This window comes from Bacteroides sp. D22, assembly GCF_000163675.1.
In the GTDB taxonomy this organism is placed as follows: Bacteria; Bacteroidota; Bacteroidia; order Bacteroidales; family Bacteroidaceae; genus Bacteroides; species Bacteroides xylanisolvens.
Genome location: NZ_GG774808.1, coordinates 79,868 through 134,740, shown reverse-complemented (window position 1 = coordinate 134,740; position 54,873 = coordinate 79,868). Strand labels below are relative to the sequence as shown.

The following is a 54,873-nucleotide window of genomic DNA, read 5'->3' as shown; positions in this document are numbered from 1 at the left end:
CTTCAATCTCAGGGAGGAAACCTTTTGAGTGAAGATGTAGATCTGAGTACTCAGAAGGAATAGTGGCTTTCTCCTCTAAATAAAGAATAAAGCAAGTATCCTGAGAAACATGATTGACTAGGGTAAAGTAATCAAGGATTCCTGAAGGCAAGAACAAGCTTAAAGAAGCAACAGGATCAATCGTTTGGGAAGAGGATGTTTTCATGATGCAAAAATAAGAATTTTAACGCAATCCCCCAAGGTTTCAGACTGAGCCCTTTGGAGCTATGTAGTTTTTTATAAATCTCTATACGAGCATCTATTTCTGCTTGAGTCAAATGTGCAGGAAGTTCAATGGTAGTCCGCGGAGTTATTGCTACCAGCACTACATCTCCCAAACCTTTTTTGTACTCCTTAATCACGTTTGCAGTAAACTGACTGGATGAAATAACATCGCGCATTATATTACCTTTTTTCATATCTCAAATTATTTTTTTGTTTTTTGTTATACACAAGCAGAATACAGATATTCTTATACAGATTCTGTTTGAGCTAAATTTTCCGGCTTAGATTTGTTTTCCAACGAGATATTGACCGCATTCATCCCTTTCACTCCACGTTCAAGATCAAATGTTACGATATTATTTTCTGTAATATTACCAACGACATTGTTTACATGAAAAAAGTACTTCTCAACGCCGGAAAGATCTTTAATAAAACCAAATCCTCTTGACTCATTAAAAAACTCAACCCGTCCTCTCAAAATAGTTGGCTCTTCATCCTCTTTTTTAGGAGTTGCTATAACTATTTCATCCGGGTTGATCTCTTCTTTTCTGACATTTTCTGTCGGAGGAGTTGAGGTTATTCTCCCGTTCTCATCAACATAAGCAATCATATCTTCAAAGCTGTTTGAGCTGCCCGATAATTTCTTATTTTCTTTCTTCTTTAATTTTTCTTCGCGCTTAGCGATTCTTTTCTTTTCATTTTCACGTTTACCTACTGTCATGGATTTTGCCATAGAAATAATATTTAGTTTATACTATATTTTTAATGAATAAATAATGTAAGTGCTTACTTTCAAATAGTGAAATCAGCCTTATTGAGTTTCTTACCGGTTAACTTTTGAATATCATTCACCAGTTTACGTTCTTCCTGCGAACAGAATGTAAGTGCAGTTCCCATATTCCCAGCTCTTCCTGTACGCCCAATACGGTGCACATAGGTTTCGGGAACATCCGGAAGATCATAGTTGATAACCAAAGGTAATTCGTTAATATCAATCCCCCTGGAAGCAATATCAGTGGCAACCATCACCCGAGTTTTTCCCGATTTAAAGTTGCCCAATGCAGACTGTCTTGCCGCCTGGCTCTTATTTCCATGAATAGCCTGGCTGCCAATTCCAGCCTTGCCCAGAATCTTCACAATCTTATCAGCATTGTGTTTCGTACGTGAGAAGATAAGTACTGACTGATCTTCTGCCTTCGACAATATCGAAATAAGCAACTGGCTTTTCTCCTTCTTTTCAACAAAATACACCACCTGCTTGATAGAATCTACAGTAGATGATTTCGGTGTTATGTAAATCTTCACCGGATTCTTCAGCAGAGACTTAGTCAAGGAGATAATAGAATCAGGCATTGTTGCCGAGAAAAACAAAGTCTGCTTTTCTTTTGGAAGTTTCGGCAATATCCGCTTAATATCATGGATAAATCCCATATCAAGCATACGGTCAGCCTCATCCAATACAAAATATTGGATAGTGTCCAAATGTATATGTCCCTGAGTCATCAGGTCAAGCAAACGTCCCGGAGTAGCGACCAGAATATCAATACCTTTACGCAACAGATCAACCTGCGGGCGTTGATTTACACCACCAAAGATTACTCCATGGCGAATACGAGTATGTTTTGAATAATCGTCAATACACTCACTGATTTGCAAGGCAAGCTCACGTGTGGGCGTCAATATCAAGGCTTTAATTCCCTGACGTCTGGCAGCCTCTTTATCCAGTTGCAAATGCTGTATGATAGGAATAGCAAATGAAGCCGTCTTTCCGGTACCGGTTTGCGCACAGCCTAATATATCTCTTTTTGCCAGTGCAGGCGGAATCGCTTTTTCCTGAATGGGAGTTGGTACTGTATATCCTTTTTCTTCAATTGCTTTTAAAATCGGTTCGGTTATATTTAATTCTTTAAATGTCATAAATGTTATTTTTGCTGTACTCAAACAGCGATTAGTTTTATATATAGTGGGAAACCCGGACAATTTCAATCATGAAAAAGCAGAGTTTCAATCATTAAGCCAGTCTGTGGGTTGCTAAAAAAAACTCGCGTTCCAATGTAGCCATTACTTCTTTTACGCTACTGATTTTTTCTGCGAGAAAGGCATTGCTACCAGCAAATGCATAGCCTTTTTTCATATTTCCTCTGGCTGCATTATATAGAGCCTTAATAATGCAATAAGGACTTTTGTATAATCACATGTCTTTATACAATGGAATGAGCAACTTTTAGGTCTCTCCAAACCATTATTCACATTATGAATAAATTCTCCATCAATAGCCCTTCCCGGCATCCCGACAGGACTTTCTATAATAAGAACATCTTCGGACTTGGAATGAATATATACTTCTTTGAATGTTTCTGAAGCATCACATTCAAGGGTGGTAACAAAAATACTACCCATTTGCACACCGGAAGCTCCCAATTCCATAAAATGTGCTATATCCTCACCTGTCGAAATTCCACCGGCAGCAATCACCGGAATCTGCTTTTGTTCTTTATAACTGGATGCAATCATTACCACTTCCGGAATCAATGCTTCCAGAGCATAATGCTGATCCTGTATTTGTTCTTTTTTAAATCCTAAATGCCCACCGGCTTTAGGCCCTTCCACCACAATTGCATCGGGCAGATAGTTATAGTTTTTTTGCCACTTGTCACAAATAACCTTGGCAGCTCTTGAAGAAGATACAATAGGAACTAACTTGGTTACACTTTCTGGGGTCAAATATGACGGCAGATCAAGCGGAAGTCCCGCACCTGAAAATACCACATCTATCTTTTCCTCAATCGCAGTACGCACCATATCGGCATAATTAGATAAAGCAACCATGACGTTTACGCCAATAATACCTTCTGTTTTTGTACGTGCCTTGTGAATTTCTTCTCTCAGTCCACTTATACATTTCTCCGGATAAGAGCCTTTTCCCTTGGGATATAACAATCCTAAACCCGCACATGATATAACGCCTACTCCGCCTTCATTTGCAACTGCTGATGCCAGACCGGACAGTGAGATTCCTACTCCCATTCCACCTTGTATGACAGGTGTTTTAATTTCAATATTTCCTATAAAGAACGATTTCATATGTTTTATTTTGTATTGGCAAAACAGACAGATAGAAGTGAGCATACTTTATTCAAGTGCTCAATACTTGGTTCTGTTACGAATGATTTACCTTGTTGGATAATTTATTAAACTATATGCCCTTGACTATTTCAAGAGTATTGTATTACAAAAAAGCCTAATAAATCTATTTTCAGAATGGAAAGTACAGGATTAGAAATTCCTAATTTTGCATAGAAGAGCCAGAATTAGCAGAACTTAAATGTAAAATGATTTTTCGTCTTCTCTATTCAGTAGAGATTCCCCGTTGAATCATGAAACGGAAACAGCTTTTAAATGAAAGCAGAAGACAGAATCTTCTGCTTTCATTCGGATATTAATATCTTCTAGAGTTATTATAACCACCACGGCCTCCACCGTTTGACGGTCTTTCAGTACGAGGGCGTGCAACGCTTACTGAAATAACCTTCTGGTCGTATTCAACTCCATTCAGTTCATCAATTGCTTTTTGTCCTTCTCCATCGTTCGTCATTTCTACGAAAGCAAATCCTCTGGATCTACCAGTTTCTCTATCAAAAATAACTTTGGCTGAAGAAACTTCTCCAAACTCTGCAAATAAATTTGTTAAGTCGGCATCAGTTGTGCCATAGCTTAAACCTGAAATGTAAATGTTCATCTAAAAATTTTATTAAAATAAATACTATTTTGGAGTGAGGAGGATAATTACAGAAGAGGACTACTTACTAATAATATATTAAAAAGAAGAACTACACAATAATGATTCGTAACTCAAACTCTGGGAACAAAGGTAACACAATAAATTAGATAACTATGTTTTTATTCTATATTTTTCAATAGAAGCTCAATTATTATCATTTGTTAGCATGTCAATCACACAAAACAGTCACAATTAGCAATTCTCTCATTCATTCTTGACCATTTCCCATAATATATCTATTTTTGTTCCAGAACAATTATTAAGATACACCCAACAAATATATCCGAGAATGAAACTAAACACTACAACTAGAGAAGAAATGTGGGCAAAGCAGCATCTATCTGCTACCGACATTGACTATGCCGTATGGGAACGGGATAAATCCATGCTTCATCAACTCTCGAAAATGGGCCGTAACTGTACATTTGTTGTCGATGTTTATAAATGCAAATATGCTTACGCCTCTCCGAATTTTGTTGATTTACTGGGATACGACAGCCACAAGATAGAAACATTAGAAAGACAGGGTGATTATCTGGAATCGCGCATCCATCCCGATGATCGCGCACAACTGGCGGCATTACAGGTCACACTAAGCCAATTCATCTATAGCCTGCCTTTTGAGCAACGGAATAGCTATTCTAACATTTACAGTTTTCGTATGCTTAATGCGAAACAACAGTACATACGTGTCGCCAGCAGACATCAGGTATTGGAACAGGACCGCAACGGTAAAGCATGGCTTATCATAGGAAACATGGACATATCACCCGACCAAAAAGCCTCTGAAACCGTAGATTGTACCGTCCTGAATCTAAAGAATGGAGAAATATTTTCTCCTTCCCTATCGTTACTGCCTTCTACCAATCTTACTAATCGGGAAATAGAAGTATTACGTCTTATTCAAAAAGGCCTGTTAAGTAAAGAAATCGCAGACAAATTATGCATCAGCATTCATACAGTTAATATTCATCGACAAAATTTGTTACGGAAGTTAGGTGTACAGAATTCCATTGAAGCCATTCGTTTAGGACAAGAGAGTGGATTGCTAAGTTAATACATGCAATCTTTCTCCCCGCACTGTGATCCAATCTGGCTAGGGCATCCATTCCACCACACCCACCACCGGATGCAATCTTCTCCATTCCTCAAATTCCGGATAACTACGTACACCATCCTGAATCACAGCTTGATAATACTCCACTCCCATAATCTTTTCCGTATCAGGCGTTTCGTATTTTAATTTCAGGATAGCCAGTCTCATTTCATCTGTCAATACCGCAGAAATGCGTTCGGCCACCCTTTCAAAATAGCCATCATAACGAGAGCCTTCTTGGATATGAATCATATCCATTTGCCAGAGTTCTCCTTCCATATCCTTATACCATGCATGCCACTCTATACACGCTTCTGCTGTATGTAATAAATTCGTATATTCAATCTTCTTTATGGACATATTTTCCGCCAATTCAGCCATCACCCGAAAGCTGGCAGACAAATCCAAAGGGGAGGTATAAATATGAAAATCAATATCCCGATGTTTCATCAATAATCCCGTACGCAACGAACCTACCAGATTCACTTTGGCACCAATCCCCTCCCATATCCGAACAATACGGGTATCCTCTATAATCTCCCAAGCTTTCTGCTGGTTACGTTTTGCCAATTCAAGAATATTCATCTTTTTCCTTATTAAGTAAGTATGCAAAAATAGGAAAAAGGATACATATATAGCTATAAATAACTATTTAATCCCTAAATGGGTTGAGCTAACTTTGCCTGCAATTTCAATTCTTCATCATACAACTAAAAAGAGATTATGATATTCAATCAAACAGAGAAACAGGAAAAAGAGTATTTACAGCAAGTCATAACCACTATCCATGATACGATTAACACTACCAGTACTTCCGTCAAAGAGCATATAGACACCCTGCAGGAGTACAAAGATTATCTATGGTCGAACAAAGATATCGATCCCCACGAAATCCGTTCCATGCGCGAAAGCATCTTAAATCATTTTGCATTAGGTGAAAATGTAATTGACAAACGCAGGCGACTAAGCAAAATACTGGATATCCCCTATTTCGGACGAATCGACTTTCAGGAAAAGAAAGACAAAAGCCAAGTTAGTCCGATCTATATAGGAATACATACTTTCTATGACCTCAATCAAAAAAAGAATCTGATTTACGATTGGCGAGCTCCTATTTCAAGCATGTTCTACGATCATGAATTAGGCGAGGCGTTCTACTCCTCTCCGGCAGGCAAAATTAACGGAGCGATCTCACTCAAACGCCAATATCGTATTCGCAAAGGAAAAATGGAGTATATGATTGAAAGTTCCGTAACTGTTCATGACGATATTCTGCAAAAAGAACTATGTTCCAATGCCGACAATAAAATGAAAAATATCGTCACGACAATTCAGAGGGAACAGAATCAGATCATCCGCAATGAAAACGCTTCTGTACTTATTATACAAGGTGTTGCCGGTTCAGGAAAAACCTCTATCGCGCTCCATCGTATTGCCTACCTGCTTTATGCACAGAAAGGACAGATTTCTTCCAAAGACATATTAATCATCTCCCCCAATAAAGTATTTGCCGATTACATTTCTAATGTACTTCCGGAACTTGGCGAAGAGACCGTTCCCGAAACCAGCATGGAGCAAATTCTGTCGGACGTAATTGACAACAAATATAAACACCAGAATTTCTTCGACCAAGTGACGGAACTATTAGAAAACCCGACACCCGACTTTATCGAACGGATTCAATACAAAGCCTCCTTCGAGTTTATATCACTACTTGACAAATTCATCCTTTACATGGAAAACAACTATTTCAAAGCAACAGACGTAAAACTCACCAAATACATCACCATTCCTGCCGAATTTATTAACGAACAGTTCAAACGATTCCACCGCTATCCCATACGTCAACGATTTGAGACTATGACAGGTTACATTCTGGAAATGATGCAACTACAATATAATCTCACAGTTAGTACTCCGGAGAAAAACCAACTAAAGAAAGAGATAAAAAAGATGTTCGCGGGAAATAACGATCTCCAAATCTATAAAGATTTTTTTGAGTGGATCGGAAAACCGGAGATGTTCAAGACACGCAAAAACCGCATACTGGAATATGCGGATTTAGCTCCTTTGGCTTATCTGCATATCGCATTAAATGGGAACAACGCCCAATCTTATGTCAAACATCTTCTGATAGACGAAATGCAAGACTATTCTCCCATACAATACAAAGTGATTCAAAAACTTTATCCGTGTCGAAAAACAATTCTTGGAGACACTTCCCAATCCGTCAATCCTTATGGTTCTTCCACTGCCGATATGATTCAGAAAGCATTTGCAACAGGAGAAATAATGAAACTTTGCAAAAGCTATCGTTCTACTTTTGAGATCACCAGTTTTGCACAAAAAATTCAACCGAACAATGAATTAGAACCGATTATGAGACATGGGGAACACCCCAAGATTCTTCCATTCAAAAATACAGAAGAAGAGATCCAAGGTATTGCGGATTTAGTAAACTCCTTCAGGAACTCCCATTATACCTCATTAGGGATCATCTGCAAAACAGAATCCCAAGCAAAAAAACTTGTTCAAAAGCTCCAGATATATGCAAACGACATCTCACTTTTGTCCAATCAAAGTTCTGCTTATGTGAAAGGGATTATCATCACTTCCGCCCATATGGCGAAAGGACTGGAATTTGACGAAGTAATCATTCCGCAAACAGATGATAAGAACTATCATTCCAATATTGATAAAAGTATGCTTTATGTGGCAGCCACAAGGGCTATGCACAAGTTAACTTTGACTTATTCTGTTTCTTCACCCAGTTGTCGGTTCCTGTAATAGAATATAACATCGAAAATTAATTGAGAGAAAAAGAACAACCAATCTCCTATTATTACCTATTTTTGTACAATGGAAAATAAAGGAATGAAATACGAGTTTACCGCAAAAGTATGGAACTACTCATCAACTGTTGGAACGGGCGGTTGGCACATAGCCTGCCTGCCGAAAGAGATGTCCAAAGAAATAAGAGAGAATCTCGGATTCTTAGAGGAAGGCTGGGGACGGTTGAAGATGACGGCCAAAACAGGCAATACCCAATGGGAAACCGCAATCTGGTTTGACACCAAACTTGATACTTATTTACTTCCTCTCAAAGCGGAAATCAGAAAAAAGGAAAAGATCACAACTGATAAAGAAATAGAGATTATGATTTGGATTTAAAACAAACGATAAGAAGAACTACCCGCAAAACAAGAGCCGCTTGAACAATCTCAAACGGCTCCGTAACTCCTTTAACAACATGGTTATCGAGCTAATACAGCCACCGGTCTATATTCCTTTTTTCTGCACTGAACTCCACTCCAACTTTAACCAACTCACGCCCGTCTACCTGATAAGGTATCAGATAGCCTTTTTCATCAATCTGCTGCAAAGCCTGTTCGGCAGTACCATTCAGTTTAAATTCAAATACATAAATATACTTCGGAGTTTTCACCACTGCATCCGCCCGTCCGCGGGCACTAAGAACCTCTGCTCCGGTAAATTGTCCCATCAATTTGAATACTAAGTAAAATACAACTTGATAATGACGTTCGGTCTTTTCGTTCAGTTCATAAGGGAAATCTGCGAAGAAAGCTTGTAAGCGGGTAAGAAAAGCGTCAACATCACCACTCTCCAATTCACGTACAAATTTACCTAGATAAAAGCCCCGTTCATCATCTACCACTGATGTGTAATAAGGAACCAAAAAATCCATAAATCCATATCGTACTTCATCATTGGGAAATTTCAGCAGGTAGTTTCCAAAACGCTTGTCATACCCCTTTATAGTCAAATAGCCACTCTGATAAATCAACGGAATCGGATTATTAGCATCTACCCTATATTCCATAAACGAAGAAGCATTGGCTTCTACCCCATCAATCAACGTACGCAAATCATACTCACTCTTTTTAAGCAGTTCGACTAAAAAAGTAGGAGTACCGGTTTGGAACCAATAGTTACTAAACTTATACCCGTCAAAAACGTTAAGCACACTGAATGGATTGAATACTCCTTCCGCAAACTCACAAAAATGATAACCGTCATATAAAGCCGTCATCTTATTTAATGTTTCTTCATAAGTCAGTTCATTTGTTTCTGCCAATCGATTCAGTTCAGGAATAAAAGTATCCTCCAATTCTTGTCGTGTAATACCACAAATCGTGGCATACTGCGGCTTCATACTGATATCATTCAGTTGATTCAAATCACTGAACACACTGACTTGCGCAAACTTAGTCACACCGGTAAGGAAAACAAAACGAAGATAACGGTCAGAACTTTTCAGTACACCATAGAAGGCCTTCAATGTCTTACGATAGTCATCAAGCAAAGCGTCATCACCCAATGCCTGCAACAAAGGTTTATCATATTCATCCACCAAGACTACGACTCCACGACCAGACTGTTCACAGGCTCGGCGAATTACACCCGCAAAACGTCCGGAGAGAGTTTCCTCATCCTCCCCTTTGCCATATTTCAGTTCCCATTGCGTCAACTGCCTGCTAAGAATTTCGACTAAAGCCTGGGGAGAATCATATTTTTCCGCGTTTAAATCCAAATGAAATAGCGGATATGTCTTCCATTCCTTTTCCATATCAGCTATGGCCAACCCTTCAAATAATTCTTTCTTACCTTCGAAATAAGCTTCAAAAGTAGAAAGAAGAAGACTCTTGCCAAAACGACGAGGACGACTTAAAAAATAAGGAGTCTCCGTTGAAGCAATTCTCCATACAAGAGCAGTCTTATCCACATAAAGATAATCTCCTTCACGAAGTTTCTCAAAAGTCTGTATTCCAATAGGAAGTTTACGTAATATCCCGTCCATGATTTTTCCTCTATTTTGATTATTCAAAGATACGCATTTCCATGGGAATACACATACAAACTCCACAAAAAAGTACACAGTTTCACAGACAGCACTACCATGACTCCATTTTTCATCAAAACTAACTTTGTACCAGACAAACAACATCTCACTTCCTCTTCACTTTGCAAATCCAACACACGATAACTAAAACCAGCAAAATAATTCCATACCAATACCAACCTCCGGTTGTCCTATTAGTAGTTTTCTCAACTCCCGTTTTATGAATCTCTGTCTTAGCACTCATATCCGACAAGCTCACAGACTGTAAATCTACTTCTTGAAGCAGTTGTTTCTCATTAACATTTTTCCTATCCACCACAGTCTTCACCACCATCCCAGCCTTCAATCTAAGCGTATCCACAGGAAATACAAACAACACCTGCTCGATATGCTCCCCCACCACCTCCGAATCCTTTTCTGAAGCAACCTTATTTTTAACAAGACTTTTCCCGGAGCTACTATTTAAACTTGAATCAACCCTAACTTCACTCTCCCTGTTTATCACCTCTTTCTTACTCCTACATCCCGACAGCAATACAGGCACAACCAAAGCCACCAACAACACAAACAGTAACTCCCTCCCACTCCTCAAAAACTCCTTCACATCAAAACAGGGACAAGCCTTCACATATTCATAAGGTTCAATCACTCCGTCACCATTCAAGTCCGGTGAAGTATCCCGATGTCCCAACACTTGGAGAATATTATATTCCCGCTGTAAATCCATAATAATCTGATAAAGCACCCGTTTTTGAGCATTCGTTCGGGTATCTGCCGGACGCCCGTTCTCATCCAATCCGCCGATATAACATATCCCGATACTCTGCTCATTCCAACCTTTACAATGAGCACCGGCCAAAGCGACATCCCGCCCCTTTTCCAATTTCCCATCCAAACGGATCACATAGTGATACCCGATACCGTTGAACCCACGTTCCCGGTGCCAACGGTCAATATCTGTGGCAGTAAAATCCTGTCCGGCTTTCGTAGCCGAACAATGCACTATGATAGAATCTATATTTCTCATGATAATTCATTATTAGTTCAAATGTACCTGTTAATAATCCGAAGGCGGCATACGCTTCACACACCCTCTAATCTCACACTTCTTCAATTCCGACTCCTTCTGTATCAACTCCATTTCATGACATTTATGTATCCAGTTTATCTTTTCTTCCTGCTCCTTGCGAAGTTCAATATAAAGCCCGTCTATCTTCTCGTCACGTTGAGTCAGCCGTTCTTCCAGCCAGTCCACCTTTTTACGGCGATTTTCTTCTTCCATACTGTTCACGGACGCTTCCTCTTTCCGTGCATCCGTCTTGCGGCAAGTGATATACCTCACTAACCATTTCACAGCTTCCAAACCACCCATAGCGGTAATAAAAGCAAGGATTGTAGTTATTTGCATATTTATATTTTTACGTAGTTATAAAGAAAGAATGAGGCCGAAGCCCCATTCCATACAAACCAGACAGTTCTCAACGGCTCATGAATCACGCAGCCGGATCCGGTGCTTCACTATTACCACCCGAACCACCATCCGGATCCGGAGTTTCACCCCCATCATCCGAACCGTCACCAACACTACCCGAATCATTAATATGATCCAAATCCTTGAACTTCAATCCATCCGAACGGGTAGTCGTCCCGGTAAACAGACGAATGTCCGAGTTAGCACGAAAACAGATACGAAGCCCTGAAATATTAGCGATCGTAAAATCTTCCGCCTTCTCCGTCCCTTTGCTTTGAGCGGAAAGGTAAAAATATCCCAGACCGGCGATATTCACCGAACGGCCACCCAGCAATGTCTTTCTCAATAACGTACGGAAATCCTTCAATACACTAATCGTTTCACCCTCGCTGACACCGGAAACAGACGCAATTTCCTTGGCAAACTCATCCAACGTTGCACTCGTATCATACTGATAAGAAATCACCGGATACACTTTCTTTCCTGCTTCTTTATTTGTAGGGTCACACAGGCGAGACACCCTTCTAAATCTAATAGCCATACTACTTTTCTTTTTTAAATAAATACTGTTTTAATTATCACTTCGCTAACGTTAACGATGCAAAGATGCAGCATCTTCCACGGAGATGAAACGACACCTAATAACCTCATCAGAAAAGTACTAAAAAGCATTTCAGACATATACAACTGACATAGAGGAACTAAATAAACGACAAGAAAACGACGAAAAGCAGAAAAAAGCGACAAAATCAATACCTGGGGGAGAATAATAAATAAACAAATATATTCAAACTAATAAATATCATAATAAAAAAGTGCACCTTCTTCCCCACCGGGAAAAAGATGCACACACAAACAAAACAAACAATAGGCTACCTTCACAGGCAGCGGAAAAGTCATGATTCCATTTTTCTTATGCCACTATTATATATCATCATACTTATTTAATAAATAACTGGTAACTTCACTTATAGAAGAGGGTTCTTTCAATAATACTTGCTTGTCCTCTCCCAACAAATATATCGAGGGAAGAGAACGTAAGAAATATAGTTCTTTTTCAGTCAACACCTTCCTGACATCATAACCGTTTATCCACACAGAAGGAAGAGACTGCTGATATTCTTTCCACGCATCCATTTCACCTTCCGTACAAATCGTAACAAGAGCAAGTTGCGATAGGGATAGTCCACTATGTTGCAAGAAGGAACTTATTACCGATGATTCAGACAGTTCCATCATTGATTGCCGACAATAAATACAATCCGGATCATAAAACAGCAATAACGTATATTTAGCGGAAACATCCCATAGTTTTTGAAATTCTCCCGTAGAAAGAATGAAAGTAAAATCAGCAGCTTTTATCCCTATCCGGTTCTTTTTAAGCATTTTCAATTGATACAAGGGACGTATACGCATCATTCCATCTAAATGTCCGGATGTTAATGCTTCCTCCAATACAGAAATATAATAACTATCATTCCGTAGTGACGAATCAGGTTCATATAGATGATGCTCCAACCGTTGTAGAAACCAACGGTTTACCACCTTATTAACTTTAGTCTTCAACACCAATCTCCTGATATTTTCACAAGCCCTTTCCTCTGTCAGTTCCGACAATTGAGAAAGATAATCCACCAACATCCTTTCGGTAGTGGCAGAGCTGCTTAACCGGATAGTATCTGTAAAATCATACGTATCCCAAAAGCGCTCTATCAGTATGCTGTCTTTTTGTTGCTTTGCCATAGCATTTGATTTACCAGAATTGGCAGAACAAGTACATAAAAGTAAAAACACGCCTAAAGTAATATAAAGAAGTCTTATATATTTCTGATGGATTACCAATCTTAAAAGGTGTAATAACCTTAATCTTCGTTTATTCATAATTCTACAAGTTCAAGCACAATTCATTACACCATTTGACATACTCGTTTTCTCCACCGCAAATCCTTTCCGGCACTTTCATCTCTATACATTCATTCCCGACATATATCCGGCTCATCTCGAATATTTCCATCAGACAATCATCCGATATACACATACAAAAACATATAATATCCGGATTATCATATTTCACGATTTTAATCCCCGGATAAAGTAAAGACAGATAAAAAGCAGAATATCCGAATGCTTTCCATGAATCCTCTAGACAATACAAATAAACAGAGCCTCGATTATCACCTTCTTTTTCCAAAATATCGTTTAATATATTCATCCTCATATCTCCTTTCACTCTTAACACTATTTGAATTATCCTTCCTGACGTATCCGAAGTTCAAAATATCCATTCCTACCAAACAGACGCACCTTTCCTTCACGTGCATTGCCTGTGCCATTTTCCTTTACATGGACAAAAATGTAATCATTAGCAGAGTCTAACTGCGGATAAGTAATAGCACCTTCGTGCCGTTGTTCAGCTATCCCGATCCAATCACATGAATCGAACACTTCCCCGTAATTCGTATATAACATAGGAAGCACTGTATATGACCGACCGATAGAGGAATGACGTTCAACAGTTACCGTTTTTTGTAGAACACCATATTGGATAATACTCGTAAAAGAGTATTCCGTACCTGCAACTTCACTCGATTCCGTGAAACATAAGTCCATCTCGACGGGATTATCAGAAGTATCATTACAAACTGTTTCCCCCGTTATTTCTGTCCCATTTGCTTTCACCGTTATCAATCCACGCTGAAGATTAGGATAATCCGGATCAAACATGGTGTAACCTTCCAATGATTCATCCCGGATGCACCGGTAGAAATGACCTAACACAAAAGAATTCAAGGTTTCATTACTGTATATAATCCAACGGGAATTTTCAAATCCCATCTGATAACCATTCTGCAAATAATTCTCTTGATAATCATGTGTACCATTATACTCTAATAACATGAATGCTTCCATATCATTAGTAAATCCATTCTTTTCTGCATTCTCGAATGAATTAGCGCCAAATCCCGTAACACTCCGGATATTCAGTTTATAGTAATCATTGCCTACAATTGAAGTCAACGGAACTTTTTCTCCTGTAGCATCATCTATTGTACATAGACGGAGTTTATAGTATCCTTCCTTTTCTGTCCCATCCGCTGCCGTATATTTTCCATGTACAACAATGTGAAATCCTTTATGCGCATCCAAACCCATTTTCCGAATCTGATACAGACAAATAGGATTTGACGAAGGAGCAAGGTTACTGACGGACAAAGTGGACGGACTGGTATAATCCACGTCTGCCAATACAGAGGCTGACACAGGACAACCCAACCAATTTATTGAAATCAATTCAAAATTGTTGTCTGCCACTCCCACACTGAATTTCGCAACATTCCGTTTTAAACTGAAACCATTGCTACCGTCACTTTCCATCGCATTACGAATAGCTATCATGTTGAGTGATGAAAGAGTTATGCGCCTGGTAGCCATTACAAAGGGTGGTTTTACAAGTGCTTTCGTACTTGTGCATATCCTGCTTTCCAAGTCCTGTAAAGTATGTATTGTCCCTGCTTCCATCGGATAATTAGCTATCAGATACAATGTATGCTCTCCTGTCGCCGAAGGAATGTTTACTGTCGTCTTATATTCATTTCCAGTCCATTCCAATACAGGATGCTGATGATAAACAATTTTTCCGTCATGATTGAATATCAGAAAATCCATACTTTCAACCTTTGCTTCATCGGCAAGGGTACCTGTTCCCCGCGTATACACAACAGACTCTTGTTGCACACTTAGTTTCAAAACCATTTGCTCCTGTACTTCTGTTGTATCGTTGATATCCGACATTTCATCACTATTGCAAGCCCCAAAAGAGAAAAGCAATACAAACAGGACTAATTGAATATATTTCTTTTTCACTATCATATCTATCATTTTCCTTATCCAATAGGGGGATAACGTAATTTCACACAACGTACCGTATGTCTCCCATTTCGCAATTCATCCGTCGTGACATTTCCGTTCGGATCGCTCATTGTTGCTACAATGAAAGTACCGTCCTCATTCTTTCCCCAATAACTGTCCGAAAAGAAATTATTGGGAAGCCCGTTGGTTCCGGCATTCAGGAAAACATAATTCATTTCTTTTCCTGTAGGCAATCTCCATCCACTACCTAAATTTGCACATATAGAAGACGCATTTTCCTTCGTGACATTCGTTACATCTGAACTTGAGACTATAAAATCTGAAAGTTCAGGGGGACGGACATCAAGGGTACAGTTATAGCGATATTTTTTATTCTCTTTATAATCGTCTATGAGATTTCCCGATCCGTAACTTACATATGCCTTTCTGCCATTTGTATCATGTTCCTCTATGCACCATGCTTCAGCAGAATTAATTGCCCAATTTTCACGTATGGTAGCTAATCTCCAGCATCCTTTCCCTCTTGTTGCATCATTCTCATTTACTCCTTCAGGATAATATGCTCTACATCCAGTTTCCCGGGTGGCTCTTTTATAAAACTCATCATTATAAATACCCGTACGTATCCAGTTAGCCTCTTCCCAATATCCCATGGCTTCAGCCCAAGTAACAAGGTTATTTCCGACACGAATTGTTTCAGATCTATAAAGTTGCAGATTAAGTTCAACAGATGCGGTACCCGATTTTAATGTAGTTACATATATAATATCATTACCAGTATTCCAATTTCCACGTCTGAACCCGACGCGACCGCTTTTCTTTGTCGCGTCATCATATTCTATTGTCATCTGCAGTTGATTACCGATTGTCACCTCATCGGGAAGTTTCACTTCAACCGGAGCGTTACAAGCAAAACGCACATACGAGTAAAAGCGTAAAGACTTTACTTCGACCGTCTTTTTGTTGACTGCAAGAAAACTAGCTCCCGTTATTTCAATCGGAACATTGACTTCCGACCATCCGGAAACGTTGGATTTCACTTCAAGGGACTCCTCTCCATAACCGGTAATCGCTTTAATATTCAAACTATAATGCCTGTTGCGGGTTATATTCCATTCTGTAGAATGTGAATCAATTGAATTCATCGCATCACCAATCGGCAAAGTATATATACGGGTGATTCCTCTTGATGTCCCTTTAATGCGCAATACCATTCTGTAAATCTCATCCATCGGCAGATATTCCGGCAAATATATATCACCGGATGACCATGTGAAATGATTCTGTTCTGCACTGCTATTTTCTAGTGAAAAAACGCGGTTATCTAGAAACCCCTCTTCTATCCTGTATTTACAGGAAGCCAGATAACTATACTTTGGAATACGAAGTAACTCCATAGACTCAAGATTAACGAATTCACCTGTAGGGGTTCCATTTTCACAAATCTCCGTACTAAGGTCAAACTTCACACTTAACTTGGCAATCACTCGTTGCAACTTTATCTCCAGTTTTGAAACAGAAGCGGATGCCCCTTCCGGATATATCTCATTTTTACTCCGTACATTCACATTGAGCAACTGCCGGAAAAATACAAATTTTGAAGCACTCAGGCTGCTTTCCGTATTCATCTGAATATTTTTCAATTCTTCAGGGCTATTGATTCCCGAAAGATCTACCGGTTCATTTCCTATCACATAAATATCATTGTATCCTATATAGGTAATGGCAACATAATCTTCATTTACATCTATCAATTGATTGCTGACTAAAACTTTAGGGCCGTAAGGATTGGAAGTACGTGTCGAGAAAATGATAACACGCAATTGTGATACCTCATTTTCATCCCCTGCAACAAGTTTCGGCATGATACTGACAGGAATTTCCTTGCCTTCCCCCTGGCCATTACTATCGGAAGATGCTTCTATTCCGTCAGTACAAGCAGTAAGCAGATATAATAATGTCACAACGAAGCTATATATATAAACTAATTTCAGTCTCATTCTCTCGTTTAATTATAAAGTATCACATTTCCGTATCCTGCAATATGATTGTCCACCCTGATACGGTAACAGCCGTTTGCATATAAGTATCCGTGTCACCGTCCAGATCATCTATAAGCGATATTTCTACTTCATACACATCTTGCCGGTCAAGTTCCGACTGGATGCGGGTATATGGATGCATCCGGATAAGTTCGACTAAGTCAGAACGGTAGAGTTCTTTGGCTGTGCCGTCCTGCATCAAACGTTCTATCAGTAGCGTCAATTTTTCCCCTTCCACCAAACGCATCAAAGAAAAAACGCCTGCAAATTGATTCCATGCATCATTATTTACGCCCTGATATGGATAATATGTCAATTCGTTGCCCGAAGCAACTACAGAATTATCAAATTTATAGGTCGCCCCTTTGGGATCAAGTACACGGACACGCACGCCATCCGCACAGCGGTGAATACATGGTATTCCGCTTTTTTCAAACCACTTCACATTCAGATGCAAATGATTCTCATTCTTTATAAGTGAAAGAACTTCAGTGTGTTCCTTCACATCGTTTACTTCTACTTGTTTCATAGCATGAAAAACAGGAGTCAGTCTATGGTTCACGCTACGGTCTTCAGCTGCGTTGAGTGATAATAACGCCTGCTCAAGCGTAGTTTGTCCGGCAATAAAGGCCGGTTGTAAAGTCACTTCATCAGTCAAGTTTCCCCATGCCACCAACGTATAGCTACCGGCAGAAAGTTCCGGGTCAATCCGAAAATCTTTCGGGAAAGGCGTCCCTTTACGAGTTATACATTTCAAAAAACATCCGGCTGCATCAAATACATACAAGTCTATTTGCTGTACATCAATGTTGAAGCGATCGGGACAAATATTGTCCGTGTGATGAACATATTCGAAAGCCACCTGGAAACTTCCCTGCGGACAATCGGAAAAATCTTCATTAACGCATCCTGTAATAAGCCATAATAGCATTGATATGTATGCCACCATCCTTCTTTTCCGGTAAAATGTACTATGCATGTTAAATTGTTATTGAGAGGGATTTTAGATTCTTTTACCGGAGACAATGCCCCGGCAAAAGAATCCGTTAAAATCTATTTTTAATGAACCGGCAGACTAATAGCAATTACATTCCCAGTTCTGCATCCTGTTCAACTTTCGTCCATGGTTCCACTGTGATATGTGCCTGCATGTACGTTTTCTGGTTGATGGGATCTGTCGGGTCCACGGTAACATCTTCATCATCGGGATAACCGATTGAAGTAATTTTTGAGATATTTACATTGTAAAAACGGTTGCGCATTACCGAATAGAACAGGTTGTTGGCTTCCGTCTTTCCGTCCATATTATCTTCAACATTCACACGATAATAACAAGTACCTCCGGTGTACTGAAAAATACGTATTATTCCTTCAATACTTTCCTTATAGCCCGGTAGTGCATTCTTGGGATGCGAATATTTCTTGATGGTAACAACTGAATAAATACCTTCAGAAGTAGAGAATGAGCTTCCATAATATACACTTACAGAATTCTCTATATCACCTTCGTCTACAGCACTTCCCTCGTCTACTGCATTTAACCATTTCTGTTTTCCGGCTTTATTCAAATAAGTCTTTAAAATCATGCCCAAGCCATAGTTTGCCAAGTTTCCACTAAAGTCTGCAGGAGCCGTATAAATCTGATTTTCCCATTCCGGGACAATAAAATATGGCGGTACATCTTTTCCTCCTGTAGTATAATCAGTTCCGTCTAATTTATTTTCGATACTAAGATTGCCACCATCATTTTTCACTTCAACAGCATTAATCATCACATTAGCCGCCGGAGCAAATACACCTTTCACCAACACATAAGTAGTATTTCCCCTTACCGGTGTCTGATTGGAGTTCTCCGGCAAATATATAGACTCTATAGCTTCCTCGTCAGCACTTGCTTTCAAATCCAAATTAGGCTCATTCACCTCGTCATAATATTTAGCGAAATCTGCAAATGTAGAGCTAGTATTAGTCATTGTATAGAACGGCGTAAGGAAACCATCAACATGATTATGCAGAAATATATAGCTCTGAACCGGAAGATTACGAACCGTAAAAGTCGGAGTAAGTAATTTGCCTAATGTATTACTTTCACTATCTTTCAATATCAAAGCATCCGCATTTGCATAAGTAGCCTGCAACTTAGCAGCAGCACGGGATATGAACACCTCCAAATGATTGTTTTTCTTCATTTCCGCCGAACTATCATACGCCGGTTTCGAACAATCCTCAGCAGAAATCCCGGGATATAATGTGTATTCGGTTGCCTTTAATACATTTGCCATCAGGAAACCATTGGTCGCCGCATTCCCATTACCGGATATTTTATCAAAATTACCGACACGCGATACAGCAACTGCCGTTTCTACACCTTTGGTATGGGCAATACGTCCTGCTTTCGTACAATGTGTCAAAGTAACAGCTTCAAATTGAGCAGTTGTAGTGGTAGACGTAATCCAGTCGTCCTGCATATTAGCTACTACATACACTTTCTTTTTACCGGAAGTTAGTTTCAATACAGCAGTGTGCTCCGTGCCATGTTCATCTACAGTAGCATTATCCGTCTTTGCTTCAAAGCTACCGGACTCATTGAAGATATAAGCCCGCAGATTTTTGATGTTTTTTTCTGTAGTAGTACCTTCATGTGTGTCACCCGTTGCACGTGCTACAACACCATCTTTGCCCAGTTTAAATGTAAACTTCGCCCAAGTAGGCTCTCCCTCTATGACTTCGGTATTACCATTGTCATCGCTTCTTTCTTCACCTAGCTTGTCCTCACTGCTACAAGCAGCAAACGTTATTGTTGCCAGCGCAAATACTCCGATTAGAAAATAATTCTTTCTCATTTTTGTCTTATGATTAAAAAATAAATTATTATATATTGAGATTTATATGGTTCCATTTTTCATCCGGTAATACACCTTGATGTATCCGGCTCGACGCAGTTGCGGAAAGAAGTGTTCTTCCAAATAACGATAGGGCACTCCTCTTTTCAAACGTTGCAACTGTCCCTCACGGCCTTTCATTATCGGAACTGAATCAATAATATTCAATACTTCCTTACGGTATTCCATATCAGAGTGTTCCACTTTATAACGTAGTTCTTCCCAGCCCTCATCACCATTCACAAGCGCAAAGCAACTATCCGCCAAAGCAATCCGGTCGGCTATATATTGCTTCAGCGCTTCAGCTCGTTTTCCAGACAATTGTTTATTGAATTCAAAAGCCCCCTCGGGTGAGGAAAGCCCCAATAGCACTACGCGAGCTATTTCTACTTCGGGATCTTCACTAATACGGCGAATTACATCAATGATATGTTCCAACACTCTCTCATTATCCAGATAATTGCTATCTATCTCTGCCTTTGCAAGCTTGAAATAAACAATCTGTGCTCCTTCCTGCTCGCCCGCCAGAATCCTTTTACCCGCTGAATAGTTATCTATGGGTTCTACAAATTTCTCTGTTTCAGCCAGTACTTCCGTAGCACATTTATGCGGTAACATTTCCGGTATTCCCACCTTATTCTTTATTTCCGGCTTAACAATAGAATATCCATCCGTCCGGTTCCACATAAACAATTCCACCATATCCAACTCCTTTTTCATACAGCAATTTCCAAGTTGCCGCCGTAACACTAACTTTGCCTGCCATATCCAAAGTTGATTGGCTAACATCGGAGTTGAACATGTTATTGTATTCCATTGCCGATTGGATACTGTATATATTAAGTCTTTCTCTGCTTTTGATGAGTGAAGCACTTTTTGTCTTCGAACTATTTTCTCCCGTATTTTGCCATTTACGCGTATGACAGGGAAAGCAAAAGAGTGATTTCCCTTTATATCTATCAATATAGGTGTAAGCAACAACTCATCATTTGCTTTTGTAATGCCGGGAGCAATCATCAAATGAAATCTCAAACTCACAGAATCACCTTGAGCATTCTTCTCTATAGAAAAATTATTGATCTTGATCGAATCATTATTTTGAGCGGAAACTGACATGACCGTTATACTCATAAAAAAGGAAAGTATTATAATCTGAAAACTATTCATTTGGGATATTATTTAAGTAAATATATGATAGATACAGCGGCACGTGTAGGCCCTAAATAATTACGGTTGTTTACGCTTAAACGCTTACCACATTCCTTACACGGGTATTTACTATAATGCAGGTGTGCATAGCCGATCCCTAATGTCCCTTCTATACTCCAATGTGGTGAAAGAATCCACTGATACCCATAACTGAATCCGAATCCGGCAAGATTTCCCTGTCTTCTAAAGTCACCTAGTCCCCAATATCGAATATTACTGACATTATATTGTCCATAAAACAAATGTCCGCCAAAGAAATGTCCATTGAACCGTTCACAAAGCCAATAGCGAAGCTCTGATTGTATCAACCAATGCTTCATTTTTCTATTGTTGGAACCATAACCATTCTTACCCAAAGGAAAAGGATTGTAGGCTCCCCACAAGTCAACAGTCAGTTTGGGAGATATTCCCCATTCCACCCCTATGTTTGGTGTTTGTAACAACCCGCCATAAAGTAAATTCGTTTTTACTGCTATATCTTGTGCTCTAATCGCAAAACATCCTAGCAAAGTAAATAGACCAATAAGTAAGCCGGCTTTATTTCTTATACAATCATTCATTTTATACAGTCTTTTCAAACTATTTCTTATGCATCTCTATTCCGTAATAGAGATGCATAATTACACATAAATAATAAACATTTAATTATCAACGAATTATATTACAGAAACTAATAACAGAATGTTTCAATATCATAATATAATGAATCATAACAAACAAAATAAATAATATTATTCTGATATATAATTCATTAAAAAAATAGATACTGAAACAATTGTGAAACAAACAGATAAGTAACAGACTAAACAATCAAAACAGTTATTGCCATGGAAACAAAACATACAAAAAGCGAACTTTTGTACATTGAAGAACATCAGTCATGTCAAAACTACATGACAACGATTGAAACCGGATTCAAATATCTTGAATTCGCCAAGAATGCAGCATTTGAAGAAGATAATACAACTAAAAATTATCTTCTGTTCTTTCTGAAAGGCGATTTCACCATTTGTTGCAACCAGTTTCATAACAAGCTGTTTCATGCCGGAGAAATGATACTCATCCCTCGTTCTTCCCGGCTAAAAGGATTTGCGGAAACCGATTCAAGCCTGCTCTCCATGTTTTTCGATATACCTGCAGAGAACTGTGACAAGCTCATATTACAGTCTTTATCAAATGTATGCAACAACATTAAATATGACTTTTCACCAATTAAAATACGCTATCCACTAACACTATTTCTCGAGGTATTAACTCACTGCATCAAAAACGGAATGAGTTGCGCACACTTACACGGGCTGATGCAACGAGAGTTTTTCTTTCTTTTACGAGGATTTTATGAAAAACAGGAGATTGCAGCATTATTCCACCCCATTATCGGAAAAGAAGTGGATTTTAAAGATTTTGTCATGCACAATCATACCAAAGTAGATAATATAGAGCAGCTTATCTCACTATCGAATATGGGAAGAAGCTGTTTTTTTATCAAATTCAATGAAGTGTTTGGTATGACAGCTAAACAGTGGATGCTGAAACAAAAGAACCAAAGAATATTGGAAAAAATGACGAAACCGGGAGTATGTATAAAAGATATCATTGAAGAATTGGGATTTGATTCGCAAGGTAACTTCAACCGTTACTGCAAACAACATTTCGGATGTACCCCCAAACAACTGATAGAGCAATGTCAGGCAACCAATCAAACGAGTTAGCCATTATTATCTCTATCTGTACAAAATGAATAAATTATTGGACTTTATGATAAATTCAATAATGAAAAATTTCATTTACTTTGCAGCGTGAAATATATTAAGAAACAAAGGTATTTTTAATATGCATCTCTATTACGGAATAGATTACAATATTGCAAAGATAAATAAAAATATGACATATTCTAATTTTCAACAGATTATATTACAAATAATTATTTCATTTGGATAAGTTTGTAACGATGCTATTCACCTGATTGAGCATGAATACATCAAAATCCTTTAAATAGACGCGTGTCATTTCTTCCGAAGTGTGTCCAAGTCCGGCACTAATCACAGAAATCGGAGCTCCATAGTCACGTGCGAGGGTAGCCCAGGTATGGCGTGCAGTATATGTCGTCAACGGTACTTCAATATCAGCTACAACAGCGATTTTCTTCAAATGCCGGTTAATACGGCCCAACGCCAAACGATACTGTTTGTATCCAGAAGCATATTCACCGCTGATTATCGGAAAGAGATACTCATTTTCTGTCTTATATTTATCTATCAAGCCCTGCATCTGCGGAGTCACCGCTATACGAATCAACTGTTTCGACTTATGACGGGAATAGGTCAGCACACCATTGCAAATATCGACCTTCTTCAAAAGAACAATATCAACAAAAGCCATTCCCTGCGCATAAAAGCTAAACAGATACAAATCGCGGGCAAACTCCAGTTGCGGTTCATTCGTCAAATCCAAGTCCGCCAGAATCTGCATATCCTTCCGTGACAAAGCGCGTTTCACAGTCTTCGCCGGACGGGTCTGCGCTTTAGCAAACGGATATTCGACACGGGGATGATAGCCGTCCATTACCGCCTGGTTATACAAAGAGCGCAAGTTGCGCAGATAATAACTTACCGTATTGCCGGAAGCACCGTTACTATACAGGAAATCCTCATATCTCCTGACGAACGCCAAATCAACCTCCGACATCCGCACATCGGGGCGACTTATAAATTTTGCCAACGACGAACGAGTACTCTTGTAGGCCGCAGCCATTCCCACTTTCTTCAGTTCCTGCTTCCGTTCAATCTGCGTATTGATATATCGCAATAAATAAAACTGTGGTTTTCCTGTACCAAAAGCATTTTGAGCCAGAATATCCTCCACTGTAAATTCTTCCCTTGTTCGCTCAAGCTGCCTGATCCGTGTATCAATCTGATTCCGCATCTTCCGTAGCTCGCGGTTCATTTTCACGACCTCCGTAGCCGTAAAAGTAGAACTTACGCCATTCATAATCTTCCCTTCCAGCTCGTCAAACACCTCTTCTTTCACCCGGTAGCCTGTATACAGTAACTTTTTTCTCCGATTGTGTATCACCTGAAATACTAAAGGGTAACTGCCATTATTCAATATCCTGCTCTTGTTCAGCATAAGTTTCACTGATGTTATCATATCTTGCTTTTTTTGTTTGAGACGTAAAAGTACAAAGTTCACCTTATTTATCAGAACTATTTTTCCGCCCGTTACGCAAGAAACAAGAAGTGGAATAAAAAGTTTTTCCACTTTAAGAATAGTTATCTAATAAATATAGTTAAAATACACGTTCTAGTAATCAGTATATTTTTATTACATATTTCCAATATGCATACGCATAAATTAGAGATGTATACTATTTATGATATTTCATTACACAATACAGATATTATCGCTATTATTCCTTTTGAAAAATTAGAATATTAGGTATAGCTTTGCACTATGGATTTTAGGGAGCCGTCCGTTCCTTTAAAAGGAAGAGGTCATTCCTCGGTGTGCAACGGGTCGTTCCTTTTAAAGGAACGGCCCGTTGGTTTTAAAGGAAAAACCGGCATTTGTAACCATTTGAATTTCAACTTCTTACTGAATTAAAATTCCGTCCCCGTAACCCATGGGATTTTTTCCAACAAACACGACAGAATCTGCCGCACGAAGCGGCAATCAGTATACAACAAATTTCAACAATCCAAAATTCAATTCCCATGGTTACAGTCACGTTTGCCATCAAGCCATATCTGGCGAGGTATATGTATGTCCGATACGGACAAAGTTTAGAACTTCAATCGCACAACAATCCACCTTCAAGGCTCCCCACTCCAATCCACCTCTCCCACCTCACTCCCATTTATCACTTCCTGCATCAATTATCCGTTCCTCATCCGCAAGGCGTCTCCTGGAAAGAGACAGGAAATATCTGTTTTGTTCTTCCCAGCCCAAGGCAAGGGAAGAATCCGGAAGTTTATAATTATTTCGGGCAGGACAGTATCTTTATTATCGAAAAGGAAATTGAGGTGGAAATGAAAGCGGAGCTTTATTCATTCCTGTTGGAAAATAAGTTCAAAAATGGAGTGATGTATATAAAGTCAATGCATGAGTTTGTGATAAAGTATGATATGGCGGAGTCGGTGGAAGAGGAAAGTTTGATGAGAGGGTTTCAGAGGTGGAGAAAGAAAATGAAAGTTTAATAAGACTAATAAGCAAATATCCCTAAGTGATAAGCTACAGCATATATACCCATAGTAATTATTCAAGATAAAATCAAATGCGATTTGGAATATTTTTCATTCCACATATGATAGAAAACATCCAAAAGCTTTGGAATATAATATTGTTTCAATAATTTTGTAAATTCAATTTTTAAATTAAATACTATGTACACACTAACAGAGATTAGAGAAGAGTTAAAAATTAAAGAACGTTCTGTAAATGATTTAATTAGATACATAAAAACAAGAACGGACGATAATCCCAATTATAGTCTATTATTAGGAGCCGGATGTTCTGTAATAGGTATAAATTAAAACTACATAAAACTTCAAGTCCCCGTATAAATTATAGAATCGCTATATAAATCTAATAAGTTTATAGCGATTCTCTGTTTATACAGAACTAGGAAGGGGGCTTACATTACAACTGTCTCAAATCAAACGCATAACTATAATCAATCAAGCTATGCTGTTTTTCATTTTGACGCCACGCTTCTTCAGCATGACTCATTTCTGAAATTTCATTAGCCTTACTCTTCTCAAAATGAACTAATACACATTGTAAAACCTCTAATTCTTCAACTGTAAATAAAGATTGTTCAAATTGCTCAACAGTTGTAATTATACTTCCAGAATAACCATTTCCCAAATTTATGATTTCCTTTTTTAATCCGTCCAAGTTCTCATATATAGTACTATAACGCACAGGAACAGGCCCATAACTTATAGCTTGGTATTGTAACCCGCTAATACCTTTACCATATTTCTTATAGGAAAGAAAATCAGAATAAAATAATAATTTATTTAGTTTTGTTTCAAAAACTCCTTGTAATGCAGATGCAAAAAAGACAATAATCTGCTTAACCTTCTCAGGAATGACAGAAGCATACCCATTCATACTTGAACGTAAAGACAAATGGTTGTGAAATATAAATTCATTTATTTTATTCTCAAAACAGGAATTATTTAATAACAGTTCCTTTACCCTTTTTTCAATTTTAAGTATCTCATCATTGGGAAACTGATTTTGAGCAAGTTTCAGAATTTCCAAAAAGAAATGAGGATCTTTCAAAGCTGAAATCATTTTTCCATTAGACACACTAGGCATCTCTCCTTCTTCGTATTTTCTATATTGGTTATCGCCAAAACCTAAAAGTTTAGACATTCGAAGTGCAGATATACCATATAATTCCCGGACTCTTTTTATTTCATCCGGAAATGGTATCGCATATTTCTGACGATACAAATTATAAACTTGATTCATATTCAGTTGATCAAGTTCAGTTGTAGTAAACTCTTCATTTGTATCCTTACATCTATAAAAATGATATACTATCTCAAAATTGTCTTTTCGAAATTCAAATGATTGCTTCTCATGACACAATGCAGCGTCACCACCTGTAAACGGACTTTTCATAACTTCTACTTTTTATTTTTGAAAGGATGTTCTATTTTTCTCTCTGCCAAATGAAAGGAGACACAGATTGGAGAATTTGCTCCAGTACCTTTACTTATTTTGATATAAACCTCCTTTTTCTCTACGGACTTGCCAAACTCCCAAAGTGCTCCCATATAATTCAACTTATCTTCCGTAGGACCTTTATAATAGTCTTCAACTGTCAAAGACATTATTATCTTTTCACGCATAATTGCCGAAATTTCCAAATCAAGCAAAGCTTGCATATTCTTCTTTCTATCTATGCGAAAGATAATCCCGAAAACCCTAGCCTTATCTTTAAATTCTTTCAAGAATTTATCGACTGTTTCTATATCCATATCTAAAATATCTTTATGCAAAGATATGAATAATGTAGTATAACACAACAAACATTCAACTTTAAAGTTGAAAAAGAACTATTAAAAGACTATATATTCAAGATATATTGATATTAGTCCGAAAAATTCAACTCGAATCTATTTTCCTACCTTTACAAAATTAAACATCATAAGAATTATAAAGATATGACGATTCCATACTAAACTCGAAATATTTTCACTACATTCACAGCATGAAATGCAGAATTATACTCGAACTATTAGTAATTCTCTTTTTTACAGGATGTTATAACAGAGAACAGATTTCCCGGCTTGATGAGGCGGAAGCACTGTTACAAAATAAGCCGGATAGTGCCTTAACAATATTACAACAACTCAAATCGGAAGGCGGCCAGGCTGAACAGGCCAGGTATGCGTTGCTTTATTCAGAGGCTTTAGACAAAAATCACATCAAAGCAACGAATGATTCGCTGATTCGCCGGGCTTGGGAGTATTACAAACATCATCCCAAAGATTTACGCCGCCAATGCAAGACTCTCTATTATTGGGGAAAAGTCAAACTGCGTGCAGGAGACAAGCCGGGAGCGTTACGCCTTTACCTGAAAGTTGAAGAGAAACTGAAGGATACCAATGAGCCTTATTATGCAGGGCTTTTATACAGTCAAATCGGTGAAGTGTATTATGACCAGATGAACTATAGCCGGGCTTATCATTATTTTCGTGAAGCTCGCAATAACTTCCGGCAGGCTGATAATACTCGCGAAGAAACAAAGGCAACTCTCGATATGGCAGCCGCAACTTTCAATTCGAAAGATATGGAGAAAGCCATGCGGCTCTATTCTGCCGCACTTGATTTGGCTGATGAACACAAGTACGATAAATTAACCAAAGCCAGTCTCACCAATCTTGCTTCTCTCTATGTGGTGTCAGGAAAGAAACAAATTCCCCATGACCTGCTGCAACGTATCGAACTCTCTGCCCAGCAAGATACGTTATACGGATACCATACGTTAGTAGATGTAAATCTACTGAAAAACCGTATAGACAGCGCACGCTACTATCTGGCACTTGCAGAAACACATTCCACCGATATACGTGACATGGCAGACCTGCAATACACCGCTTATCGGATTGAAGCGCAGGCCAGAAACTTCGAGAAAGCGACAGAGAAGATACACCATTATATCTATCTGACTGACTCGCTGACACGTTCAAATATGCAATTCTCCGCCGGTATGGTGGAACGTGACTATTTCAAGGAACGCTCCAAATTTGCCGAATACCGGATGAAGAACCGTACTACCTGGGAGATTACCATAGCAAGCGTAATTTTTCTAATAATAGGGGTAGCATACTACATCATCCGTCAACGTCTGCGCCTGCAACGCGAACGTACCGACCGCTACCTGCTATTGGCGGAAGAAGCCAACGCCCAATACAAAACCCTGACAGAACATATGGAAGGACAGCGCAATGCAGAAAGCCATTTAAAAGGTTTGATAGCTTCACGATTCGACATCATTGACAAACTGGGAAAGACTTACTATGAACGTGAGAATACCGCATCGCAACAAGCAGCCATGTTCCACGAAGTGAAACAGATTATCACCGATTTTGCAGAGAACAATGCAATGTTGCAAGAACTGGAACTTATCGTAAATACCTGCCATGATAATGCAATGGAGAAGTTGCGGAATGAATTTTCGTCAATGAAAGAAGCTGACATACGACTGCTTTGTTATATTTTTGTAGGTTTCTCTCCACAAGTAATCAGTTTGTTTATGAAAGATACGGTAGCTAATGTATATGCTCGCAAGTCACGGCTCAAATCACGTATCAAATCGGCAGAAACGGCCAATAAAGAGTTGTTTTTAGCACTTTTCGGATAGGTGTTAGACCTGTGTTAGAAATCTTAGAATACATCTTTCATAATCCATTGAATATCAATATACTTTAAATCAAAGTGTTAGATTTGCGAGATTGCATCACAACCCGAATTTGATGCAATCTTATTACTTTTGCATTCGAAAAATTAGAAAAAAGAAAAGATTATGAAGAAGATTGTTATTCTATTAAGCGCCATGCTTTTCATGGTAGCATGCGAAAAAGGAAACGAAGAAATGAAAGAAGCAAAAGTAGTGGTATCCGTTTATGATGAGAATGGAAAAATTGCAACGGGCGTTCCCGTAAAAATGTATAATGAAAAGGATTATAAGGTTTTTGAAAAAGATAATTTAACTTTGCCAACTGCAATCATACAGACAAATGAAAGTGGTATGGCCACCTTTGTACTGCCACGAGAGGAATGGTTTGCAACGCAGTCGCAACGGTTCCTGACATTCGTGGTACAAGAAGGGGGCGGCCCTAACAACTATCAGATATGGTCTTCCGGCAAAACCGTAGAAGCCGGAAAAGCCGTAAAAGTAGAAATACGTTTAACCCAATTCCCTAACTAAGCCTTTATCACATGAAGCAAACTAGACTTTATATAATTACAGCACTTTGCCTGCAAATGTTTTTGGGAACAATATTACTAAGTTGCAGCACCGAAAATGACGAATACAGGAAAGATTCACCTTCGGCAGCAAATCCTGTTGAACCCATAGAGGCTTCACTTGAAGATTTCTTCATAGAACAGCTACCCTCAAAAACAATTTATGCATTAGGAGAGAATATAGACTTAACCGGCCTTAACGTGACAGGAAAATATGATGACGGGAAACAACGGCCTGTAAAAGTTACCCCGGAACAGATCAGCGGTTTCTCTTCATCCACGCCTGTCGAAAAACAAGAAGTAACCATCACACTGGAAGGAAAACAGAAAAGCTTTTCTGTTCAGGTTTCACCCGTCCGTATAGAAAACGGAGTATTGACGGAAATATTGAAAGGATACAATGAAATCATACTTCCCAATAGCGTGAGATCAATCCCGAAAGCTGCCTTCAGCAACAGCCAAACAGCAAAGGTAGTACTCAATGAAGGATTAAAATCGATTGGAGATATGGCTTTCTTCAATTCGGCCATTCAGGAAATAGTATTTCCATCAAGCCTAGAACAGATGGAGGAAAACATTTTCTACTATTGCCGGAATTTGAAAAAAGCAGATTTAAGCCAAACGAAACTCACCAAACTTCCCGCCAGCACTTTTGTATATGCGGGCGTTGAAGAAGTGCTGCTGCCTGCGACACTAAAAGAAATCGGAGCACAGGCATTCCTTAAGACATCTCAACTGAAAACGATTGAGATTCCGGAAAATGTAAAAACAATCGGATTGGAAACATTCCGGGAAAGTAGCGTTACAACCGTGAAGTTACCGAACGGCGTTACAACCATGGCGCAAAGAGCCTTTTATTACTGCCCGGAATTGGCGGAAGTGACCACCTACGGGAGTACTTTCAATGATGACCCCGAAGCTATGATCCACCCCTATTGTCTTGAAGGATGTCCGAAATTGGCTCGCTTCGAAATACCTGAAAGTATTCGGATATTGGGACAGGGATTACTGGGTGGTAATAGGAAAGTGACCCAATTAACCATTCCGGCAAACGTCACACAGATTAATTTTTCGGCTTTCAATAATACAGGTATTAAAGAAGTAAAGGTAGAAGGGACAACACCTCCGCAGGTATTTGAAAAAGTATGGTACGGATTTCCGGATGATATTACCGTCATTCGTGTTCCTGCCGAATCTGTGGAAAAATATAAGAACGCAAATGGTTGGAGGGATTTCACAAACAAGATAACAACGTTCTAACAGTTCTCCAGTTTTTCGATTATAATCGAATAAAGTTGGTTTAATATCGACTTTTCCGGTTATAATCGAAATAACTTAAGAAAACACTATATTTTCGATAATAGCCGGAAAAATCAGTACTATTAGTTTATCTATTTAAATCTCCCCATTCACCCCCAAGCCGAACAGAGCAAAATCGCCCAGACAAGGATCATCCGGAAAGACTGTAGCCAATGCTGCCGTTATCTGACGGGCATTTTTCAAAGAAAAAGTTTCCGTATCCGTCAACTTGAAATAATGTGCTACCCGGCATACATGTGTATCTAAAGGAACAATCAAATCTCTGCGATCAAAACTTTCCCAAATCCCCAAATCGACCTCCGAATCCCGACGAATCATCCAACGCAAAAACATATTCAGTTTCTTTTGAGGACTTTTGGCAGAAACTTCAAGAAATGCACATAACTTTTCCATTGGTATTCCGGGATATAACATCAAAGCTTCCTCCAGACTTTCAAACTGTGTATAAGCTATATATAATCGCCGAAAGTATCCATAAAAATCAGCATACGACAACATCCGATAAAAGCTATTGGTTGCTCCTGAAGGAAAATCCTTCTCCCACTGGCAGGACAATACATACTGATAAGGCGAATCTCCCATTAGCCCGTGCAATTCGTCCGCTTTCTTCAAGATCTGTTTGCGATTGCCAAAACTCATAATCGCTGTCAGCAAACCGCTGACTTCGATATCCTGTTTCAGCGTATAACGATGGGGAAACTGCACCGGATCGCTTTGTATAAAGTCTGCGCGATGATACATCTCCGCACACATTAAAAGTTTATTCTTTATATCTTCAGTCATTTCGAGAAAGTATCAAGTATTGAAAGTACAAAAATACATATTCTAGTTGGATTTCCTCTTTAAGTAAATGATAGATTGTATCCCTAATAAAATAACAAACAAATATTCTGCCGTCATATACACAGTCAGAGAAGCATGAAAACATTCACTTAACAGATACAGATAAATCAAATATACAAGAATGGTGATTAACTGGAAGATAAAGGCGAGCTTCGTCTTTCCTGTACCGGTAACAGCATTGATATAAACATATCCGGGCAGTGCAAAAGCATAATTCAACAGCATAACTATAAAAGGATAGAAAGCTAGTCTCACCAGATTATCGTTATTCGTATAAAATCCGATAACCCATTGGTTACCCCAAAGAGCCATAACTATCAATGGCCCCCCACGGCATAACCCAACCTAAGAACTTTATGGCAAACGGGAAAAAGTTCCTTCCCCTGCCCCGCCCCAATTAGATTGCTGACTAATGAACCAGTAGTGGATGCAAAAGAGTTGACAATCACAAAAAAGACGGTAGAAACACTACGAGTAATATTGGAAATAGCAAGCTCTGTCCTTCCCAGATGCTCGATAGCAACGAAGAACAGAAACCAGGGAGCAACGCTGACAAAAGAGTGAAGCATACTCCATACAGATATCCTCAACAACTTTATTAACACTTTCCCATCATAAACGACCTTCAGCCCATATTTCACTTTATCTACCCTCACCCACATATATAATAGGAGTACGATAAAAGCTCCGAACTCTGCCAAAGAAGAAGCCATCGCCGCCCCGGATATACCCAGATTCAGTTTGAATATCAGCAGATAGTTAAAAGGAATATTGATACAGATAGCCATGATAGCTGCCACGGACAATGCTTTGGTCGTTGTTATCCCTACCAGAAAAGACCGGAAAGCTAAAAAAGGAAATGAGAATAACAAACCGAAGCTACGCCAATCCAGATAATGAATCACTGCCTGATAAATTTCATCCGAAGTTATCAACCGGCACAGGATCAAGGGAGAAGCCAAATGGAGCAATAGGCAAAGAATGACTGCCATCCCCGACAGGAAATATACTCCCTGAAAAAATGTACGTCCCGTCTCTTTATAATGTTGTTCCCCATTTCTCCGGGCAATCATCACCTGCAGCCCGATGCTAAATCCGAAGCCCAGCATATAAACAGCTAAATAATAGATTCCGGCAAGCGCAGAAGCTCCCAGTTCGACTTCTCCCACATGCCCCAGGAAAATAGCGTCGGTAATATTGATTAATTGTTCCATCAGAATGCTCATCATCACAGGAAAGTTGATGAGCCATATTTGCTTATATGTATAATTCATTGCTCAACTTAAAAATAACACGATACGGCATACCGTATTCCCATAGCAGCACACAGTTTCGCAAGTTTATAAAAATGGATATAAAACTCTTTGGCAGGCGAGTAGTTGCCTGTCAGATAGCTGAATAGCCTTATTAGAAATGATGCTATTCGTTGAGCGTAGCTAGATACAGAGTTTCATAAATGAATGAATATTGCTGGTTTCTCAATCAATTACGCAACAAAGATAAGAAATCTTATTTTCATATCCCAATGCGGTATGGTATTAGCAGATTACTTATAGTAAGGATATGCATCAGAAGCATCAATTACGACATTAACAAATTGATTTATAAAGATATACCGGATTCGAAAGTAAAAGAATGATGATAAGATATCTTTCTCTTTTGAAAAAAGCATATCATTTTGAAAAGATTGAAAAGAGTAGTAACCAATAAATAACCAGATAACAATGAAAGTTTGTAAATTCGAGAAAATTAAAGATGAGGATGAAATGAAGCAAGTAATCAGTTGTATTCAGAAAGAACATCCTTATGTAGCTGTAGTCCCTATATTGACACAATTACAGGAGTGGTTACAGGCTATTTCCATCAGTTGGTTTCACGAAGAAGATGAAGCTTCTCATGCCACAGTCAATGCCATCGAAGCATATTGCTGTACCCTTGCCAATCATCTCATTACAGATTCGCACTTAAACCAGGAAATTAAGAACCAGATTCTGGAGTGTATAAAGAAAATACATATACTTGTAGAAGACAAAGATTTACTGATCGATAAAATGATAAAAGCGGAAGTATACGGATTATCCAGCGATTTATTCACTTATTGTTTACGTCAACAGGGTCTTCGTGCCCAAACATTAGATACCGGCAAACTTATACAGATCAACCTGGAAAGAAAGCCGGACATCCCATATATTCAAGAATCTATCCAACAATACATTGACGAGAACCGAAATGTAGATATTTTTATCGCCCCACTTTCCATTTGCAGGAATGTGTATGGTGAAATAGACTTCATGAGCGAACAACGCAATGATTACTATGCAACAGTGCTTGCCACCCTATTCAAAGCGGACGAAATGCTGTTATCCACCCCTATCAACCATATTTACGCAAACCGGAATTGTCTGCGAGAACAACATTCACTAACTTACATAGAAGCCGAACAACTGATTAACAGCGGAGTACACCTGCTCTACGCAGATTGTATCACCCTTGCGGCACGCTCCAATATAGTTATCCGCCTAACCGATACACACGATCTGTCAACAGAACGACTCTATATATCTTCCCATGACACAGGCAACAGTGTCAAGGCCATCCTCTCACAGGATTCGGCTACCTTTGTACGTTTTACCTCATTGAATGTATTGCCCGGATATTTGTTTATGGGTAAGATATTGGAAGTTATCAACAAATATCAAATCAATGTCATCTCAATGGCCTCATCCAATGTATCTATCTCGATGATGTTGACAGCCAGCCGGGACACCCTGCGAATCATTGAAAGAGAACTACACAAATATGCCGAAATGGTAATGGACGAAAATATGTCTGTAATACATATCATCGGCTCACACTATCTGTGCACAGCACAGATAAAAACCAACTAATCAGTTCGCTATCCAAACAATTTCTCGAAAGCCAGTGCGTGGCCTGATTAAAATGTATATTCAGATTTTATATTCCTCTATCTTCCGATACAACGTAGTAAGTCCGATTTTCAACAAGCGGGCAGCTTCCGTTTTATTCCCTTTCGTATATTCCAACACACGCGCAATATGCCTGCGCTCCATTGCAGCCAGTTCAAAACTACCTGTACTATCGTCCGAACATTCATAATGAGTGTTCTGGATTTCCAAAGGAAGGTCGCAGATATCCAGCCGTCCACCTTCGCAAACAATCAGGCTACGCTCAATCACATTTCTCAACTCACGGATATTCCCTTTCCACGGCTGTTGTTCCAGCGCTTCCAAAAAAGCAGGAGTCATCTCATTGACGGCATACGAAAGTTTTTCAGAGAAACTTTTGGCGAAAGCAGTCGCAAGAATCCTGATATCACCGGTACGTTCGCGAAGCGAAGGAAGATGCACCTGAAAAACCGAAAGACGATAAAACAAGTCTTCACGGAAATGCCCGGCTTTGATCTCCTCCTGCAGGTTGCGGTTGGTAGCAGCAATGATACGCACATTGACTCTTGTCGGCTTGGTATCACCGATCTTTATATATTCTCCTGTTTCGAGGATACGCAGTAACTTTGCCTGCAGTTCGAAAGCCATCTCCCCGATTTCATCCAGAAAGATCGTTCCGTTGTTAGCCTCTTCAAAAAGCCCTTTCTTATCTTTCAACGCACCGGTAAACGAGCCAGCCTTATGTCCGAACATCTCGCTTTCGAGCAATTCTTTGCTGAAAGACGAACAGTTGACCGCCACAAAATTCTGTTTGCTCCGCTTACTGTTATAATGTATAGCCTGCGCAAAGACCTCCTTTCCTGTTCCGGTTTCTCCCGTCAGCAATACGGGAACATCTGTCACAGACACCTTCTGCGCCAAAGACACCGACTCTTTCAGCACTTTTGACTCCCCCAGGATAGAATCGAACGAGTACATCTGCCCGACCTTCTTTTCCAGTTTTTCGAGACGGACATTCATTTTTGCTTTCTCTACGGCACGACTAATGAGAGGGATAATCTTGTTATTATCATCTCCTTTCGTTATATAATCAAACGCACCGTTTTTGATAGCCTGCACCCCGTCGGGAATATTGCCGTGGGCAGTAAGAAGGATCACTTCTACATTGGGAGCAATTTTTTTGATATTCAAAACCAGATCCACTCCGTTTCCATCAGGAAGAAAAACATCACATAAAGCTACGTCGGGCGATTGAATTTCCAGTTGTTTGATGGCAGTTTTGCAATCACCTGCCTGACACACTTCATAGCCCTCAAGTTCCAGCATACGAGCTAAAAGGCTGCGAATCTGGACTTCATCGTCAATAATAAGAATTTTATTCATACAAATTGTCTACATTAATATAGAAGAATGAAAAACAGGGTGCGCAAATATAGTTTTTTTATCTGAATCCATGAACATTTCTTCGCCCCTGTTTGTTATTTCCACAGGAAACTATTTACACTATAAACAGATGAAAATAATTATTATTGGGGGAGTTGCAGGAGGAGCCACCACTGCTGCCCGAATCAGACGAGTAGATGAAACAGCAGAAATTATCCTTTTGGAAAAAGGAAAGTATATATCATACGCCAATTGCGGCCTTCCTTATTATATAGGAGGAGTGATAGAGGAACGGGATAAATTGTTCGTGCAAACGCCCGAAGCCTTCTCTACACGCTTCCGTGTGGATGTACGTACAGAAAACGAAGCGATTTTTATTGACCGGAAAAGAAAGACAGTGACCATCCGGCAAAGCAGTGAAGACACTTATGAGGAGAGCTACGATAAATTAGTCATCTCCACCGGAGCTTCCCCGGTGCGTCCTCCTCTTCCGGGAATCGACCTTAGCGGAATCTTCACGTTAAGGAATGTCACCGACACGGATCGGATCAAAGAATATATCAAGAGCCACGCTCCGCGAAAAGCCGTTATCGTAGGAGCCGGATTTATCGGTCTGGAAATGGCGGAAAACTTACATACACAGGGAGCGAAAGTGTCGATTGTGGAAATGGGCAATCAAGTGATGGCTCCTATCGACTTCTCGATGGCATCGCTCGTCCACCAGCACTTGATGGATAAAGGAGTCAATCTTTATCTGGAACAAGCTGTCGCCTCTTTTAGCCGGGAGGGAAAAGGATTGAAAGTAACGTTCAAAAATGGTCAGTCCATTTCTGCCGATATCGTTATCCTGTCGATCGGAGTACGCCCGGAAACCAGTCTGGCACGAGCTGCCGAACTGACTATCGGCCCCGCAGGAGGTATTGCCGTGAATGATTACCTGCAAACGTCTGATGAATCGATTTATGCCATCGGTGACGCAATCGAGTTCCGCCATCCGATCACCGGAAAACCCTGGCTCAACTATCTTGCCGGACCTGCCAACCGTCAGGGACGCATCGTTGCAGACAACGTTCTCGGGGCAAAAATACCTTACGAAGGTTCTATCGGCACTTCAATCGCAAAAGTTTTCGACATGACCGTTGCTTCAACCGGTTTACCCGGCAAGCGCCTGCGCCAGGAAGAGATAGATTATATGTCATCTACCATCCATCCCGCCTCTCATGCCGGCTACTATCCGGATGCCATGCCGATGAGTATCAAAATCACTTTCGACAAAAAGACGGGAAGATTGTACGGCGGGCAAATCGTCGGTTACGACGGAGTGGACAAACGGATTGACGAACTCGCGCTTGTCATCAAACACGAGGGAACGATCTACGACCTGATGAAAGTGGAACAAGCGTATGCTCCTCCGTTCTCTTCGGCCAAAGATCCGGTAGCACTGGCAGGATATGTAGCGGAAGACATCATTACCGGCAAAACCAATCCGGTATATTGGAGAGAGTTGCGGGACATTGAAATGGAAAATAAGTTCCTGCTGGATGTCCGCACCCCGGACGAATATTCTTTAGGCAGCTTACCGGGTGCCGTGAATATTCCGCTGGATGAGCTTCGTGACCGGCTGGCCGAACTGCCGAAAGATAAAATGATTTATACCTTCTGCGCTGTCGGACTACGGGGCTATCTTGCCTACCGGATATTGACTCAACATGAATTTGACAAGGTGCGTAATCTCTCGGGAGGACTGAAGACTTATCGAGCCGCCACTGCTCCGATTATCATACGCGAAGAAAATGGAAATGAAATAGACGAATCACCCGAACAACAGGGAGGTAGTCCCCAAGTTGGGCAACCTGCGGTTGCTAAGGTTTCGGATACCACGGTTACTGCCACGGCTGCCGTCACCGCCGATGCCCTTGCAACCCCCGCTAAAACAGTTCGGGTAGACGCCTGCGGGTTACAATGTCCCGGCCCGATTTTGAAAATGAAAAAAACAATGGATACACTGGCTTCAGGCGAACGGGTGGAAATCACCTCAACCGATCCGGGATTTCCGCGTGACGCCGCCGCATGGTGCAGTTCAACGGGCAATCAACTGATTTCGAAAGACAGCTCCGGAGGAAAATCTGTTGTTGTCATAGAAAAAGGAGAACCAAAATCGTGCAATATTGTTACTTCATGTGAGGGCAAAGGAAAAACCTTTATCATGTTTAGTGATGATTTGGATAAAGCTTTGGCCACTTTTGTACTAGCAAACGGCGCAGCAGCTACGGGGCAGAAAGTCACCATCTTCTTTACGTTCTGGGGACTGAACGTCATCAAGAAGTTGCACAAACCGGAAACCGAAAAGGATATTTTCGGAAAAATGTTTGGCATGATGCTGCCTTCCAGCTCCAAAAAGCTGAAACTTTCTAAGATGAGTATGGGCGGAATAGGCGGAAAAATGATGCGGTATATCATGAACAAAAAAGGGATTGATTCACTGGAATCCCTGCGCCAGCAAGCGCTGGAAAACGGTGTGGAATTTATTGCTTGCCAGATGTCAATGGACGTGATGGGAGTCAAACAAGAAGAACTCCTGGACGAGGTGACCATTGGCGGCGTAGCAACGTATATGGAACGGGCGGATAACGCAAACGTTAATCTATTTATTTAAAAAATGAACAAATGAAATATTTAAATAAGGTATGAAAACAATATGTGCAATGCGTGATGTATTCAAAGCAATGGGAAACTTTGAAACAGCATTTGAAAAAATGTACCAGATAACGCTTAATGAAGCAATGATATTGTGTGCCCTTAAAGAGGCTTCGGACAAAGTGACGGCTACCAACCTGTCTAAACAAACCGAACTAAGCCCCTCACACACATCCAAAATGCTGCGGATACTGGAAGAAAAAGGACTAATCGTCCGATCACTCGGAAGTGAAGACCGGAGACAGATGTATTTCCATCTGACTCAATTGGGTAAACAACGGGTAACTGAACTGGAACTTGATAAGGTAGAAATACCGGATCTACTAAAACCTCTGTTTTAATAAACGGATTTTTCAAATAAATATCTGTAAATAATAAACGGTGAGCAAACTCCCTGATAATAGGGCAGAGCGCTCACCGTTTTTCTTTCCGCCGGGCCAAAGAAATATGTTAATTTTCCGGCAAAAGAAATTTCCACGCGAACCTTTTTCCACCTTTCTTGTTGTTTGTATCAAAAGCCCAAGGTACCTGGGCGTGATTTTTATATAACCTAAACATTATAAAAGATATGAAGAAATTAATTCCTATTTTATTGGCGGTCTTTGCACTCGCTTCATGTGAAAAAGACCCGGACATGGGTAAACTGGATGACAATTATCTGGTATACACTAACTACGACAAGAAAGCCGATTTCAAAGTTCCTACATTCTATCTGGCACCACAGATTCTGGTCATCAGTGATAGTAAAGAACCGGAATATCTCGAAGGTGAAGGCGCAGAACAAATTCTGGCAGCTTATACAGACAATATGGAAGCTAGAGGTTACGAAGCAGCAGCTGACCAGGAAAGCGCAGATCTTGGTATCCAAGTGAGCTACATCGCAAGTACTTATTATTTCACCAGCTACACACAACCTGAATGGTGGTGGGGTTATCCCGGATATTGGGGCCCTGGCTACTGGGGTGGCAACTGGGGTGGTGGATGGTACTACCCGTATGCAGTAACTTATAGTTATAGCACCAACTCCTTCCTGACAGAAATGGTGAACTTGAAAGCCGAACAGGGAGACAGTAAAAAACTGCCTGTTGTATGGACAAGTTATCTGACCGGATTTGAAACTGGTTCCAAAGCTATCAACCGTACTCTTGCAGTAGAAGCTGTCAACCAGTCATTTACACAGTCACCTTATCTTACTAACAAATAAACAACTACAACTGTTATGAAAACAAGAAAAAATATATACTTCAAGGTAGTAGCCTTGGCGGCTATTGCCATCGCCTTCGCCATGCCGGCTAAGGCACAGCTATCGGACAATGGATATGCAAATATCGACTGGCAGTTCAACGCTCCGCTAAGTAACAATTTTGCTGATAAAGCAAGCGGTTGGGGTATGAACTTCGAAGGTGGTTATTTCGTGACTCCTAACATCGGTTTGGGTCTTTTCCTCAACTATCACAGCAACCACGAATATGTAGGTCGCGAAACCTTCCAAATGGGCGCCGGTGAAGTGACTACCGATCAGCAACATACCATTTTCCAATTGCCTTTCGGTGCTGCTGCACGTTACCAGTGGAATCGCGGTGGAGCCTTTCAACCATACGTCAGTGCTAAATTAGGTGCTGAATATGCTAAAATCCGCTCTAATTTCAGCATGCTGGAAGCAAGAGAAAACAGTTGGGGATTCTATGCTTCTCCTGAAGTAGGTATCAATGTATTCCCATGGGTTTACGGACCGGGTTTGCACTTTGCTTTGTACTACAGCTATGGTACCAACAAGGCTGACGTACTGCATTACAGTGTAGATGGATTGAGCAACTTCGGCTTCCGCCTGGGTGTATCCTTCTAAGACTGGCTGACAACTATCAGAATATTACGTTAATAATAAAAAAGGTAAAAGGTAGCTTTTAATATAGGCACCTTTTACCTTTCTTTTTTTATTTTTTCTTCATCGCATCATAAATAGCTCCCTGTATTCGCTCACGAATGTGCAGTTGGTTCAGTTTGCGATTTGTTACATCCGGATAAATCCGGTTGCTAAGGAATACATAAACCAGTTCATTGACCGGATCTACCCATGCACATGTACCGGTAAAGCCGGTATGACCGTACACTTCGGCAGGTGCAGCAGGAGCACAATTTCCTTTCTTCGGATCATCAGCATCCGGTTTGTCAAAGCCCAAGCCACGCCGGCTGATCTTTGAAGTTTCCGTAGTAAACAACTGACAGGTTTCTTTGCTTAGATAGCGTTGACCATCTATTTCTCCTCCATTCAGCAACATCTGATAAACGCGGGCTACATCACGGGCAGTAGAGAAAAGTCCGGCATTTCCGGCCAATCCGCCAAAGAAAGCGGAAGCCTCATCATGCACAAATCCCTGCAAAGTCTCTTTACGCAAGAAACGGTCTTTGTTGGAAGGGACAATTTCCGATTTGGCAAAACGGCGTAAAGGCAGGTAACCTGTATGTTCCAACCCCATCGGCTCATAAAACTCACGTTGCAAATAGGCTTCCATAGGCATACCGGCCAGTTGTTCCACCAACATTCCCAAGAGTATAAATCCGACATCACTATATACATAGCGCTTCTGCTTTAACGGAGCTTCTGCAATTTTCTCTTCTATCACCTTTCGGAAAGAACGGTTTAACCACAAACTGTCACAGATCTGAACAGTATAATCACCGGTCTTGACCGGAGAAATATATTCACTCTTGAATTTGAATTTCGGATTCGCCCACGTAGTCGTACCAATCTGTACCGGATGGTGGATATCTTTACGTGCGCTGAACAATCTTCCATCATAGCTATCCTTGTCAATAGCTTCCTGATAAAAAGGAATCCAGGAAGGTAAACCGGACTGATGATACAGAATTTCCTGAATCGTTATATCTTTCTTATCAGTACGTTGCAAAAACGGCAAATGATCCGAAATTTTATCTGTCAGATTAAAACGTCCCTTATCGTAGAGTTTCATAATGGCAAGCAAGGTGCCCGTCGTTTTTGAAAGGGAAGCCAGATCGTAGATATTCGTAGATTCGACACGAGGACTTCCTTTACCCGTATAAGTACCGAAAGCCTTGTCGAACATAATATGACCGTTTTTCAGCACCACCACCTGGCAACCGGGATAGGCTCCCTGATGAATACCATCCAATGCAATGGAATCAATCCGTTTTAGATGAGCAGAGGAAAGCCCGTATTCTTCCGGAACGAAATGCAACGGCGTTTTAGGGGTAATAGTCACTCCTGCTCCCGTTGGAAACAGTTCTCCCAGACTTGCCGACAACTGTCCGTCTGCAGATGCCTTGGCAAATAGCACATCTGCCACCTGGCGCTGCACGTCACTACTATAGCTATGTCCCAGCACCACCGCCGAAGCATGAGCCACCGCGCGCTGAATCTGCAACATCATCTTCCCGGGAGTAAAAAACAGATAAATGGCCGGGCTTTCGGGAACAAACTTAGCAAAGAAAGGCTGATAAGGAGCCAGCCGCTGTTCACTGACGGCTACAATAATCCGTTTATAGGTAGACAAAGAATCACGCAACCGCTGATTTTCCTCTTTCGTCTGATTGGCACGAAGGGAAAAACGAGCCAAAGACGTATAGCGGGAAAGTTGTTTCGCCAACGCATCAGTTTCTCCGGGATCTCCTACCTCGAGCAATGCAATCGTCTGCTCTTTGTCTGTATGCAAGGGGAGAATATGATTCTTGTTGTTCAGAACTGTTATTGCCGCTAAATTCAACCGGCGAACCAAATCACGCGTTTGCGGACTGTTAATCCGTTGTTCCAGACCGGATAATTGTACATACGACTTTTTCTTCAGTCCCAACACATATTTATAAGTCAAGACCTTACGACATTTGCTTTCAATATCTTCGCGGGTCAACTCTCCTTTTTCAATGGCTTCCAGTACGGCCGGTATCTCTTCCTTCAAGTTTCGGGGAGACAATACCATGTCATTACCAGCTTTCAAAGCCTGCAAACTGACATTTCCATTTCCCGCCACTCCTTTCATGGCAAGCGCATCTGTAAATATGAGTCCTTTGAACGCCAGTTCATCTGTCAGCAAATCGTATACGACATTGCGGGACAAGGAAGACGGAAGTCCACCAATCGGTTCTATCACCGGAACTTGCAAATGTCCTACCATCATACCGCCCAATCCGGCACGGATGGCTTCTTTAAAAGGATAAAGTTCCACACTGTCCAGACGCTCACGAGTGAAAGGAAGTACCGGAAGCGCCTTATGCGAATCAACATCGGTATCTCCATGTCCGGGAAAATGTTTACACACAGATAAAACCCCTCCACTTTCCAAACCGGAAGCATAAGCGATAACCTTATCAGCCACCTGTATCGGATCTTCTCCAAAAGAACGGGTATTGATTACGGGATTTTCAGGATTTATATTCACGTCCGCCACCGGAGCAAAGTTGACCTGTACTCCAATCTGTCGGCATTGACGAGCAACTTCACGCCCGTATTCATAGAGCAGCTTGTTGTCACGGATACATCCCAATACCATATTCCGTGGAAAAACAGGCATACCACGCAAACGCATGGCCAGTCCCCATTCTCCATCAAAGGTAATCATCAAAGGGACTTTTGCCTGCCGTTGCGCCCGGTTTGTCAGTTCAACCTGATTTTGCATCTTCCCACCGGAAAAGAGAAGTCCGCCCACTTTATAGGTGTCGATTACTTCGCGCAACAGTTCCAGGTTTCGTTTGGTATCTACCGGGGCAATGGTATAGATGAACAACTGCCCTACCTTTTCTTTAAAGGAAAGCTTATCCATAACCGAATCAACCCAGTGCCGGCAGTCTTTGTCCTGAAGGGCTTTATACACCAGCAGAGGTTCAACGGTTGTAGCATTCTGCGCCGGACTTGAAACCGTGCCGGCCGCAATAAGGAATAAAAGCGTTACTATTGAGGGGATTATCTTCATTTATGTTTCAAAGTCAAATCGAGACGGCCTACACGAACACCATTTTTTCCCGTGTGCATAACAGGCACCTCTTTTCCGTCCATATTCAAGTATGTTTTGGGGCCTTTCATAAATGTATGAGAGTGCCCGCCCAGAATCACGTCGATATTGCGTGTTCCGGCAACCAGATGTTCATCCATTTGAATGCCCAGATGAGACAGGCATACTACCAAATCACAACCTTCTTCGTCTTTCAACAAAGCAGCTATTTCGTTGGATACGCGGATAGGATCTTCATAAACGACTCCTTCGCATTTATTAGCCTGAATCATCCCTTCGGGTTGGGTTCCAAGGCCAAACACACCAATTCTCAAACCATATTTCTCAAGAACGACGTAGGGTTTAACTATATCTTTCAATACCGTAGCATCCAGATTATAGTTGGCACAAACAACCGGGAAATTAGCCATCTTGAAAATACGTTCCATATTATCCACATCGAAATCAAACTCATGGTTACCGATAGTCATAGCATCGTAACCCATTTCATTCATTAGTTTAACTTCCACTTCTCCGCGGAACATATTATAATAAGGTGTTCCCTGAGAAATATCTCCGCAGTCGAAAAGCAGCACATTCTTATGCTCCTTGCGGAACTGTTCGAGAAAAGCAGCCCGGCGAAGAAAACCACCTTTATTATAGTATTCGTCCCCCTTCTGATTGACAGGTTCGATACGACTATGCACATCGCTTGTTTGTAAAATAATCACTTCTTTGGTATCCTTATCCTGCGCAAAAATTGAGAAAGTAAAGCTCAATGCAAGACATAACAGGAATAATATCTGAATTCTTTTCATATTCAATATTTTTAGATTCTCCTTTTTATTTTATGGTAATACGTCCATCCAGTTTGGAGGTAATCGCTTTGCCTTCGGCAGTCTGTTTGCGTACATAATCAAGAAATAGTCCGCGTAAGGTTGCGTCTTCGGGGCATACTCTCTTTTCTGCCTGCAGGAAAGCATCCATCCGTCCATTTCCATCTGCCAGATAGTCGATAGTGGCCACCGTGTAAAGCTGGTCATCCTTTAGTGGTTTTTCACCGACAAAGGCGTTCAGCAACTTTCCATTTTTGGTGATTTCAAGGCGGATACCGCTCACTCCTTCTCCGTGCAGAGATGCAATCGCTTCAAAAAGACGTCTCAAGTCTGTTCCTTTCATAGTCAGTACGCAAAGAGAATTCTCAAAAGGAAGAATTTCAAACACATCGCCTACCGTGATATCTCCTTCGGGCAAGATATTACGCAAGCCGCCCATATTTACCAATCCCATATCAGCAGGTTTCCCCAACACCTGAACAGCCGCTTGCTGCAAAACACCTGCAACAAGGTTGGAAAGTAAACTTTCGGGACCTCCTTTGTCCATTTTCATCGCACTGGTGCCGATGACTTCATACATCATCGCATCCACCTTTTCCTTATAAGGCTTTAAGATTTCGGCAGCTTTCGCGTTGGGAATGGTGTCCCAAACAGAATCAATCGTTATCATGCTACCCTCTACTTTGGTTACTTCGTACTGTGCCGTAGTCTCGCGTGCGGTCCGGCAGGAAGTAAACAGGAAGCCTCCTGCAAACGTCGCCACCATCAGATACTTTACATAAGTCTGTTTCATGTTCGCTATTTTTAGATATGCCACAAATATACAAAAACATTTGGCTATCTGGCAAATAATTCGTTACTTTGCACCGCTTTCGCGCAATCGCTGTCAAGAGAAGAGATACTTGGTATGTTGCGTTGTAACGATGAAACAATTTAATAATAACAACAATGGATTTAATTAAAATTGCAGAAGAAGCATTTGCTACCGGAAAACAGCACCCGAGCTTCAAAGCAGGAGACACTGTAACAGTAGCATATCGTATTATCGAGGGTAACAAAGAACGTGTACAGTTGTACCGTGGTGTTGTTATCAAAATCGCCGGTCACGGAGACAAGAAACGTTTTACTGTACGTAAAATGTCAGGAACTATAGGCGTAGAAAGAATTTTCCCAATCGAATCACCGGCTATCGATAGCATCGAAGTGAACAAGGTAGGTAAAGTTCGTCGCGCTAAATTGTACTACCTGCGCGCTCTTACTGGTAAGAAAGCTAGAATCAAAGAAAAAAGAGCTAACTAATAAGCCGAACTTTTCGATTCGAAATAAAAAAGGGAACTTCATAATGAATGAAGTTCCCTTTTTTATTGCTACCATTCTCGCAAAGCTATTATCTGGGAAGTACATTTTCTCAACTATACTCACACCTGTGAGAAAAAATACTCATACCTATGAGAATATATTCCCATTAGTATGAGTATTATTTCTCATACTAGTGAGAATAAACCCTTTTCTGAATAGGCTGTAGATGCCTTGTAGATGGCGGAAAGGAATAATAAAACAAAGCCCCGAAAGTCATAGACTCCCGAGGCTTCATCACCTTTATTATAATAATGATATATTATTCTTTCAAATCTTTCAGTTCCCAAGCCAATGCACTGGCACCCAGTACAGCAGCATCAGAATCCTTCAATTCGGAAACGAGCAATTTCGTCTTACCTTTATAGATATTCAGGATATTATCATCAATGGCCTTCTGAATCGGTTTCATGATATAGTCACCGGACTTAGCCAAGCCACCGAACAATACAATGGCTTCAGGGCTGGAGAATGCAATAGCATCCGCCAAAGCTTCACCCAAGATATTACCTGTAAATTCGAAGATCTCCTGTGCCAATTTATCTCCTTGTACAGCTGCGTCATATACATCTTTTGAAGTAATGTTTTCTGCAGGAATGTTACGAAGCAAGCTGGCATCCGTACGAGCGGCAAGGAATTCGCGAGCTGTGCGAGCTACACCGGTAGCCGAACAGTAAGTTTCCAGACATCCCTTACGTCCACAACCGCAAAGACGACCATCGCGACGAGCGATCACGTGTCCTAATTCGCCTGCAAAACCGTCATGTCCATATACCATCTGGCCGTTGATAACAATACCACTACCCACACCGGTACCCAGTGTAATCATGATAAAGTCTTTCATACCACGGGCAGCGCCATAAGTCATTTCACCGATAGCAGCAGCATTTGCATCGTTTGTCAAAGCAGTGGGGATACCCAGTCTTTCTTCAAACATGGCAGCCAACGGAAGAATTCCTTTCCAAGGCAAGTTTGGAGCAAATTCAATCGTTCCCGTGTAATAGTTACCATTCGGAGCACCGATACCGATACCTCTGATTTTATCAACGCCACCATTAGCAATAATCAATGGAAGCAGGCTTTTACACACTTCATCAGCGTATTCTTCTACTGTAGGATAACCAGATGTTTTGATTGAACTGCTGGCAATAATAGTTCCGCGTGCGTCTACAATTCCAAAGACGGTATTCGTTCCGCCTATGTCAATACCTACTACGTAGGGCTTTTCCATGTTTGAATTCATGATACTTTTATTTAAAAGGGTTAGTTAATCATTAAGTTTACTGCACACAAATTACGTAAAGAAGATTGAGTCTACAAAATGTTTTTCAAAAAAAGTTCAACCTCTTTGCAACTTTTCGTATCTTGCAGCCGTCTAATAGTAGAAAATTATTAGAAAACAGAATCTAAATAAAGAAAATTGTGATACAACTAACAAACGTCAACAAGACCTACAACAACGGAGCGCCTCTCCATGTACTTAAAGGTATCAATCTCAATATCGAACAGGGAGAATTTGTTTCCATCATGGGAGCATCCGGGTCTGGGAAATCAACTTTACTCAATATATTGGGAATTCTCGACAACTACGACACCGGAGAGTATTATCTGAATAACGTACTCATCAAGAACTTAAGCGAAACCAAAGCTGCCGAATACCGGAATCGCATGATCGGATTTATCTTCCAGTCATTTAACCTGATTTCCTTTAAAGATGCCGTAGAGAATGTAGCACTTCCTTTATTTTATCAAGGGATAAGCCGCAAGAAGCGAAATGCACTTGCCTTGGAATATCTCGACCGTCTGGGTTTAAAAGACTGGGCACATCACATGCCCAACGAAATGAGTGGCGGTCAGAAACAACGTGTGGCAATCGCACGGGCTTTAATCACCCAACCGCAAATCATTCTGGCAGATGAGCCTACAGGAGCTTTGGACAGTAAAACTTCCGTGGAAGTGATGCAAATTCTGAAAGATCTTCATAAGCTGGGAATGACGATTGTAGTTGTCACCCACGAAAGCGGAGTTGCCAACCAAACAGACAAGATTATACACATCAAGGACGGGGTTATCGAACGCATTGAAGATAATATCGACCACGATGCCTCTCCGTTCGGCAAAGACGGTTTCATGAAATAAGTAATAAGTATTAATTCCATGCGGTCGCAGCGCAGCCTAATACTTAATACCTAATACTTAATACTTACTTATCACCTAATACTTAAAAAAATGATTGATATTTGGCAAGAAATATACAGTACCATCAAGCGTAACAAGCTAAGGACTTTTCTCACAGGATTTGCTGTGGCATGGGGTATCTTTATGCTGATCGTCCTGTTAGGCGCAGGAAACGGATTGATCCATGCATTCGAGCAATCGGCTTCCGAACGTGCCATGAACTCCATCAAGATTTTTCCGGGATGGACCAGCAAATCATACGATGGACTGAAAGAAGGAAGACGAGTGCAATTGGATAATAAAGACGTGGACGCTACCGACCATTATTTTCCGGACCATGTCATTAAAGCCGGGGCAACTGTGTGGCAAGGAGGTATTAACTTAAGTTTCGGACAAGAATACGTCAGTTTGAATCTTTCCGGCGTATATCCCAACCATACGGAAGTAGAAGTGGTGAAACTCTTCAAAGGACGTTTCATCAATGAAATTGATATTAAAGAGCGCCGGAAAGTAATTGTGCTCCATAAAAAGACAGCAGAGATTCTTTTCGATAAAACGCATACCGAGCCTATCGGGCAGTTTGTCAATGCCAGTAATGTGGTTTATCAGGTAGTAGGGCTGTATAATGATAAAGGAGACAGCGGAGACAGCGATGCTTACATCCCCTTCACCACCCTGCAAACGATTTACAACAAAGGAGACAAGTTGAATAACCTTGTCATGACTACCAAAAATCTGGAAACGATAGAAGCGAATGAAGCATTTGAAGCTCATTACCGCAAGGTGCTGGGGGCTAATCATCGCTTTGACCCGACAGATCATAGTGCTATCTGGATTTGGAACCGGTTTACCAACTACTTGCAACAGCAGCAAGGCTCGAACATGCTACGCATCGCTATCTGGGTGATCGGTATCTTCACACTGTTAAGCGGGATTGTAGGAGTATCCAACATTATGCTGATTACCGTAAAAGAACGTACCCGTGAATTCGGTATCCGCAAAGCTCTGGGTGCCAAGCCGCTTTCTATTCTCTGGCTGATTATCGTAGAGAGTGTCACCATTACCACGATATTCGGATATATAGGAATGGTGGCGGGCATCGGAGTGACCGAATGGATGAATAACGCCTTTGGCAATCAGACAATGGATACCGGAATGTGGACGGAAACTGTTTTCCTGAATCCAACAGTAGATATAAGAATCGCCATACAGGCTACACTCACATTAATAATAGCTGGTACGTTAGCCGGATTATTCCCTGCCCGAAAAGCAGTCAGCATCCGACCAATCGAAGCACTTAGAGCAGATTAAGACTATGAGAATAGACATGGATACCTGTGAGGAAATCCTCATTACCATTACAAGAAATAAAACGAGAAGCCTGCTGACTGCATTCGGTGTTTTCTGGGGAATCTTTATGCTCGTCGCCCTGATCGGCGGCGGACAAGGACTGGAAGGCATGATGAAAAAGAACTTTGAAGGATTCGCAACCAACTCCGGCTTCCTTGCCGCACAGAAAACGGGCGAAGCTTACAAAGGTTTCCGCAAAGGCAGGTGGTGGAATCTGGAAGCTATCGACATCGAGCGCCTCCGTTCGCAAGTCAAAGATGTGGAGGTCATTACTCCTTCCATTGCCCGTTGGGGTTCCAAAGCTGTATACGAAGATAAGAAATACGATTGCAGCGTGAAAGGATTATATCCGGACTATCTCCACATCGAATCACAGGAAATGGCCTACGGCAGGTTTATCAACGAAGTGGATATACAGGAAGCGCGTAAAGTGTGTGTGATCGGAAAGCGTATCTATGAAAGCCTGTTCAAACCGGGAGAGGACCCTTGCGGAAAATACATACGCGTAGACGGAATTTATTATCAGGTGATTGGCATGTCTTCCTCCGAAGGGGATATGAACATACAGGGACGGGCTTCGGAAGCTGTCACCCTGCCTTTCACCACGATGCAGCAAACGTATAACTTAGGGGGACGGATCGACGTCATCTGCTTCACCGTGAAGCATGGAATCAAAGTGTCCGATGTACAACCGGAAATGGAGCAGATTATTAAAGCTGCGCATTATATCGCGCCTAACGACAAACAGGCACTTATGTACCTGAATGCGGAAGCAATGTTCTCGATGGTAGACAATCTGTTTACCGGTATCAACATACTGGTTTGGATGGTAGGATTGGGGACTCTGCTGGCAGGTGCCATCGGCGTATCTAATATTATGATGGTAACCGTGAAAGAACGTACCACCGAAATTGGTATCCGCCGGGCAATCGGCGCACGCCCCAAAGATATTCTGCAACAGATTCTATCGGAAAGTATGGTGCTTACTACCATTGCAGGAATGTGTGGAATCTCTTTTGCCGTCATGGTGTTGCAACTGGTAGAGATGGGAGCAAACGCCGACGGAGGAGACGTCCGTTTTCAGGTTACCTTCGGACTGGCAATCGGCACTTGTGCTCTTCTGATCGCACTGGGAATGTTGGCAGGTCTGGCACCTGCTTATCGGGCTATGGCTATCAAACCGATTGAAGCTATCCGCGACGAATAAAGAGGTGCGAGGGATTTCAATTATTAATCGTAAACAATAAAAATATAAATAAAGTCATGAAAAAGTATCTGAAAATCACATTATTGGTAGTCATTGCTATCATTCTTGTCGGAACATTCGTATTCCTTTATCAGAAGTCTAAACCCAAGGTAATCACTTACGAAATAGTAAAACCGGAAGTCACTGACCTCCAAAAGACTACAGTAGCTACCGGAAAGGTGGAACCGAGAGACGAAATTTTAATCAAACCGCAGATTTCGGGTATTATCGACGAAGTGTACAAAGAAGCCGGACAAGCTGTGAAGAAAGGGGAAGTGATCGCCAAAGTAAAAGTAATCCCTGAACTCGGTCAACTGAATTCTGCGGAAAGTCGTGTGCGCCTGGCAGAGATTAATGCAACACAGGCAGAAACGGATTTTGCCCGTGTAAAGAAGTTGTACGAAGATCAACTGATTAGCCGGGAAGAATATGAGAAAAGTGAAGTAGCCTTGAAACAGGCTCGTGAAGAGAGACAGACGGCTAAAGATAATCTGGAAATCGTAAAAGAAGGGATTACCAAAAACAGTGCATCGTTCAGTAGTACGATGATTCGTTCTACCATTGACGGGTTGATTTTGGATGTACCTGTAAAAGCCGGTAACTCTGTGATTATGAGTAACACGTTCAATGATGGAACCACGATTGCTACGGTAGCCAATATGAACGACATGATTTTCCGTGGTAATATTGATGAAACGGAAGTGGGACGTATCCACGAACAGATGCCGATCAAACTGACAATCGGAGCTTTGCAGAATCTGACTTTCAACGCCATTCTGGAATATATCTCTCCGAAAGGGGTAGAAACCAATGGTGCCAACCAATTTGAAATCAAGGCTGCAATTACCATTCCAGATTCCGTTCAGATTCGTTCCGGATATTCGGCTAATGCGGAAATCGTGTTGCAAAGGGCAAATCAAGTATTGGCAGTCCCCGAAAGCACTATTGAGTTTAATGGAGACTCTACATTTGTGTACATCATGACAGATTCAGTGCCCGAACAAAAGTTCCAGCGTACGCAGGTGACTGCCGGTATGAGTGATGGAATCAAGATAGAAATCAAGAAAGGAATAACTGCACAGGACAAAATACGGGGTGCAGAGAAAAAAGATAAATAATTGAATTCAATGAAAATAATTCGTAAAACCATATCAGCCCTTCTGCTTGCCGGGATCGGAATCACTTCTATCCAAGCACAGAACAACTCCCCGCAAGCATGGACATTGCGGCAATGTATCGACTATGCCATCGAGCATAATATAGAGATTCGTCAATCGACCAACAGTGTTGAAGCCAATAAAGTGAGTGTAAACACTAGTAAATGGACACGTCTTCCGAATTTGAGCGGTAGCGCCAGCCAAAACTGGAGTTGGGGACGTACTGCTTCTCCGATAGACAACTCGTATAGTGACATTAACAGTGCCAATACCAGTTTCAGCTTGGGAACCAATGTACCGATATTTACCGGTTTGCAGTTATCCAACCAATATTCACTTGCCAAGTTGGATTTAAAAGCCGCTATAGAAGATTTGAATAAAGCCAAAGAAGACATTGCAATCAATGTCACTTCCGCTTATTTGCAGGTTTTATTCAACCAAGAATTAAGTAAGGTTGCTCATAATCAGGTAAATTTAAGCAAAGACCAGCTAAAGCGTATCCAAGGACTTCACGGAGTAGGTAAAGCATCCCCTTCTGAAGTGGCCGAAGCACAAGCCCGTGTCGCACAGGACGAAATGACTGCTGTACAATCAGACAATACGTACAAGTTGTCATTATTAGACCTCACCCAACTTTTGGAATTACCTACGCCTGAAGGATTCGTGCTCGAAAGTCCTAAGGAAGAACTAGAGTTCGAATCTCTCACCCCACCGGATGATATATATACACAGGCTCTTGCTTACAAACCAAGTATTAAGGCTGCAGAATACCGTTTACAAGGTAGTCTTAATAGCATTCGTATTGCTCAAAGTGCATTCTATCCACAACTCTCTTTCAGCGCCGGTTTGGGTAGCAATTATTATACGGTGAGCGGAAGATCAGAAAACAGCTTCGGCAGTCAGATAAAGAACAACCTAAATAAGTATATAGGATTCAATTTGAGCGTTCCGATCTTTAATCGTTTTTCTACACGAAACCGAGTACGCACCGCTCGTTTACAACAAATAGACTTATCTTTGAGATTGGATAACGCAAAGAAAGTACTCTACAAAGAGATTCAGCAGGCTTGGTATAATGCTCTAGCTGCTGAAAGCAAGTACAACTCCAGTGAAGTGGCAGTGAAAGCCAACGAGGAGTCTTTCCGCCTAATGAGTGAGAAATTCAATAACGGCAAAGCTACCTTTGTAGAATATAATGAAGCCAAACTTAATCTGACGAAAGCTCTTTCGGATAAGTTGCAAGCTAAATACGACTATCTGTTCCGGACTAAAATTCTGGATTTCTACAAAGGACAGATCATTGAATAAAAAGAAATATATTTGAGTTTAGTATAGTAGTTCCTTCAAACATATCCGTTGGTTCATTCGTTATTATAGAAAGAACTAACGGATATGAAGTATTTTATCATCATAGTGATCGTAGTGATTAGTAATACATTTTTAGGAGTTGCTAAACCAATGAAAAATCAAGCAGAAATCTATTTTGCAGGAGGATGCTTCTGGGGAACAGAACATTTCCTGAAACAAATTCGAGGAGTAGAAAGTACTCAAGTAGGATATGCCAACAGTAATGTTGCCAACCCGAGTTATGAACAGGTCTGTTCAGGAAAAACCAATGCTGCGGAAACAGTAAAGGTGGTTTATGATCCTAAAACGGTAGATTTAAATTTGCTGCTCGATCTGTATTTCAAGACAATTGATCCTACCAGCCTCAACCGTCAGGGTAATGACCGGGGAACACAGTATAGAACCGGAATTTATTATATAAATAAAGAAGATCTTCCTGTCATTAACCAGGCTATTAAACTATTGTCTACACAATATAAGACTCCTATCGCTATAGAAGTAAAGCCATTGACTAATTTCTATCCGGCAGAGACTTACCATCAGGACTATCTGGATAAAAATCCGGGAGGATACTGCCATATCAATCCTGCTTTATTTGAAATGGCACGCAAAGCCAATGCACCGAAAACAAAAGTGTATCAAAAACCGGATGACTCAACCCTCCGCAAGGAACTGTCGGCGGAACAATATGCAGTAACCCAGAAGAATGCCACCGAACCGGCCTTCCACAATGAATACTGGAATGAGCATCGCCCAGGCATTTATGTTGATATTACCACCGGAGAGCCTTTGTTTGTTTCTACCGACAAGTTCGATTCGGGTTGCGGGTGGCCTAGCTTTTCCCAGCCGATTCAAAAAGATATCATCGCAGAGAAGAAAGATACTTCGCATGGCATGATACGTACGGAAGTGCGCAGTAAAACCGGGGATGCGCATCTGGGACATGTATTCACAGATGGTCCGAAAGAGAAAGGCGGATTACGTTATTGCATCAATAGCGCCTCCCTTCGTTTTATCCCGAAAGAGAAAATGAAAGAGGAAGGTTATGGAGAATATTTGCCACTCATTAAATAGTCGCCCCTTAGAATGTGCTTTTACGCCTAATAATCAACATATTAATATATAAATTGCTTTGATATATCTGCAAGTTTTTGTATCTTTATGGTTGAAAACTTGCAGATTATTATGATAAACAAGACCACCCCTCAGCCCTCCTTGTTCAGCTCTTTGACAGACCAGCTGAATCCCAGGCATCCCTTATACCTGCTTGCCAATAAGATAGACTGGCGCCGTTTTGAAGAAGCTTTCTCCCCGCTATACTGTGCCG

At 40.8% G+C, this 54,873-nt stretch carries 45 protein-coding genes and 5 pseudogenes; 21 read left to right on the top strand and 29 right to left on the bottom strand.

Features of this window, described 5'->3' with window-relative positions; all coding sequences use genetic code 11:
- The 6 genes and pseudogenes from HMPREF0106_RS27855 to HMPREF0106_RS10720 all read right to left on the bottom strand — a co-directional run.
- Nucleotides 1–205, bottom strand: a pseudogene (locus HMPREF0106_RS27855) (transposase); the annotation flags it as partial.
- Nucleotides 206–257: 52 nt separating this feature from the next.
- A pseudogene (locus HMPREF0106_RS0124775) lies at nt 258–458 on the bottom strand (hypothetical protein); the annotation flags it as partial.
- Between the two features lie 53 nt (nt 459–511).
- Nucleotides 512–997 (bottom strand): cold shock domain-containing protein, encoded by a 486-nt coding sequence (locus HMPREF0106_RS10705; RefSeq protein WP_004315032.1) that lies wholly within the window; start codon nt 995–997, stop codon nt 512–514.
- 59 nt (nt 998–1,056) lie between these two features.
- The gene (locus HMPREF0106_RS10710) at nt 1,057–2,181 is read right to left on the bottom strand and encodes a DEAD/DEAH box helicase (RefSeq protein ID WP_009040210.1); all 1,125 of its coding nucleotides are present in this window, start codon (nt 2,179–2,181) and stop codon (nt 1,057–1,059) included.
- 94 nt (nt 2,182–2,275) lie between these two features.
- Nucleotides 2,276–3,348, bottom strand: a pseudogene (locus HMPREF0106_RS10715) (NAD(P)H-dependent flavin oxidoreductase).
- Between the two features lie 355 nt (nt 3,349–3,703).
- Nucleotides 3,704–4,003, bottom strand: a complete 300-nt coding sequence (locus HMPREF0106_RS10720; protein ID WP_004315028.1) for an RNA recognition motif domain-containing protein — start codon at nt 4,001–4,003, stop codon at nt 3,704–3,706.
- A 331-nt stretch (nt 4,004–4,334) separates the two neighbouring features.
- Between HMPREF0106_RS10720 and HMPREF0106_RS10725 the strand changes: the two genes are divergently transcribed.
- Nucleotides 4,335–5,102, top strand: a complete 768-nt coding sequence (locus HMPREF0106_RS10725; RefSeq protein WP_009040209.1) for a LuxR C-terminal-related transcriptional regulator — start codon at nt 4,335–4,337, stop codon at nt 5,100–5,102.
- 39 nt (nt 5,103–5,141) lie between these two features.
- Here the strand turns inward: HMPREF0106_RS10725 and HMPREF0106_RS10730 are convergent, their stop codons facing one another.
- A complete protein-coding gene (locus HMPREF0106_RS10730; protein ID WP_009040208.1) occupies nt 5,142–5,726 on the bottom strand; it encodes a hypothetical protein in 585 nt (194 codons plus the stop codon).
- 138 nt (nt 5,727–5,864) lie between these two features.
- Here HMPREF0106_RS10730 and HMPREF0106_RS10735 point away from each other — a divergent pair, with 138 nt between their 5' ends.
- A complete protein-coding gene (locus tag HMPREF0106_RS10735) occupies nt 5,865–7,928 on the top strand; it encodes a HelD family protein (RefSeq protein WP_009040207.1) in 2,064 nt (687 codons plus the stop codon).
- Between the two features lie 87 nt (nt 7,929–8,015).
- Complete coding sequence (locus tag HMPREF0106_RS10740; RefSeq protein ID WP_008774556.1) at nt 8,016–8,312, top strand: DUF1905 domain-containing protein; 297 nt, start codon at nt 8,016–8,018, stop codon at nt 8,310–8,312.
- Between the two features lie 91 nt (nt 8,313–8,403).
- On the opposite strand, the gene HMPREF0106_RS10745 is transcribed toward HMPREF0106_RS10740, so the two are convergent.
- The 12 genes from HMPREF0106_RS10745 to HMPREF0106_RS10800 all read right to left on the bottom strand — a co-directional run bounded on the left by HMPREF0106_RS10745 (nt 8,404) and on the right by HMPREF0106_RS10800 (nt 22,036).
- Nucleotides 8,404–9,960, bottom strand: coding sequence for an ATP-binding protein (locus tag HMPREF0106_RS10745; protein ID WP_008774557.1), 1,557 nt, complete (start codon nt 9,958–9,960; stop codon nt 8,404–8,406).
- A gap of 148 nt (nt 9,961–10,108) precedes the next feature.
- On the bottom strand, nt 10,109–11,029 hold the full coding sequence (locus HMPREF0106_RS10750) for an N-acetylmuramoyl-L-alanine amidase (RefSeq protein ID WP_008774559.1): 921 nt from the start codon (nt 11,027–11,029) through the stop codon (nt 10,109–10,111).
- Nucleotides 11,030–11,059: 30 nt separating this feature from the next.
- On the bottom strand, nt 11,060–11,410 hold the full coding sequence (locus HMPREF0106_RS10755) for a hypothetical protein (protein ID WP_009040204.1): 351 nt from the start codon (nt 11,408–11,410) through the stop codon (nt 11,060–11,062).
- 85 nt (nt 11,411–11,495) lie between these two features.
- On the bottom strand, nt 11,496–12,014 hold the full coding sequence (locus HMPREF0106_RS10760) for an HU family DNA-binding protein (protein ID WP_008774561.1): 519 nt from the start codon (nt 12,012–12,014) through the stop codon (nt 11,496–11,498).
- 383 nt (nt 12,015–12,397) lie between these two features.
- Entirely contained in the window at nt 12,398–13,216 is an 819-nt protein-coding gene (locus tag HMPREF0106_RS10765; RefSeq protein ID WP_032851411.1) for a DUF5106 domain-containing protein, read from the bottom strand.
- A 142-nt stretch (nt 13,217–13,358) separates the two neighbouring features.
- Nucleotides 13,359–13,685, bottom strand: coding sequence for a hypothetical protein (locus HMPREF0106_RS10770; RefSeq protein ID WP_009040202.1), 327 nt, complete (start codon nt 13,683–13,685; stop codon nt 13,359–13,361).
- A gap of 35 nt (nt 13,686–13,720) precedes the next feature.
- Entirely contained in the window at nt 13,721–15,352 is a 1,632-nt protein-coding gene (locus HMPREF0106_RS10775) for a fimbrial protein (RefSeq protein WP_009040201.1), read from the bottom strand.
- A gap of 5 nt (nt 15,353–15,357) precedes the next feature.
- Nucleotides 15,358–17,343 (bottom strand): hypothetical protein, encoded by a 1,986-nt coding sequence (locus HMPREF0106_RS10780; protein ID WP_009040200.1) that lies wholly within the window; start codon nt 17,341–17,343, stop codon nt 15,358–15,360.
- A 22-nt stretch (nt 17,344–17,365) separates the two neighbouring features.
- Nucleotides 17,366–18,364, bottom strand: coding sequence for a FimB/Mfa2 family fimbrial subunit (locus HMPREF0106_RS10785; protein WP_004315016.1), 999 nt, complete (start codon nt 18,362–18,364; stop codon nt 17,366–17,368).
- 106 nt (nt 18,365–18,470) lie between these two features.
- Complete coding sequence (locus tag HMPREF0106_RS10790; RefSeq protein WP_009040199.1) at nt 18,471–20,228, bottom strand: Mfa1 family fimbria major subunit; 1,758 nt, start codon at nt 20,226–20,228, stop codon at nt 18,471–18,473.
- Nucleotides 20,229–20,270: 42 nt separating this feature from the next.
- A complete protein-coding gene (locus HMPREF0106_RS10795) occupies nt 20,271–21,434 on the bottom strand; it encodes a DUF3868 domain-containing protein (protein ID WP_009040198.1) in 1,164 nt (387 codons plus the stop codon).
- Between the two features lie 8 nt (nt 21,435–21,442).
- Nucleotides 21,443–22,036, bottom strand: a complete 594-nt coding sequence (locus HMPREF0106_RS10800) for a DUF3575 domain-containing protein (protein ID WP_008774568.1) — start codon at nt 22,034–22,036, stop codon at nt 21,443–21,445.
- 267 nt (nt 22,037–22,303) lie between these two features.
- Here HMPREF0106_RS10800 and HMPREF0106_RS10805 point away from each other — a divergent pair, with 267 nt between their 5' ends.
- On the top strand, nt 22,304–23,188 hold the full coding sequence (locus HMPREF0106_RS10805) for a helix-turn-helix transcriptional regulator (protein WP_008774569.1): 885 nt from the start codon (nt 22,304–22,306) through the stop codon (nt 23,186–23,188).
- A 217-nt stretch (nt 23,189–23,405) separates the two neighbouring features.
- On the opposite strand, the gene HMPREF0106_RS10810 is transcribed toward HMPREF0106_RS10805, so the two are convergent.
- Nucleotides 23,406–24,626, bottom strand: coding sequence for a site-specific integrase (locus tag HMPREF0106_RS10810; protein WP_008774570.1), 1,221 nt, complete (start codon nt 24,624–24,626; stop codon nt 23,406–23,408).
- A 563-nt stretch (nt 24,627–25,189) separates the two neighbouring features.
- Between HMPREF0106_RS10810 and HMPREF0106_RS10815 the strand changes: the two genes are divergently transcribed.
- A complete protein-coding gene (locus tag HMPREF0106_RS10815) occupies nt 25,190–25,672 on the top strand; it encodes a hypothetical protein (RefSeq protein ID WP_008649850.1) in 483 nt (160 codons plus the stop codon).
- Between the two features lie 442 nt (nt 25,673–26,114).
- Here HMPREF0106_RS10815 and HMPREF0106_RS10820 read toward each other — a convergent pair whose 3' ends face one another.
- Nucleotides 26,115–27,110, bottom strand: a complete 996-nt coding sequence (locus HMPREF0106_RS10820; protein WP_009040197.1) for a type II toxin-antitoxin system antitoxin SocA domain-containing protein — start codon at nt 27,108–27,110, stop codon at nt 26,115–26,117.
- Nucleotides 27,111–27,115: 5 nt separating this feature from the next.
- Nucleotides 27,116–27,469, bottom strand: coding sequence for a type II toxin-antitoxin system MqsR family toxin (locus tag HMPREF0106_RS10825; protein WP_032851400.1), 354 nt, complete (start codon nt 27,467–27,469; stop codon nt 27,116–27,118).
- A 233-nt stretch (nt 27,470–27,702) separates the two neighbouring features.
- On the opposite strand from HMPREF0106_RS10825, the gene HMPREF0106_RS10830 reads away from it, so the two are divergent.
- From HMPREF0106_RS10830 to HMPREF0106_RS10840, 3 genes are all read left to right on the top strand, one after another.
- A complete protein-coding gene (locus HMPREF0106_RS10830; protein ID WP_009040195.1) occupies nt 27,703–29,358 on the top strand; it encodes a hypothetical protein in 1,656 nt (551 codons plus the stop codon).
- A 162-nt stretch (nt 29,359–29,520) separates the two neighbouring features.
- Nucleotides 29,521–29,925 (top strand): hypothetical protein, encoded by a 405-nt coding sequence (locus tag HMPREF0106_RS10835; protein ID WP_008649835.1) that lies wholly within the window; start codon nt 29,521–29,523, stop codon nt 29,923–29,925.
- Nucleotides 29,926–29,936: 11 nt separating this feature from the next.
- Nucleotides 29,937–31,223: a leucine-rich repeat protein gene (locus HMPREF0106_RS10840; RefSeq protein ID WP_008774574.1), complete on the top strand. Its 1,287-nt coding sequence runs from the start codon at nt 29,937–29,939 to the stop codon at nt 31,221–31,223.
- A gap of 135 nt (nt 31,224–31,358) precedes the next feature.
- Here HMPREF0106_RS10840 and HMPREF0106_RS10845 read toward each other — a convergent pair whose 3' ends face one another.
- Both HMPREF0106_RS10845 and HMPREF0106_RS10850 read right to left on the bottom strand, forming a co-directional pair.
- Entirely contained in the window at nt 31,359–32,066 is a 708-nt protein-coding gene (locus HMPREF0106_RS10845) for a TIGR02757 family protein (RefSeq protein WP_008774575.1), read from the bottom strand.
- Nucleotides 32,067–32,108: 42 nt separating this feature from the next.
- Nucleotides 32,109–33,400: pseudogene (locus HMPREF0106_RS10850) on the bottom strand (MATE family efflux transporter).
- Nucleotides 33,401–33,850: 450 nt separating this feature from the next.
- Between HMPREF0106_RS10850 and HMPREF0106_RS10855 the strand changes: the two are divergent.
- A complete protein-coding gene (locus HMPREF0106_RS10855; RefSeq protein ID WP_009040194.1) occupies nt 33,851–35,014 on the top strand; it encodes a lysine-sensitive aspartokinase III in 1,164 nt (387 codons plus the stop codon).
- A gap of 60 nt (nt 35,015–35,074) precedes the next feature.
- Here the strand turns inward: HMPREF0106_RS10855 and HMPREF0106_RS10860 are convergent, their stop codons facing one another.
- Nucleotides 35,075–36,415, bottom strand: coding sequence for a sigma-54-dependent transcriptional regulator (locus HMPREF0106_RS10860; RefSeq protein ID WP_009040193.1), 1,341 nt, complete (start codon nt 36,413–36,415; stop codon nt 35,075–35,077).
- Nucleotides 36,416–36,545: 130 nt separating this feature from the next.
- On the opposite strand from HMPREF0106_RS10860, the gene HMPREF0106_RS10865 reads away from it, so the two are divergent.
- The 4 genes from HMPREF0106_RS10865 to HMPREF0106_RS10880 all read left to right on the top strand — a co-directional run bounded on the left by HMPREF0106_RS10865 (nt 36,546) and on the right by HMPREF0106_RS10880 (nt 40,958).
- Nucleotides 36,546–39,071, top strand: coding sequence for an FAD-dependent oxidoreductase (locus HMPREF0106_RS10865; protein ID WP_009040192.1), 2,526 nt, complete (start codon nt 36,546–36,548; stop codon nt 39,069–39,071).
- Nucleotides 39,072–39,102: 31 nt separating this feature from the next.
- Complete coding sequence (locus tag HMPREF0106_RS10870) at nt 39,103–39,453, top strand: winged helix DNA-binding protein (RefSeq protein WP_004314299.1); 351 nt, start codon at nt 39,103–39,105, stop codon at nt 39,451–39,453.
- Nucleotides 39,454–39,680: 227 nt separating this feature from the next.
- A complete protein-coding gene (locus HMPREF0106_RS10875) occupies nt 39,681–40,316 on the top strand; it encodes a DUF4136 domain-containing protein (RefSeq protein WP_004314298.1) in 636 nt (211 codons plus the stop codon).
- Nucleotides 40,317–40,331: 15 nt separating this feature from the next.
- A complete protein-coding gene (locus tag HMPREF0106_RS10880) occupies nt 40,332–40,958 on the top strand; it encodes an outer membrane beta-barrel protein (RefSeq protein WP_008019936.1) in 627 nt (208 codons plus the stop codon).
- An 88-nt stretch (nt 40,959–41,046) separates the two neighbouring features.
- Here the strand turns inward: HMPREF0106_RS10880 and HMPREF0106_RS10885 are convergent, their stop codons facing one another.
- Genes HMPREF0106_RS10885 through HMPREF0106_RS10895 form a run of 3 tightly spaced genes read right to left on the bottom strand, consistent with a single transcriptional unit; the run spans nt 41,047 to nt 45,705 of the window.
- Nucleotides 41,047–44,058 carry a glycoside hydrolase family 3 N-terminal domain-containing protein gene (locus tag HMPREF0106_RS10885; protein WP_008774582.1) on the bottom strand — a complete coding sequence of 1,004 codons (3,012 nt, stop codon included), beginning with the start codon at nt 44,056–44,058 and terminating at the stop codon, nt 41,047–41,049.
- A complete protein-coding gene (locus HMPREF0106_RS10890) occupies nt 44,055–44,894 on the bottom strand; it encodes a bifunctional metallophosphatase/5'-nucleotidase (protein ID WP_008649825.1) in 840 nt (279 codons plus the stop codon). The genes HMPREF0106_RS10885 and HMPREF0106_RS10890 overlap by 4 nt, the downstream gene beginning before the upstream one ends.
- 25 nt (nt 44,895–44,919) lie before the next feature.
- The gene (locus HMPREF0106_RS10895; RefSeq protein WP_004307002.1) at nt 44,920–45,705 is read right to left on the bottom strand and encodes a 5'-nucleotidase C-terminal domain-containing protein; all 786 of its coding nucleotides are present in this window, start codon (nt 45,703–45,705) and stop codon (nt 44,920–44,922) included.
- A 155-nt stretch (nt 45,706–45,860) separates the two neighbouring features.
- Between HMPREF0106_RS10895 and rplS the strand changes: the two genes are divergently transcribed.
- Complete coding sequence (gene rplS, locus HMPREF0106_RS10900; RefSeq protein ID WP_004296199.1) at nt 45,861–46,211, top strand: 50S ribosomal protein L19; 351 nt, start codon at nt 45,861–45,863, stop codon at nt 46,209–46,211.
- A 319-nt stretch (nt 46,212–46,530) separates the two neighbouring features.
- Here the strand turns inward: rplS and HMPREF0106_RS10905 are convergent, their stop codons facing one another.
- Complete coding sequence (locus HMPREF0106_RS10905) at nt 46,531–47,511, bottom strand: ROK family protein (RefSeq protein ID WP_004315007.1); 981 nt, start codon at nt 47,509–47,511, stop codon at nt 46,531–46,533.
- A 179-nt stretch (nt 47,512–47,690) separates the two neighbouring features.
- Between HMPREF0106_RS10905 and HMPREF0106_RS10910 the strand changes: the two genes are divergently transcribed.
- The 7 genes and pseudogenes from HMPREF0106_RS10910 to HMPREF0106_RS27100 all read left to right on the top strand — a co-directional run.
- Nucleotides 47,691–48,407, top strand: coding sequence for an ABC transporter ATP-binding protein (locus tag HMPREF0106_RS10910; RefSeq protein WP_008026229.1), 717 nt, complete (start codon nt 47,691–47,693; stop codon nt 48,405–48,407).
- 90 nt (nt 48,408–48,497) lie between these two features.
- Nucleotides 48,498–49,757 (top strand): ABC transporter permease, encoded by a 1,260-nt coding sequence (locus HMPREF0106_RS10915; protein ID WP_004315005.1) that lies wholly within the window; start codon nt 48,498–48,500, stop codon nt 49,755–49,757.
- A 4-nt stretch (nt 49,758–49,761) separates the two neighbouring features.
- Complete coding sequence (locus HMPREF0106_RS10920; protein WP_008644985.1) at nt 49,762–51,003, top strand: ABC transporter permease; 1,242 nt, start codon at nt 49,762–49,764, stop codon at nt 51,001–51,003.
- 56 nt (nt 51,004–51,059) lie between these two features.
- Complete coding sequence (locus HMPREF0106_RS10925; RefSeq protein WP_008644983.1) at nt 51,060–52,160, top strand: efflux RND transporter periplasmic adaptor subunit; 1,101 nt, start codon at nt 51,060–51,062, stop codon at nt 52,158–52,160.
- 9 nt (nt 52,161–52,169) lie between these two features.
- On the top strand, nt 52,170–53,507 hold the full coding sequence (locus HMPREF0106_RS10930; RefSeq protein WP_008644982.1) for a TolC family protein: 1,338 nt from the start codon (nt 52,170–52,172) through the stop codon (nt 53,505–53,507).
- Between the two features lie 84 nt (nt 53,508–53,591).
- Entirely contained in the window at nt 53,592–54,620 is a 1,029-nt protein-coding gene (gene msrB, locus HMPREF0106_RS10935; protein ID WP_008644981.1) for a peptide-methionine (R)-S-oxide reductase MsrB, read from the top strand.
- A 111-nt stretch (nt 54,621–54,731) separates the two neighbouring features.
- A pseudogene (locus HMPREF0106_RS27100) lies at nt 54,732–54,873 on the top strand (IS5/IS1182 family transposase); the annotation flags it as partial.

Bases quoted from the DNA above. Each gene is read 5' to 3' on its own strand.
- HMPREF0106_RS10705 (WP_004315032.1), bottom strand. From the start codon at position 997: ATGGCAAAATCCATGACAGTAGGTAAACGTGAAAATGAAAAGAAAAGA.
- HMPREF0106_RS10710 (WP_009040210.1), bottom strand. From the start codon at position 2,181: ATGACATTTAAAGAATTAAATATAACCGAACCGATTTTAAAAGCAATT.
- HMPREF0106_RS10720 (WP_004315028.1), bottom strand. From the start codon at position 4,003: ATGAACATTTACATTTCAGGTTTAAGCTATGGCACAACTGATGCCGAC.
- HMPREF0106_RS10725 (WP_009040209.1), top strand. From the start codon at position 4,335: ATGAAACTAAACACTACAACTAGAGAAGAAATGTGGGCAAAGCAGCAT.
- HMPREF0106_RS10730 (WP_009040208.1), bottom strand. From the start codon at position 5,726: ATGAATATTCTTGAATTGGCAAAACGTAACCAGCAGAAAGCTTGGGAG.
- HMPREF0106_RS10735 (WP_009040207.1), top strand. From the start codon at position 5,865: ATGATATTCAATCAAACAGAGAAACAGGAAAAAGAGTATTTACAGCAA.
- HMPREF0106_RS10740 (WP_008774556.1), top strand. From the start codon at position 8,016: ATGAAATACGAGTTTACCGCAAAAGTATGGAACTACTCATCAACTGTT.
- HMPREF0106_RS10745 (WP_008774557.1), bottom strand. From the start codon at position 9,960: ATGGACGGGATATTACGTAAACTTCCTATTGGAATACAGACTTTTGAG.
- HMPREF0106_RS10750 (WP_008774559.1), bottom strand. From the start codon at position 11,029: ATGAGAAATATAGATTCTATCATAGTGCATTGTTCGGCTACGAAAGCC.
- HMPREF0106_RS10755 (WP_009040204.1), bottom strand. From the start codon at position 11,410: ATGCAAATAACTACAATCCTTGCTTTTATTACCGCTATGGGTGGTTTG.
- HMPREF0106_RS10760 (WP_008774561.1), bottom strand. From the start codon at position 12,014: ATGGCTATTAGATTTAGAAGGGTGTCTCGCCTGTGTGACCCTACAAAT.
- HMPREF0106_RS10765 (WP_032851411.1), bottom strand. From the start codon at position 13,216: ATGGCAAAGCAACAAAAAGACAGCATACTGATAGAGCGCTTTTGGGAT.
- HMPREF0106_RS10770 (WP_009040202.1), bottom strand. From the start codon at position 13,685: ATGAATATATTAAACGATATTTTGGAAAAAGAAGGTGATAATCGAGGC.
- HMPREF0106_RS10775 (WP_009040201.1), bottom strand. From the start codon at position 15,352: ATGATAGATATGATAGTGAAAAAGAAATATATTCAATTAGTCCTGTTT.
- HMPREF0106_RS10780 (WP_009040200.1), bottom strand. From the start codon at position 17,343: ATGAGACTGAAATTAGTTTATATATATAGCTTCGTTGTGACATTATTA.
- HMPREF0106_RS10785 (WP_004315016.1), bottom strand. From the start codon at position 18,364: ATGCATAGTACATTTTACCGGAAAAGAAGGATGGTGGCATACATATCA.
- HMPREF0106_RS10790 (WP_009040199.1), bottom strand. From the start codon at position 20,228: ATGAGAAAGAATTATTTTCTAATCGGAGTATTTGCGCTGGCAACAATA.
- HMPREF0106_RS10795 (WP_009040198.1), bottom strand. From the start codon at position 21,434: ATGAATAGTTTTCAGATTATAATACTTTCCTTTTTTATGAGTATAACG.
- HMPREF0106_RS10800 (WP_008774568.1), bottom strand. From the start codon at position 22,036: ATGAATGATTGTATAAGAAATAAAGCCGGCTTACTTATTGGTCTATTT.
- HMPREF0106_RS10805 (WP_008774569.1), top strand. From the start codon at position 22,304: ATGGAAACAAAACATACAAAAAGCGAACTTTTGTACATTGAAGAACAT.
- HMPREF0106_RS10810 (WP_008774570.1), bottom strand. From the start codon at position 24,626: ATGATAACATCAGTGAAACTTATGCTGAACAAGAGCAGGATATTGAAT.
- HMPREF0106_RS10815 (WP_008649850.1), top strand. From the start codon at position 25,190: ATGGTTACAGTCACGTTTGCCATCAAGCCATATCTGGCGAGGTATATG.
- HMPREF0106_RS10820 (WP_009040197.1), bottom strand. From the start codon at position 27,110: ATGAAAAGTCCGTTTACAGGTGGTGACGCTGCATTGTGTCATGAGAAG.
- HMPREF0106_RS10825 (WP_032851400.1), bottom strand. From the start codon at position 27,469: ATGGATATAGAAACAGTCGATAAATTCTTGAAAGAATTTAAAGATAAG.
- HMPREF0106_RS10830 (WP_009040195.1), top strand. From the start codon at position 27,703: ATGAAATGCAGAATTATACTCGAACTATTAGTAATTCTCTTTTTTACA.
- HMPREF0106_RS10835 (WP_008649835.1), top strand. From the start codon at position 29,521: ATGAAGAAGATTGTTATTCTATTAAGCGCCATGCTTTTCATGGTAGCA.
- HMPREF0106_RS10840 (WP_008774574.1), top strand. From the start codon at position 29,937: ATGAAGCAAACTAGACTTTATATAATTACAGCACTTTGCCTGCAAATG.
- HMPREF0106_RS10845 (WP_008774575.1), bottom strand. From the start codon at position 32,066: ATGACTGAAGATATAAAGAATAAACTTTTAATGTGTGCGGAGATGTAT.
- HMPREF0106_RS10855 (WP_009040194.1), top strand. From the start codon at position 33,851: ATGAAAGTTTGTAAATTCGAGAAAATTAAAGATGAGGATGAAATGAAG.
- HMPREF0106_RS10860 (WP_009040193.1), bottom strand. From the start codon at position 36,415: ATGAATAAAATTCTTATTATTGACGATGAAGTCCAGATTCGCAGCCTT.
- HMPREF0106_RS10865 (WP_009040192.1), top strand. From the start codon at position 36,546: ATGAAAATAATTATTATTGGGGGAGTTGCAGGAGGAGCCACCACTGCT.
- HMPREF0106_RS10870 (WP_004314299.1), top strand. From the start codon at position 39,103: ATGAAAACAATATGTGCAATGCGTGATGTATTCAAAGCAATGGGAAAC.
- HMPREF0106_RS10875 (WP_004314298.1), top strand. From the start codon at position 39,681: ATGAAGAAATTAATTCCTATTTTATTGGCGGTCTTTGCACTCGCTTCA.
- HMPREF0106_RS10880 (WP_008019936.1), top strand. From the start codon at position 40,332: ATGAAAACAAGAAAAAATATATACTTCAAGGTAGTAGCCTTGGCGGCT.
- HMPREF0106_RS10885 (WP_008774582.1), bottom strand. From the start codon at position 44,058: ATGAAGATAATCCCCTCAATAGTAACGCTTTTATTCCTTATTGCGGCC.
- HMPREF0106_RS10890 (WP_008649825.1), bottom strand. From the start codon at position 44,894: ATGAAAAGAATTCAGATATTATTCCTGTTATGTCTTGCATTGAGCTTT.
- HMPREF0106_RS10895 (WP_004307002.1), bottom strand. From the start codon at position 45,705: ATGAAACAGACTTATGTAAAGTATCTGATGGTGGCGACGTTTGCAGGA.
- rplS (WP_004296199.1), top strand. From the start codon at position 45,861: ATGGATTTAATTAAAATTGCAGAAGAAGCATTTGCTACCGGAAAACAG.
- HMPREF0106_RS10905 (WP_004315007.1), bottom strand. From the start codon at position 47,511: ATGAATTCAAACATGGAAAAGCCCTACGTAGTAGGTATTGACATAGGC.
- HMPREF0106_RS10915 (WP_004315005.1), top strand. From the start codon at position 48,498: ATGATTGATATTTGGCAAGAAATATACAGTACCATCAAGCGTAACAAG.
- HMPREF0106_RS10920 (WP_008644985.1), top strand. From the start codon at position 49,762: ATGAGAATAGACATGGATACCTGTGAGGAAATCCTCATTACCATTACA.
- HMPREF0106_RS10925 (WP_008644983.1), top strand. From the start codon at position 51,060: ATGAAAAAGTATCTGAAAATCACATTATTGGTAGTCATTGCTATCATT.
- HMPREF0106_RS10930 (WP_008644982.1), top strand. From the start codon at position 52,170: ATGAAAATAATTCGTAAAACCATATCAGCCCTTCTGCTTGCCGGGATC.
- msrB (WP_008644981.1), top strand. From the start codon at position 53,592: ATGAAGTATTTTATCATCATAGTGATCGTAGTGATTAGTAATACATTT.